The following is a 57,671-nucleotide window of genomic DNA, read 5'->3' as shown; positions in this document are numbered from 1 at the left end:
TTATTAATAGCTTACCACCATCACCAAGAACACGGGATATTGGTCTAGTCACTGATTTTTTATTAGCCAATAAACATTAACGTTTTAAAGAGTTATATCATGATAAATATATTAGCCATTGATACATCAACAGAAGCGTGCTCTGTGGCATTGATGTTTAATCAGCAGTTAAGCCAGCGTTTTACGCTTTCCCAGCGCGATCATACTAAGCAAGTACTGCCAATGATTGATGATTTACTTAAGCAAGCTGGTTGTACATTGTCGCAAATTGATGCGATTGCCTTTGCCAAAGGGCCGGGCAGTTTTACTGGCGTGCGAATCGGCATTGGTATTGCACAAGGAATAGCATTTGGCATTAATAAGCCTTTAGTTGGAGTATCCACATTAGCAACACTGGCACAAGGGGCTAATCGGATGAGTGGGGCTGAGCAGGTGATTACCGCTATTGATGCTAGAATGGGAGAAGTTTATTTAGGGGCATACCAATGTCTTGGTAATGGTGAATTATCACCGATGATTAATGAATGCGTCATTCAGCCTGATCAAGTTGCCGGCTATCTTGCCAACCTATCACTAAGTGCCCCCGCAGTATATTATGCTGGTACGGGCTGGCAAACTTACCCGCAGATGCTACTTGGTATACAAGATGGAAAAATAGCACTACCAAGAGCCGAAGATATGCTCCTTATCGCACAAAAACAGTTTGAGCAAGGGCATATCGTGAGTGCGCAAAACGTAGAAGCGACCTATTTAAGAAATGATGTGACCTGGAAAAAATTACCAGGGCGATAATAAAAAAGGGGAAAATATCCCCTTTATTATTTTAAACCGCAGAATTATTGTTGTTTAAATAAACCTAAGTGCTCTTTTGCATAAGCTTCAAAATCAGTGCATCCACCAATTGGTTTTTCATCGATAAAAATCTGTGGTACGGTTTCAACAGGTTTACCGACACTTTTTGATAGATCTTCTTTTGTGATACCTTCAGCGTGGATATCAACATAACGATATGAAAAATCATCTCTTTCTTCAGCTAATTTTTCAGCTAACTCTTTTGCTCTGACACAATATGGACATCCAGGTCGTCCAAAAATGACTGCGTACATTAAACACCTCTTTAATTTAAAAATCACTCACTACTATACTTCACTTTAAAAAAAAGTGAAGTAGTAAATAGGGGGTGTTTGGATAGGAATGATCTATTAATTTTTAACTGTGAAGTGAGTCAAGCAATTTAATTACAATATCAACGTTTATTACGACAGAAAAGCAAAACCACAGCTATGCTTAACTTACTGAGGATGGACAAGAAAGATTGCTTTATTATCTTGCTTTTATTAGTATAGCGGCAAATTTATTTACGGCTACCTAAAAGACTATGACCGAACTGTCGCAAATTGCCCAATGGCTTAACAAGATGAATGTTGATTTTTATCAAGATGAAGATGATTTTACGATACATCTTAGTTATCTACAAAAAATCGATGGTATATATGAGGCAAAAATTGAGCTTATTGATGATATTTTGAAAGTGGTTATCACCGCACAAATTAAGTTATCGGCCATCATATCACTCATGGCTGAGCTGAGCCAAATTAATCAAAGTATTTATTTTACTAAAATTTACTTAGATATTGTTGATGACAGTGAACCCAAAATAATATTCACTTATGCAATACATGCAGCTGATGATTTAACTTTCAACCAATTTAGTTTGTCATTAGCTAGCGTCGAAGAAGAAGCATTACAAGTTATTGGCGAGCTCAATAGCTGTGAGTTACTCAATAATAAATGTCGAGATACCCATCAATCAATTGTACCACTAGTCTTTCACTGATGTTGACGTGATTTTATTTGACTAACTTAAATATTTAATTATTTGATTAGTCTAACTTTAGGATATTTTTTTTGATTTTTAAAAAGTTTGATAAGATTTGGTAATCGTTCCCATTTTTGATTGAAAATTAATCGGTTAGTGGTATCATAAAGCCCAATGTCTATTAATCAGTAGACATATTCCAAAAATATAGTATGTTATGCCACCGTAATAGAAAAGTAGTATTTAAATATTATTAAATTTAGATCTACTTAATTACCTCGGTTTCGTCTGCTTCAGGCAAAATTTGGGTGTCTGTTGTTAAGTGTAAGTAAGGCTTACCACAATGGACATTGTGTTTAACATGTTATTACCCGATAGGGAGTGGTGCGCATGTTTGCTCAACGTAATCAATCAATTAGCAAATCTTCAATTAAATTTCTTTCAATCATTGCTGGTGTATCAGTTGTATTGTCGCAAAATGCGATGGCAAAAGATCGAACAGTGAATGTATATAACTGGGCCGGACAAATTGGGTCCACCACGGTTTCTCAGTTCGAAAAAGCAACTAATATCAAAGTTAACTATGATGTATTTGATTCTAACGAAGTGTTAGAAGGTAAACTCATGGCTGGCCACTCTGGCTTTGATGTGGTATCGCCATCAGATAGCTTTTTAGCAAGACAAATTCAGTCAGATATCTATTTACCGTTAGATAAAAGTAAATTGCCGAACTGGGATAATCTTGATCCCAACTTGATGAAGCTCATGGCTACTCATGATCCAGACAATAAGTATGCAATTCCTTACGTTTGGATGACAACGGGTATTGGTTATAATATTGATAAAGTTAAAGAGCGTCTCGGCGAAGATGCGCCTGTTGATAGCTGGGACTTAGTGTTTAAGCCTGAAAATATGGAAAAATTAAAAGATTGTGGTGTGGCGTTTTTAGATGCACCAACTGAAATTTTTGCCAGCGCATTACAATATTTAGGTAAAGATCCAAATAGTACCAATGCTAAGGATTATACTGGTCCTGCTTTTGAACTTTTATCACAAGTTAGACCGAATATTCGCTATTTCCATTCATCACAGTATATTAATGATTTAGCTAATGGTGATATTTGTGTCGTACTTGGCTGGTCTGGTGATATTTTACAATCACGTGATCGTGCTAAAGAATCAAATAATGGTGTACATATTGGCTACTCAATTCCTAAAGAAGGGGCACTTGTGTTTTTTGACACCTTTGCCATCCCAAAGGATTCTGAAAATGTCGATGAAGCGCTTGAGTTTTTGAACTTTATTTTAGAGCCGCAAATTGCTGCAGAGGTGACTAATGACGTCAATTTTGCTAGTGCCAATAAAGCAGCTAATGATCACTTTGTTCGTTCGGATGTGAGAAATGATCCTGCAGTGTATCCAAGTGATGCTGCGATGGAGAAATTATTCACGTTAAAGGTTCAAGAACCAAAACTTGAGCGAACTATCACGCGCACGTGGACTAAATTTAAAACGGGTAAATAAGTTATCGTATTTACGACAAAGCCTATAGACGGAAGATTATTTAATCTTGCCGTCTACTTTTTTTTTTAGCTTTTTATAAGGAAATGGGTTCATGAACAATACCTCAACAGTTCAGGTTCAACCTAAAAAGAAGATGATAACTCCATTATTGGAGATTAAAAATCTTACTAAAATATTTAATGACGACTATTATGCTGTTGATGATATCAACCTCACAATCTATGAGGGTGAAATTTTTGCCTTATTAGGCGCGTCAGGAAGTGGTAAATCAACGCTATTACGAATGCTAGCTGGTTTTGAACAGCCGACATCAGGTCGCATTATTTTAGATGGTAAAGATCTTTCAACTGTGCCACCTTATAAAAGGCCGATTAATATGATGTTCCAATCTTATGCGTTATTTCCGCATATGACGGTTGAGCAGAATATTGCTTTTGGTTTAAAACAGGATTATTTACCGGCTAAAGAGATTGAACAACGCGTTAAAGAGATGCTTGCGTTAGTCCATATGGAACAATACGGCAAGCGTAAGCCGCACCAATTATCTGGTGGCCAGCGCCAACGTGTTGCTTTAGCGCGTAGTTTAGCAAAACGCCCTAAATTACTGTTACTTGACGAGCCTATGGGCGCTTTAGATAAACAGCTGCGTGATCGCATGCAGCTAGAAGTTGTATCGATTCTTGAACAAGTGGGTGCAACTTGTGTAATGGTAACTCATGATCAAGAAGAAGCGATGACGATGGCGGGGCGTATTGCCATTATGAACAAAGGTCAGTTCGTACAAATTGGTGAACCGGAAGAGTTATACGAGCATCCAAATAGTCGTTATAGTGCTGAGTTTATTGGCTCGGTGAATATTTTCGAAGGTATTTTGCAAGAAACATTGGAAGATGGCTTAGTCATCAACTGTCCGATGCTTAAACACCCAATCAAAGTGGATTATGATTCTCCTGCAGTTGAAGGGGTGCCCGTTATGGTGGCATTACGACCTGAAAAAATTCGCTTATGTGAAGATATACCTGAAGATGGCTACAACTTTGCGGTTGGTGAAGTTGCGGATATTGCCTATTTAGGCGATCTTTCTATTTACTATGTTCGCTTGCACAGTGGTCAAGTGATTATTGCACAGTTACAAAATGAAGATCGTTATCGAAAAGGGATGCCAACTTGGGGTGATGATATGTACCTAAGCTGGGATGTTGATAGTTGTGTTGTATTAACGGAATGATGTATTTTTCCTTTTGATAATTAGGAGGCTCTCAGTGCGTATCATTGGGTCTTGTGTTTTATTCAATGTATTCATTTTGCTGTGTGCATATGTTAGTTTGACCAATCATCAGGCATTTGAATATGCAATGGTCGATTTATTATTCACTGTCATGGTATTTGGATTACTGGTGTCTTTAGTTGGGCTTTTTCTTACTCAATATAAAGCAACGCGCCTATCTTATTGGGTGATTATTGTTGGTTTCGTGATGTTTTTACCAACGTTAATTCCGGTTGGGGCGATGGGGATTTATTATACCCTTAAACGACTTAAAAAGTTACGAGATGATTCGGATCTTATGACCTCGTATGGCCGCCTTTTAGTGACGAGTATTCCTTATTTATGGATGCTACTACTATTTTTATTACCATTTTTGATTGTATTTAAAATTAGTTTTGCTGAAATGGTAAGGGCGATTCCGCCGTATACAGATTTGGTCAATTATGAAGATGGTATTGTTAATATTGCATTAAATGTGGGTAACTACCTGAATTTAATCGACGATACGATTTATATTGACGCTTACTTGCAATCACTAAAAATTGCGTGTATTTCAACATTTTTATGCATTTTAATTGGTTATCCATTAGCATGGGCGATTACGCAGTGTCAGCAATCAACGCGAAACATTTTATTATTGTTGGTGATTTTACCTTCGTGGACATCGTTTTTGATTCGTGTTTATGCTTGGATGGGGATACTGAAAAATAACGGATTACTCAATAATTTCTTAATTTGGTTAGGTGTAATTGATGACCCATTAATTATCCTCAATACCAATTTAGCCGTATACATTGGTATTGTGTATTCGTATTTACCATTCGTGGTTTTACCAATTTATACCTCATTGAGTAAGATCGATACAACTTTGGTTGAAGCCGCATTAGATTTGGGCTGTAAACCGATTGCCACGTTTTTTAAAATTATTGTGCCATTAACAAAAAGCGGCGTGATTGCCGGCGGCATGTTGGTATTTATCCCTGCCGTTGGTGAGTATGTGATTCCTGAATTATTAGGCGGCTCAGATACCTTAATGATTGGTAAGCAACTGTGGTTAGAATTCTTTAATAATCGCGATTGGCCGGCGGCATCAGCGGTAGCCTCTGTGATGTTATTGATCTTGATTGTGCCGATTTTTTACTTTAACAAATTCCAGAACAAACAAATGGGAGGGACTGAATGATGTTAAAACAGCTTTTATCAAAAAATAGTCCTTTCTTCTTAACCAAACTATTTGTGACGAGTTTGGTGGGATTGCTAGTGATCGAATTTATCATTATGTTATGTGCAACGGGAAGTTTATATAGCGTTATTTCTGATCCTGTTGAGCATGGTCAAATTTATGTTGTCGCTTTTCTATTCGCCATTATCATCACGTTTATTACCGATGCTATTGTTAGCCGTTCGCCGAAACGTATGATTTTGCTTGTGGTCTTTGCCTTTTTATATATACCAATGTTGATGCTGATAATTTACTCATTTAATAGCTCAAGACTGGTCACTGTGTGGGGCGGGTTTTCGACTAAGTGGTATGGTGAGTTAGTCGATAATTCAGCATTACTAAAAGCAGTCGGTTTAAGTTTGTCTATTGCATGTGCTTCTGCAACAGTAGCAATTATATTAGGTACACTTGCTTCTTATGTTATTGTTCGTTTTAGACGTTTTAAAGGCTCTAATTTATTTTCGTTTATGACCACAGCGCCACTTGTTATGCCTGATGTCATTACCGGTTTAGCCTTATTGTTACTCTTTGTTGGAATGGGCCAACTCATTGGCTGGCCACAAGACCGGGGCGTTATTACAATTTGGCTAGCTCACGTTACGTTTTGTACTGCGTATGTGACGGTTGTGGTGAGTGCAAGGTTGCGCGAACTCGATAGATCTATTGAAGAAGCTGCAATGGACTTAGGTGCCAATCCATTAAAAGTCTTTTTTGTGATTACCTTACCAATGATTGCACCATCATTAGTATCGGGTTGGTTACTGGCCTTTACTTTGTCACTTGACGACTTAGTTATCGCAAGCTTTGTTGCCGGACCGGGTTCAACAACGCTACCAATGTTAATTTTCTCGAAAGTGAGATTAGGGGTAAGTCCTGATATCAATGCATTAGCAACTATTATTTTACTTATTGTTGCCTTAATTGGTTTTGCTTCGTGGATTTTAATGCGTAAACGCGAAAAACGGCGTCTACAAGAAATTCGCGGCGTCAAATAAAGTGAATATAAAAGGGACGATATGTCCCTTTTTAATGCGTTTTAAATTGTGGCTTCAGTGTGCAACCGATATGTTAAAAACGTGAAAAATTGGGTGATATGAGTTGAAACGATGCTTTATTAGCACCACACTAGTGTCATAAACACGTCGCTTTAATGAACAGATAAATAATAAATCAGTTGAGTTTCATGCCGAACAATGATAAAAATATCGGCTAAGTTACAGCGTCACTAAGAAAAAAGTATGAAATACCAACAGTTAGAAAATCTAGAATGTGGTTGGAAATGGAAGTATTTAGTCAAACGGCATCAAGAAGGTGAGGCTATCACCTGCCATATAGAACGTAGTGAAGCGCAATATGCCGTACAGCAGTTATTATTGTTGGAGCATAATCCAACAAATATACATGATTGGATAAAACAACATCTTAATCCTGAATTAGAAAATCGAATGAAGCAAACCATTCGAGCAAGACGAAAGCGTCATTTTAACGCTGAAAGTCAAAATACACGTAAAAAATCCATTGATCTTGAGTTTCTTGTTTGGCAACGTTTAGCGAATCTAGCAAAACGACGTAACGCAACGTTATCAGAAGTCATTATTCAGCTTATTGAAGATGCTGAACAAAAAGAGCAGTACGCCAATAAAGTATCAACGATTAAAGATGATTTAATGTCTTTACTGTTTAATAACCAAGAAAACAGTTAACTTAAATCTTAATAAATTTCATATTGAAAATGTAGGTAAGAATTATGGGAAAATCCCTAGTTATCGTGGAATCACCAGCAAAAGCAAAAACTATCAATAAATATCTCGGTAAAGATTATATTGTTAAATCCAGTATTGGTCACATTCGCGATCTGCCTGTCAGCGGTAATAAATCTGCCTCTTCAACTGAGGATAGTAAAAAAACGACGACTAAAAAAATCAAGCGCTCACCAGAGCAAGCATTAGTTGATCGTATGGGGGTTGATCCTTATCATGATTGGCAAGCCCATTACGAAATTTTACCAGGTAAAAGCAAAGTTGTTGCAGAATTGAAAAAATTAGCAAAAGATGCCGATACTATTTATCTCGCAACCGACTTGGATAGAGAAGGGGAAGCGATTGCATGGCATCTGAAGGAGGTCATTGGTGGTGATGATGATAAATATCGTCGCGTTGTCTTTAACGAAATCACCAAAACCGCTATTCAAAATGCCTTTAAAAAACCGAGTTTACTCGATATTGATCGTGTCAATGCTCAGCAGGCACGTCGCTTTATGGATCGCGTGGTTGGTTTTATGTTATCGCCATTATTGTGGAAAAAAGTGGCGCGTGGATTATCAGCAGGACGCGTGCAATCAGTTGCTGTGCGATTGGTGGTTGAACGTGAACGTGAAATTCATTCATTTATTCCTGAAGAGTTTTGGGATCTGTATGCTGACTTTAGCACGCAAGGTAAAGAGACAATCTCGATGCAAGTAACACACTTTAACGATAAAGTGTTTGAACCCAAAGATCGTATTGCCATTGATATGGCATTAGCCGCGCTCAATAATTGCCAATATCAAGTAAAAAGCATTGATGAAAAACCAACAAAAAGTAATCCCACTGCGCCTTTTATAACCTCTACCTTACAACAAGCTGCAAGTACCAGACTCGGTTTTGGTGTAAAAAAAACCATGACACTTGCTCAGCGTTTGTATGAAGCGGGTTATATTACTTACATGCGTACCGATTCAACCAATTTAAGTCAAGATGCATTGAATATGGTTCGGGGCTATATCGAAAAAGAGTTTGGCCAAAAATACTTACCACAAAAACCAAATTTTTATTCTAGTAAACAAAACTCACAAGAAGCGCATGAAGCGATTCGACCGTCTGATGTTGCGTTGCTAGGTGAGCAATTAAAAGACCTCGAATCTGATGCACGTAAATTATATCAGCTTATCTGGCGGCAATTTGTTGCTTGCCAAATGACAGCAGCAGAATACAACTCAACAACGATTACAGCTAAAGCAGCCGATTTCTTATTAAAGGCAAAAGGTCGCACATTGCGTTTTGATGGTTGGACAAAAGTGCAGCCACAATTGCTGAAAAATAATGATGATAAAATACTGCCTACAGTTAATGTAAATGAAACGCTTAACTTATTAACATTAAAACCAGCACAGCATTTTACTAAGCCGCCTGCGCGTTATAATGAAGCTTCGTTAGTTCGTGAATTAGAAAAACGCGGTATTGGTCGGCCATCAACCTATGCCACAATTATTTCAACCATTCAAGATCGTGGTTACGTTCGACTGGATAGCCGCCGTTTTTATGCTGAAAAAATTGGGGAAATTGTCACTGACCGATTAAGTGAAAACTTTAACGACCTAATGAGTTACGATTTTACTGCTCGTATGGAAGATACGCTCGATGATGTTGCTAGCGCAAAAAATAATTGGAAAGCGGTACTCGATCATTTCTTTGATGATTTTTCAAAGCATCTCGAGCTGGCCGAAAAAGAGCCAACTAACGGCGGAATGCAGCTTAATCCTTTAGTGTTAACGCCAGAGATAAAATGTCCTAATTGCCGTCGTGAAATGGGCATTAAAACAGCGAGTACCGGTGTGTTTCTAGCGTGTTCCGGCTACAGCTTGCCACCCAAAGAGCGCTGTAAACAAACGATCAACTTAATTCCTGAGCATGAAACGTTGAATCTGCTAGAAGAGGATGATCTTGAATCTGGTAATGCTGAAACTGATGCATTACGCGCACGTAAACGATGCCCCAAATGCCACACCGCAATGGATAGCTATTTACTTGATAGCAGCCATAAACTACATATTTGTGGTAATAATCCAATTTGTGATGGATTTGTGGTCGAAGAAGGTAATTTCAAAATCAAGACTTATGAAGGACCGATTATTGAATGCGAGAAGTGTGGCAGTGAAATGCACCTTAAATCAGGCCGATTTGGCTTGTATATGGGATGCACCAACACGGAATGTAAAAATACGCGCAAGATTCTTAAAAATGGTGATGTAGCGCCGCCTAAAGAAGATCCTGTTGACTTACCTGAACTCAAATGCACTAAATCCGATGCGCACTTTGTGTTACGTGATGGCGCTTCGGGTATCTTCTTGGCCGCACATAATTTTCCGAAATCCCGTGAAACACGTGCTCCATTAGTGGCTGAATTAAAACGTTTTAAAGACCGCTTACCAGTTAAATTCCAATACTTAACTCAAGCACCCGCTCAAGATCCAGAGGGTAATGATGCCATTGTGCGTTTTAGTCGTAAAAATAAACAACAATATGTCACATCTGAAGTTAATGGTAAATCAACGGGCTGGTTAGTTAATTATATCGATGGTAAGTGGGTTCTAGGCAAAAAATAACCTGTAGTGATCGGTTTTGAGAGGAGATGATATGAAACTACAGCAGCTTCGTTATATTGTTGAAGTCGCTAATAATGAGCTCAATGTTTCATTGACAGCTGAAAAGCTGTTTACCTCTCAACCAGGTATTAGCAAGCAAATTAAGCAATTAGAAGATGAATTAGGTGCACAAATTTTTCAGCGCTCAGGTAAACACTTATCGGGTATTACGCCAATTGGTGAAAAAGTTATTGATGTTGCCAGAACGATTCTAAATAAAACACATGACATCAAAGTTATTGCTCAAGAATTTACTAAACCGAACTGCGGCATGTTGTCAATTACCGCAACGTATACTCAAGCACGTTATGCGTTGCCGCCGGTGCTCAGAGTGTTTATGCAACACTATACCGATATTGCCTTGAAAATGGAACAAGGTGATTCGGCGCAATGTTTAGCAAACCTTAAAAATAGAGTGACCGATTTTGCAGTATTAACCGATCTGACTGATTTAAGTGAGGAGATGATAGCTTTACCTTGCTATCATTGGAATCAGGCGATTATTGTGCCTAAAACTCACCCCTTAGCGCAACAGGTAGTGATATCAATTGCTGAACTTGCTAAGTATCCACTCATTACTTACGATGCGGCAAAAGATGGTGTCGATATTAGGCAAACCTTCATTAAAGCGGGTCAATCAGCGAATATTATCTTTAATACGGCGGATGCTGACTTGATTAAAACCTATGTTAGATTAGGTGTAGGCGTTGGGATCATCGCTAAAATGGCAATGGATAAAACGGAAGATAACGATTTTATTATTTTAAATGCAAGCCATTTATTTTCTTATAATACAACGTATATCGTTTTCTTACGTTCGTTGTATTTACGCAACTACATGTATGATTTTATTTATCAATTTTCCCCGCATCTTGATAAAAAAACGGTTAACCAGGCACTGTCTTGTGCTAATAACAATCAAATATTAACGATGTTTAATGGTGTGAAATTAACTGTTAAGTAGCGTATAATTGAATATTTTGTCGTCATAAAAACAAAGAGGCCGTTATGCTCAATGGGTTTAAATTAAATAATAAACACTTAGCTAAAATTCACGATGAAGCGGATATCGAAAGTGCCGTTTGGATAGATCTGATTGAGCCACAAGAGGCGGATCGTGACTTTATTTATAGCCAATTAGGTCAAAATTTAGCAACAAGTATCGAGCTTGATGATATCGAAGCGTCGGCGCGTTTCTTTGAAGATAAGGAAGGTTTACATGTTCACTCCTTTTTCTTTTATGCCGATGTTGAAGACCGAGCAGGTAATTCCACGGTTGCATTTACTATCCATAATGGTCGACTTTTTACCTTAAGAGAACGTGATTTACCCGCCTTTCGTTTGTATCGCATGCGCTCGCGCTATCAAGAAGTGATCGACGGTAATGCTTACGAAATCTTACTTGATTTGTTTGAAGTTAAAGTGGAACAATTGGCTGATGAAATTGAGAACATCTATAGTGAATTAGAAGAACTCAGTTTAATTATTATGAATCGTGGTGCACAAGAGCATTACGATGAAGCGATTTCAACACTCGCTGAACTTGAAGATACTGCTTGGAAAGTGCGACTTTGTTTGATGGATAGCCAGCGGGCTCTTAACTATCTTGTTAGACGTGCTAAAATGCCAAATGTACAGTTAGAGCAGGCGCGGGAGGTCATTCGCGATATTGAATCACTGATTCCGCACAATGAATCATTGTTTCAAAAAGTTAACTTTTTAATGCAAGCGGCCACCAGCTTTATTAACATCGAACAGAGTCGGATTATTAAGATTTTCTCGGTTGTATCGGTGGTATTCTTACCCCCAACAGTGGTTGCATCGGCATATGGGATGAACTTTGATTTTATGCCAGAAACTCATTGGGATTTAGGTTACCCGATGGCACTCATATTAATGTTAGTGGCCGGCTTAGCGCCGTATTTCTATTTTAAATTGAAAAAGTGGCTATAAAATTAGGTAATTGATAGTATTTCGTACTGAATAGATTCTTAAGCAGTGCCGCAAGGTGCAATTGAGATAACGATTTAATAATATCATTGAGAAGGTAGATGAATGAAACAGGTACTCGTTGCTGATATTGGCGGCACTAATGCACGTTTTGCTTTGTATGATCACATGACACAAACACTTTCAGTTATTAAAAAGTTCACTATTACTGCTGAGATGAGTTTACAGCAATTAATCATAAACTATCTCAATGAATGTTCGACGGAAATCGAACGCGCCTGCCTAGCGATAGCTTGTCCAATTGAAGGCGACTGGATTGATATGACAAATAACCATATTCAGTTTTCACGCAGTGAATTACAAGCTGCGTTAGGCTTGAAACAATTAGCGGTAATCAATGATTTTACGGCAGTGGCGATGTCTATACCGGCGCTACAGCCAAAAGACGTGTGCCAAGTTGGCGGAACGCAGCCTGATACCGATTATCCGGTTGCAATTTATGGCGCCGGTACTGGGCTTGGCGTTGCCCATTTAATTAAAACGCAGCAGCAATGGTTGAGTTTACCCGGCGAGGGGGGACATGTTGAGCTACCAATGATTAGTGAATATGAAAATCAGGTATTAGCGCACTTACGTCAAAAATTTGGTCGCGTGTCAGCTGAGCGTTTGCTCTCTGGTAATGGTTTAGTTAACATTTATCAAGCACTAGCTGCAATGCAGCAACTTGATAATACGACGATTGACCCTAAAGATATAGTTGATAATGCTTTAAACCAATCTTGTTCTCTCTGTGTAGAAACATTGACACTTTTTTGTGCATTGATGGGACGCTTTGGGGGGAATTTAGCATTGACACTTAACACTAAAGGCGGCGTATATATCGCAGGTGGTATTGTACCGCGTTTTATTGAGTTTTTTAAGCAATCCGATTTTAGAAAAAATTTTGAGCAAAAAGGGCGAATGGGATATTTGCTTAAAACGATTCCCGTTTATGTCGTTGTTCATCCTGATCCAGGCCTGCTTGGTGCGGGTATGTATTTACAACAACAAAATTAAGCCTAATCGCTTTGTTATCCATTTATTACATCAGGTATGCTAGGCGTTATTCATGTGATTACTACCCACTTTGATGCCCTAAACTGATCAACGATCCCATATTTGCTTACCAGATAATTTATGATTAATAATGCTAGCGTGTTGCACTATGATTATCTGCTTATTCGTGATTATGATGAACCGTTAACTGCCACATAGGCTGCTTAGAAATTGATACGTAATAGCATTACTCACCTCTAATAGTTTATTGCCTTATGTTGGTTGTGAACAACACTATTTTAATCATTGTCATATTGTGAGCTTGACCGTTACATACCCTAAATACTCTCAATTCAACAAAATATCCGAATGAAGTTTTTAATTGATACGCAGTTTAATTGATTGTGTATCGATTAATTATGAGATGGACATTAAATTTTTAATGCTTGCTGCCAAATAAATATTGACGATATATAATTATCTTTTATATTAAACCGATATGAATTTCTTATAACTAACAATATGGAACAACTTTCTCCTAGCGATTTAAAAGCTATTCTACATTCCAAGCGAGCTAATATCTATTATTTAGAGCACTGCCGTGTGATGCAAAAAGACGGGCGGGTTTTATATTTGACCGAAGCGAAATATGACAACCTATACTGGAATATCCCGATTGCTAACACGACCGTTATTCTTTTAGGAACAGGCACGTCTATTACTCAAGCTGCTATGAGGATGCTATCGAGTGCCGGTGTGCTTGTCGGTTTTTGTGGCGGAGGTGGTACACCGCTTTTTATGGGAGCAGAAATTGAATGGTTGATGCCACAAAGTGAGTACCGTCCTACCGAATATATCCAAGGTTGGATGCAGTTTTGGTTTAATGAGGCGAAGCGTCTTGAGGCAGCAAAAACATTTCAGCAAGCTAGAATTTCGTTTATTCGTTCTATTTGGTCGAAAGATAAAGAGCTTAAAGCAGAAGGGATTTTTTACGATGATTCGATTGTTGGGCCGCAATTTATTGCGTTTGAAAATAAAATCACACAAGTGGATAAAGTGGGGGACTTGCTTCTGGCGGAGGCGAGCCTAACTAAACAGCTCTATAGATACGTTGCTCAAAAAACGAGTACGCCTAATTTCCTTCGGCAGCGAGACGATCCCGATCTTCCTAATCAATTTTTAAACCATGGCAATTATCTTGCTTATGGATTAGCGGCATGCTGCCTTTGGGTGCTAGGAATTCCTCATGGCTTTGCGGTGATGCACGGCAAAACACGCAGAGGAGCACTCGTTTTTGATGTGGCGGATTTGATTAAAGATGCCATTATTCTACCTTGGTCCTTTATTTGTGCACAAGAAAAAATGACTGAGCAACAGTTTCGTCAACAGATTTTACAAAAATTTACTGAACATCAATGTTTAGATTTTATGTTTGAGCAAGTAAAAAGTATTGCGTTAGCACATGGTAAATAATGAAGTGAATTAGTCTATGTTTAACCCATGTATTTTGCGGTTTTTATCAGGGGTCATAATGATCGTAACACTTATTAGTCAATGTGAAAAAAAAGCATTAGCACGTACCCGCCGAATTTTAGATGCTTTTGCTGATCGTATTGGTGATAACACTTGGCAAACGGTTATTACCTTAGAGGGGCTACAAGCGATAAGGCGAATGCTGAAAAATACGGTAACGAAAAGTACCGCAGTGAGTTGCCATCGTATTAGAGGGCGACACCGCAGTGAACTGCTTTGGATCGTTGGTAATCGCCATAAATTTAATCATCAAGGTATTGTTCCGGTTAACAGTACACAAAAAGATCTATTCATGGATGTGAGAACAATGAAAATGAAAAAAGACCAATTTTATGCCAACACACATGGACAACTTTTAGTCGAACATTTATTTGCTGTTGGCTACCTGGCACAGCAATTATTTAATAAAGTCGTGGCGAATAATGACCATGATAATTTATCTAAAGTGGCTTTTTTAGCTGGATGTTTACACGATATCGGGAAGTTAGATCCGCATTTTCAAGAGTGGGTAAAAAAGGGTAAACAAAAAGATCCAGATGAAGATGGACAGCATATTGATAGTAAGTTTAGCTTTGATAAGCATCCACGTCATAATGAAATATCACTGGCGATATTTCATTTTTTAGAACAACAATCAAAAGGCCTAAATCCTCGTCAAAAAACCAGTTTGCAGCACGTTATCTATTGGCATCATGCCAAACCTTATCGGCAAAATGATGATTTTACTGGTGTAGATAAAATCTATGAATACTTAATTAAAAATATTGGTGCCGAAAAACTGATTACGCTGATTAACGACAGCTGCAATTTAGTTAAGCAGATCAACTTGATAGCTAAGCGATATCATCATATTGATTTAGTTGAACGTCATTTTCCACTGACATTTGACTTAACACCAGACACCATTGCCAATTTTGAGTACCAAATCAAAGATAAAGGTTTACCCGATTTTAAATCTTACTCTAACAATGATTTAACAGATGTGTTGAAAAGTAAAAGTGAATTAAATGGTCAATATAATTTACTGCGAGCGTGTGTGATTAGTGCCGATAGGTTGATATCTAAGTTAACCGCGCAAGACTTGTGTGATTATATTGAGCAACAGCGCTTAGATGAGTTACTCGACAATCAAGAGTTATCGTCTAATTTAGCGCAACATTTATCTAATGCTACGACTAAGTTTGCTAATAGTGAACGTACACAACAGCAAAATTTAGTCGCTAAAACATTAGCCGAGGTTCGAGATATTGCGGTGCTAGCAGGGCCAGCTGGATGTGGCAAAACCCGCATTGCATTAGAGTGGGCAAGACTAAAAAGTAGCCAAAAAATAATTTGGATTTGTCCTAGGGTACAAGTGTGCCAAGGTATATTTCAAGAGTTGATTGAAACCTATTTACCTGATGCAAGAGTTGAAATTTTTACCGGTGAATTTAAATTCACTAATCAGTGGAATCATACAACGCCAGATGAAGATTACTTCTCAGGTGATGTGGTGGTTACCACCATTGATCAAATCTTGAGTTCAATTATCACTCATAGCAATGTGAATAGTTTATTGCCCTTTATGGACGCGCATATTATTTTTGATGAGTATCACGAATATATTGGCATGGAAATTTTTAATCTCTTATTTGCCGAATTAATTGCTTGTAAGAATATGCGCAAAAATTATGAGAAAAATACGCTTTTAGTGTCAGCTACGCCACACTATTTCTATCTGGAAAAGATGTTAGGAATAGCACCTGATGATGTGATTGAAATGCCATCATTTAACACATGTGACTATCAAATTGAGTTTATTGATTATGATGAAACACAAATTGTTGGCAACCCTTTCTATCAACAGTATACCGATCAAACCTTTGTTATTGCCAATACCGCGCTAACCGCTCAACTCGGTTTTATCTATCAAAAGCATAATGAAAATGCCGTTTTATTTCATTCTAAGTATAAAAAAAGTGATAAAAAATACTGGTTTAATGAAGTGTATGATGCGTTTAAAAAGGAGGGTAATAAAAAATATTCAGTATTAAGAAGTGGCCCGATTGTGCAGGCATCATTAAACATTACTAGCAAACATATGTTAATCGAGATGACCTCTCCTGAAAATATGCTTCAGCGTCTTGGTCGTTTAGACCGTTTTGGAGAAAGTATTGAGGTGAATCTGCTGCAAGTTGCGATAACAGAAAATATTAAAAAAGGTAGCTGCAAAGGCGCGTCTGCCTATTTTTTAAATCAGGTAAATTGTTTACAAACAACCAAAGCCTGGTTTGATTTTTTACAACAGCAGTTATCAGCACTACCAATCAAATTATCTCAATGCTATCAGCTGTACCGTGAGTTTTATCGACAGCAACAGGCACAACAGCAAAAGTCCGCAGTATTGCAAGATATGGACAGTGCTTTAAAGAAAAGTATTATGCTGATTAATAAAAAAGTGACCGAACCGACTAAAATAATCCGAACTAAAAGTACTGAACGTAAAGTTAAAATCAGTAAAAATTCGTTACGTGGTGATAATCGTTTCGTTCAACTTGCTGTTTTGAATATCAATGATTATCAATCGCCAGTATTTGAAAATCGTTATGCTTATCAGCCACCATTCGATGATTCAGCTGAATATGATAACTTGACTGAATCGTTAAATACGATTCGAGATAGAGGCTTAATAAACTATATCGCTCAAAAACATGGCAATATCGAGCCAACGCATCCTGTTAAAGGCATTCCTATCAAGAAACAGCAAGCACGCTGCACCGTGCTTGAAAGTTATGCCCGAGATGCGGATTATCCCTTGTATTTGAGTTATACCGAAGATGACTTAAATAAAGTTGGTGGCACAGGCAACCGATGTGATGAAGCCATTTATTATGCTGTATGTGACCGGCAACCAATTGGTTCAATATCGTTAGACAAACTACATTTTTTGATCAAATAGATAAGGAAAATACTATGTCGAAAATAACAGGTGTAAAAAGCGTTGATTTTAAAATTACCGCCTATGGTTATGGGGTGGTTAACTGGAATGGGCCCACATCGCTGACTGGCAATGATGGTAAAACTGTTGATAATCATACCTTACCTAAATTACGGGGTTTTAGCAATCTATCGGGTAAGGTTAAAGAGGAAACTGGGTACAAATACCGTAAAGAAATCACCGATATTAATTTTAAAGAAACGCCGTTATATATTAGTCAAAACTGTATCCGCCATCATCTATTTCGCGATCAATCATTTGATTTGCATTATGCAAAAGATAAAAATTTGTTGGATGTGTTAGCATCAATTACAGGGTTAATTCGTGGTTATGTTGTGCCGTCTAGTCAATGTAAACGAACGAGTCCTTTACTGATTACCGACTTTATTGAACAGTTAGGGAACGGTAATTTTGAACAGTTATCCAATGCAAGTTCAAATACAGAAATTATTAATTCAGATGGCTCTAAAACATTTAAGCGTGGTGATAATTCAATTTTTTCGAAAACGACATTTGGTGATACTGAGTATATTGCTTATGGCTCGATTAGTATTGAGCAACTACAGTTTATTTCGCTGGATAAAAAATTCGACCGTGCCGCGATGGTTATCAAAGAAGGTGATGGGCCTAAAATTGCACAAACGATCGCTTCTTTTATTAAAAGCTTAGATCCAGCTAAAAATCCACAAGCAACCTTTCACGCCAATTATGTGCGTAAAGGCACGATCTTTCAGGAAGGGGAAGTTGGAATACTATTAGATAATACGGCTATTGATATATTAGTCCACGAAACACTCAGTATGCTACAAGACTTAGTGATTAAACAAGCTAAGGGCTATATGTGTGTCGATGCGATAGAGGTCGATTACAACGACAGTAACAAAATGATGCGCATTAAACGCCATCCAGAGCAAGCCAATACCGAACCGCAAGATGATTATGCTCTTTATTTTAAAGCTCAGTGATGAGGTGAGTGATGAAAATTACGATTGAATATGAAGCGTCTTGGCGCAACTCATTTTTGAATGGGTCGAATAATGAGTTATTGCCTAAGGATGGCCGAAAATTTATTGCGTCAATGACTGAATTAAAAAAAGAAGGAAATTACATCAAGCGTAGCGTAACTAAAGACACCGTGATGGGGATTCTTAATCGTTTAATTGGTGATCAGCGAAAATTATATCAATCGCGTGGTAGTGATAATTATTATTTCACTGATATTGAGCCAATATTACAGCAAAGTGACATTATTGATGAAGCACTATATAGCAGTGAAATGGTTTACATTCGTAATATTTCTGGCAGTGAAGATCAAAATTCATTCACTGGTGAGATAAAAGCCAATGATCCGACGTTTCGATCAGAGTATTCTCAACAACTATGGGGCATTTTATGGATGTGTCGCGAAGAATTATGTCAGTTTGTTGCCGATGAATCAGTGAAAGTTAGTCTCTCTGGAGAATTAGATCCCATTATTGTTTGTGAAAAAATAGAGTCGTTAAGTGCAGAAAAACCGATTGATGTGGTAGGTGAAATTGAAAAAACATTACTGATTTTTCAACAAACATTTCCTGATATTCATTATTTAACGGCTAAAAATCAGCTGCCATTGGTTAGTCTTTATACGTCTGCTTTGTATTTACAAATTGATCGCCTTGTTAAACAGTTTGATTTGACTAATGTACTGACAAAAAGTGGCGGTTTAAGTGGTATTTCGAAACGTGGCTTTACTAAAAAGGATTTTATGGCTCGTTATACTACCGGTGCTAAAAAACTAGTTTGGGGCAATCCTTATTTACTCAAAGAGAGAAAAAAAGGCGAGGGTGAAGTTGTATCAATACTCACTAAAGCAAATGGTAAGCTCACGATCAACCTCAATATTTCTAAAGAACAGGCGCTGGATTTAAATGAAAAAATAGATAATGCGGGTGTTTCCTCGTTTTATTTAGGTAAAAAAGGGCTGGCTTATGTTACTGATATTCATATTTAAGGAGATACCGTGAAGTATTATATTGAACTCACACTGATGGATAATCCTGATTATTCCCCGTATCAGTTATGGTCACATCTTTATACTCAGCTTCATTTGGCCTTAGTCGAACAAAAAGGTGATAACAATAAAGTCAATATTGGCGTTTCATTCCCGCAGTATCGCTTTAATCAACAAAAGTCCGTGGGTTTTTTAGGCACAAAGTTACGTCTTTTGGCGCCATCTGAGCTGGATTTGCAAAAATTAGATCTGGGGCGGTGGCTTGCGCGTTTGACTGATTATCTGCATATTGCTTCGATTCGACAGGTTCCCGATAATGTAAATAGCTATGTTATTTACAAGCGTAAACAAGTAAAAACCAGTGCAGAACGTCTAGCTCGTCATCGAGTAAAACGTGGTGACATTAGTTATAGCGACGCAGTAGCTAATTATAACCATGTTGTTACCAAGACCAATTTACCTTATGTTCAAATGATGAGTTTAAGCTCATCCGCTGGGCAAGATAAAACAAACTTTAAACTGTTTATAGAAAGGAAATCAGCGGAGAACACAAGCAAGCAAGAATTTAGTACGTATGGATTAAGTTCGGATAGTTCGGTACCAGAATTTTAGTCTAAATAGTTTATTGTTCTTTAACAATCGAATAAAATCAATACAATATAATAGCGATGTTAATTGTGAATTTTTAGTTATAAAAAGATTAACTCGCTGTTATCAAGTTATTTTATGGTAGTACCATTTATTGCCGTATCAATAGCGTATTGACTGACCCTGTTTAAATAAAACCCACAAATAAAATTACCCAAAGTTTTTTTTATTTTAAATAATTAAATAAAATCAATTAATTAATTTTTTTCACGTAAACTATGGGTAATTTAAAAATTCGATAATTAACACGTTGTTATTATTTTATTTATTATGTTAAGATTACAGTTCACTGCCACATAGGCAGCTTAGAAATACTTTTACTACAGATAAAGCCCCATCTCTTAGTTCACTGCCACATAGGCAGCTTAGAAAATTTCTGATTAATAAAAATTGTTCGTTTCTGTGTTCACTGCCACATAGGCAGCTTAGAAACTCACAGCAGAAACACAAAAATTACTCGCAACGTTCACTGCCACATAGGCAGCTTAGAAAGACCCGCGGTACCAGCCTAGTCTTCGGATTGTGTTCACTGCCACATAGGCAGCTTAGAAATATTTCTGTAGCCCAAAATTTAACGCCGGAATGTTCACTGCCACATAGGCAGCTTAGAAAAGCTGTGATTGAGTTTGATTCAAAGTGGATAAGTTCACTGCCACATAGGCAGCTTAGAAATGCGGGGAAAACTTTCGCTAACTCGGGGTATTGTTCACTGCCACATAGGCAGCTTAGAAACATGAGGAATATGGAATGCAGCACCAATTTTAGTTCACTGCCACATAGGCAGCTTAGAAAAACATTAAGAATGCAAGAATTGTTACGGCTTGGTTCACTGCCACATAGGCAGCTTAGAAAAGAGCTTGTGAAGTTTAATATCGTCTTCTGTTGTTCACTGCCACATAGGCAGCTTAGAAAAAATTTTATTGTGTCAAAGAAAGTGGCAACATGTTCACTGCCACATAGGCAGCTTAGAAATCTTTAAAAGAAAAATCATTTTCAGAATATTTGTTCACTGCCACATAGGCAGCTTAGAAAATTTTAGAATAGTGTAGAACTTCTGCACTTATGTTCACTGCCACATAGGCAGCTTAGAAAGTCAACAATAAAATCGGCAGCTTTTCCAAGCAGTTCACTGCCACATAGGCAGCTTAGAAAGATAAATCTTTTTCGCTCTCTCCGAGATCTTGGTTCACTGCCACATAGGCAGCTTAGAAATTGCTGATAAGTTAAATCAGCACGAATTGATGGTTCACTGCCACATAGGCAGCTTAGAAAAACACTTTTTGATTGATGTCAGACTTAGTAAACGTTCACTGCCACATAGGCAGCTTAGAAAAAGGCGTAGTCTATTATTAGCGATATCACTTTGTTCACTGCCACATAGGCAGCTTAGAAAATATTATCGTTCTTGTTAATCTCATCTTCGTTGTTCACTGCCACATAGGCAGCTTAGAAAAATGCGTAATCTATTATTAGCGATATCACTTTGTTCACTGCCACATAGGCAGCTTAGAAAACTGTTTTACGTCGCTAGCTAACAACTCTTTCGTTCACTGCCACATAGGCAGCTTAGAAAATTCGTTTATGATAGACGAAACAGTAACATTTGTTCACTGCCACATAGGCAGCTTAGAAATAGAAGCGCTTCGCTCTCGATACGAGAGAGCAGTTCACTGCCACATAGGCAGCTTAGAAAAACTCTCTCTAAGTCGACTATAAGAGATACTAGTTCACTGCCACATAGGCAGCTTAGAAAAAAAGGGGCTTGCGCCCCTAAAAATTAATTGTGTTCACTGCCACATAGGCAGCTTAGAAATTTAATTAATTTTCCGAAAAGCGAATTATTTTGTTCACTGCCACATAGGCAGCTTAGAAATATCACATCTCAAGCTAAATTTTCTGTAAGTGGTTCACTGCCACATAGGCAGCTTAGAAAGTATGATTTAGCTTTAGTTTTAATTAGCTTAAGTTCACTGCCACATAGGCAGCTTAGAAATAGATCCGCTCTAAGCGTCCAAAATTTTATTGGTTCACTGCCACATAGGCAGCTTAGAAATTGTTTAAACTCGATAGTTTTGATTTTTCTACGTTCACTGCCACATAGGCAGCTTAGAAAATTTGCTTGTTATTACACAACATTATGTTACCGTTCACTGCCACATAGGCAGCTTAGAAATTTCGAAACATCTACATCGTTTGCTGAAACATGTTCACTGCCACATAGGCAGCTTAGAAAAGTTTTGAGTAGCTAATAAATCTCTACTTGCTGTTCACTGCCACATAGGCAGCTTAGAAATAAAAAAGCTAAAGTTATTTTCGTTCAGCTAAGTTCACTGCCACATAGGCAGCTTAGAAATGTAAGAGTAAATCAATTTCATGATCGTGTTGGTTCACTGCCACATAGGCAGCTTAGAAATTGTTTAAACTCAATCGTTTTAATTGATTTTCGTTCACTGCCACATAGGCAGCTTAGAAAATAAACATTCAGTACGTATTCCTGTGCCGCGAGTTCACTGCCACATAGGCAGCTTAGAAAAATCAAACATTGTGTCGGCGACAAACGTAGATGTTCACTGCCACATAGGCAGCTTAGAAAAAAAGCAAATAAATACTTTAAGAGTGATACAGGTTCACTGCCACATAGGCAGCTTAGAAAACAATACTTGTATTTCTATTTTGAATATCAGCGTTCACTGCCACATAGGCAGCTTAGAAAAAGCGTAGCTAATCGGAAAAGACAATCGGGTAGTTCACTGCCACATAGATAACTTAAAAAATCCACTTTTTTACCTGTCATTGCGGTTATTTGTTCAATAAGCTAAACAAAAAAAAGCGAACCCAATATGAGTTCGCAAAATAATAAGGAATAGGAAAACAATGAATAATCATTGAAGTTGTATTATTATCTTTTTTAATTATTTTGTCCGTTAAGTAATCGTAATCATTAATTAAAGAAAATGAATAAACATTGTAAATCGAAGTTTTTCTATATATTTTGATTTATATCAAGGTTTTTTAGCATTAAAAAAATGATTATTCCTTATTTGATTGCTTTTATGCTAAAGTTTGGTTGGTGTAGTGCGTTAAATTGTATTTTGTTTGCTTTTTTATCTGGTTTTTATTCGGATTAAAGATATTTATTAATTTATCGGTGACCAATTATATAGTAAGAATACGCCAAAGCATGAATAATCATGCTATTAGCTTATATTTTGTTTAGGGCTCAATGTGCGCATACTGATTTATTTCATCATCACTATTATAAAACTTCTTAGAAAACGAATTTATCCGCTTGAAAGTTATTCGATTCGTCTATGTTCATAATAAGTATTATCGTCTTTATCATTTTAGTGAAATGAAATTCTATGAGTGCCCAAAACGCTTTTCCGTGTTGCGTTAAAATCAGCACATGGTTAAGCTATCAAGCATCTCTTGTTGTGTTTTAAGTTTACGAACACGTTCAAGCAAGAGTACGGCTTGTGGGTAATGCTGCTTAAGGTAGCTTAACCACTGCTTAATTCGTGCCGAATGGTATAGCGGTTTTAATGACACCTGTTCTTCTGGCGAGGTAGATTGCGCATATTGCTGCAATATTGATAAGACAGCCGGCCAAGCTAGCGGTGGCTGATTGTGACGAATCATATTGGCCAAATTAGGGCGGGTAAGAATACCGCGCCCTAACATGATGCGATTTGTGCCAGTTTGTATTAAGCAATGCTGGGCATCAAGTGGACTGAAGATTTCGCCATTGGCAATGACGGGAATCGATAATGTTTGTTTAATTTTACCAATAGTTTGCCAGTCAATTTTATCGCGCTGATAGCCATCTTGCTTTGTGCGACCATGAATGACAACCTCATTGGCACCACCCTGGGCAACAGCATCGGCAATTTCAAAGCAGCGACTTTTATCATCAAAGCCAAGCCGAATTTTAATGGATAGCGTTTGCTCTGGCGCAATAGCCGCTCTGACTTGCCGGGCAATTTGATAGATTAACTCCGGTGATTTTAATAAATACGCGCCGCCTTGGCTGCCAACCACGGTTTTGGCCGGGCAGCCACAATTAATATCAATACCGTAAGAACCGAGCTCAGTGGCATAAGCAGCGTTTTCCGCCATTAGCTCGGGTGATTGCCCCAGCAGTTGTACGCGCACTGGCGTGCCTGATAGCGTTTTGCCTTGTTGGGATAATTCAGGACATAACCGGTAAAATGTTCGCTTAGTGAGTCTGTGATGCGTGACGCGTACAAATTCCGTCACACAATAATCAATATCATTGAGTTCGGTCAGTAATTGCCGCACTTGATAATCTAGCACGCCTTCCATTGGCGCCAGCACAATTTGTTGAAGGTTAGTGAGCATGGCAGATTGGGCAGTTTGCCCATTTAGTGAATTTAACTTCGTTAAATTGCATGGTCATCATATCAATCATTAACAAACGATTAATCAGTGGCTGTCCATAATGGGTTAACACCTTAATCGCTTCTAAAGCTTGTAAGGAACCGATTACACCGACGAGAGGCGCCATTACACCTGCTTCAACGCAGGTTAAGGTTTCCCGGCCAAATAGTTGGCTTAAGCATTGGTAGCAAGGTGTATCTTTTTGATAGGTAAATACGGATAATAATCCTTCCATACGAATTGCTGCGCCAGAGATGAGTGGTTTACGCAAACGATAGCAACAGGCATTGATCTGTTCACGTGTTTGAATATTATCGCTACAATCTAACACTATATCGTGCTGCGCGATATGATGCGCAAGCGCATTATCATCTAACTGCTGCGAAATAATATCAATTCGTATATCTGGATTGTGTTGCGATAGGGCTTGTTTTGCAGCTAATACTTTTTTTTGTTTCAGCGACTGAGCCGTATAAAGAATCTGCCGATTCAAATTAGATTCACTAACCGTGTCAAAATCAACGAGAGTTAAATGACCAATTCCAGCACTGGCTAAATAGAGTGATGCACTGCAACCTAGTCCGCCAAGGCCAATAATTAAGGCTGAACGGTGCTTCAAAATCATTTGTTTATCAATATCAAACCCTTTAAGCGTTATTTGGCGGTCATAACGCAGGAGTTCTTTGTTGGTCAGTTGGTGCATAGAGGCAATACATTTATTGAATGTTATTGTGATCATTTTAACATAAAAATTAGCACATTGAGTGACAATTTAGCCTAGCGGTCCCTTTTTTTAAATCAGATAAGCCCGCCAAACATCGTTCATTTATTGTCAATGGACTTGGTTATTTAGTCGCTAATAATCATGGCATATAATATCGGATATACTGCAACAATTCCAGGGATCTGTTGGCCGATAAGTACACACACAGCTAATCCACTTGAAAACAATTTTGCGTTAGATCTTGTTACTAAAAGCACAAACTATGATACAGCGTAATAATATTTTGATTATAAGACGCTGGCGCCTAGTACTTGTTTAAAATGATTCAGTGCCCATTGGTGGGCATTGGGATCAAAACTCGCTACTGCTTTTTTAATAATGACAATTTGATAACCTAAATTATAGGCATCTATAGCAGTGTGTAAGATGCAAATATCGGTGCACACACCCGTTAAATGGATTTCGGTAATCTGCCTTTCTCGTAGGCGTAAATCTAAGTCTGTACCACAAAATGCCGAGTAATGGCGTTTATTCATCCAATAAATGTGAGGTGATGATTGATATTGTTGATAAAGCGTCGCTAATGAGCCATAAAGTGCTTGCCCTGTAGTGCCGATAATATTATGCGGTGGAAAGAGTTTATTTTCGGGGTGAAAAGAGTCATTAATATCATGGCAATCAATAGCAAATACAACATAATGACCTTGCTCGATAAATGTACGTGTTGTTGCAACTAACTGCGATTCGATTTCTTGCCCAGCTTTGGCGGTGGTAAGTGCGCCATTATTAGCGATAAAATCATTCGTGTAATCAATTGAGATTAATGCTTTCATGTTTTATTTATCAAATATATCACAGGTCATTTAAGCTTAGGCATAAATGGGATAGATGACAAGTGATAAATTATGTTTATAAATTAAAATGTGGTGAGTTAGGTGTTACGATAATTATCTATAAACGGCTAATCACCATCATGCTTTGATGTGATGATTAGCCGTTTATGCAAACTACGGATGAGAGCGATGTTGTAAACGCTTAAATTGACGATGATAACAGTAAAGCGCAATAATAAAATAAATAATAAAGAGTAACAATAAGTTATACATTTCCGGTAAAACTAAAGCTAATGGGGCACCCATTTCAGCAATTTTTACAAAGGCTATCATACTTGGAACTGCCGGAAATAGATGAGCAATAAAGGTGATAGCTGAAGGAATTAACTCTTTTGGCCAAGATATGCCAGATGAAAAGAATAACAAAATACTAATTGGCACCATTAATAAAAAGGGATCCTCTGCGCGTTTCATAAAAGAGCTTAATGCAATTGCAAAGGTAATTGTTGTGCAGAGGAAAATAAAAATAAACAGTAAAATATCACTATAATCTGCTAGATTGGGAATATCGTACCACTTGATAACCATCGTAAGATAAAAAGAAAGCATCACCAAATAAACCGATAAGAATGTGAAAATTTTACCGACGATAAATAACAAGGATTGCAGCCACGAAGAAGTTACTGTGGTAAATGAAGCAAATAGCGTAGCGGTTTTATCTTTTGATGAAAAGGTCGTTAATAGTATGCCAATAAATAGCAACTGATGTAAAATAAGAATAAAAACGGGAGGTAGCACATACGTTGCATAGCCTGATTGCGGATTAAATAAACCGATCATATTTGTGATAAATGGCTGACTACCGCCTTGAGCAACGGCAGGATCAATCCCTTGTACAATTTGCCGCTCAACTGAAATTTTACTACCCATTGCAGCTACAACGCTGCTAAGCGTTGTAGCAACATTATTATAAATAAGAATATAACTGGCATCACCATAAAATGCGATAGGTGATGATTCTCCACGTAATATTTTTTGTTCAAAGCGTAAAGGAATAACAAGAATACCCGTTATTTGACGTGTTTTAAGCAGATGCTCGGCTTGTGACATCGAATTAACCATGGTTGTAACGTTAACCGTTTTAGTTGCATTAACATTACGTATTAATTCTCGACTCATCGTTGAATTATCCTGATCTAATACCCCAATTGATACATTCGTTAATACTTCTTTGACATAAGGCTGCGGGTAAAAAAAACAGTAAACGAGTGGGCCAATAATCATAACGCTAATAACATTTTTATTTAAAAATATATTTTTAAACTCTGCAATAATGATGGCTAAAAGGCATTTTCCCATTATATGGTTCCTCGTTTAGTCTTGTTCTTAAAATTTAGGCCAATCAGGCAGAGCGGTACGAATGTTAGCAACAACATAAAAAATATTGGCGTAAACGCATCGGTTGTGGTTAAGCCTCGAAGCGTTTGATCTAATCGTAGTTGTATGTACCATGTGACAGGCAACAGACTCCCCCAAATGTAGGCAAAACTATTCATTGCTAAACGAGGGAAAAACAGTCCAGTGAAGCCGAAAGCGGGCGCGGAACAAACCCCAATCACCCCGAAGTTTGAGAGTTTATCTGGCATAAAAATTGCGAACATCATACCAATCATTAGTGCAGCAATAATAAAAAGAAGATCGCCGATAATTAGCATAAAGATATTGCCATTTATCGGCAGTCCAAAGTAATAGGTCATAATAAAATCTAAAAACAATAACGGAACCATAAAGATAGCAATGTAGAGTGAACTCTTATTGATAAAAAAAAGAATGGGATTGTTGTTGGCTACTCGGCGTAATGAGTTTAAATTGGGTTGAAACTGTTTTTCCAGATGAATCGTTGCCGTCATGGTAAACATCATAATAATTTGTAGCACAGCCGGAAAAACACCACTGACAAGGGTATAGACAAAACTCAATGTTGGATTAAAGAGTGGATGGGTGTCTATCGCGAGAGGCTTAAGCTGGTTTTGGCCTATTGCTGTTGGCGTGTTACTTTGTTTAATTTTCTGTAATTGGATTTCAGCAATGTAACCGCTTAGGCTACTTGAAATCGCTCGATTAGCTGTACCGCCGACAGTCATATATTGGTTATTGTAAAATGTCGTCACTTCAGGCTGTTTATTGGCAAGCATACGCTGTTCAAAGTTTGGCGGAATCATGACAATGGCATAGATATCATTATTTAATAAATGTTGTTTTGCTGCGGTTAAATCATGAAAACGTTGGGATACCGCGATTTCAGAACTTGCGGCAATTCTTTGTATTAGCTGACGTGATGAGATTGACTGATCTTGATCGACAATAGCAATGGGTACTTGCGTAATACTGCCTGCATGGTATAAAGAAAAGAACGTCACTGCGATTAAAAATGGATAAATAAAAACCATAATCATCAGTGAGGGGATTTTTCTTATTAGACGCAGTTCTCTTAACATCATAAATAAAATGATAGGCTTACGTGGTAAAGAATCACAAGCTGAATTATCTTTCACATAATCTCCTTATTTTGATCACACTCGTGCTTATTCTTTCCATGTAATTGTTGCACTCATACCCGGTCTTAAGCCATCCACTTGTTCAGTGGGTTTTGCCCTTACTTCAAATGTTTTTAAATCAAAATCACCCGTTGCTTTAGTTGCGCGCCAATTTGCATATTCGCCAAGCGCATTAATAGCGGTAATTCTAACTTGAATCTGTTTTTTTAAAGCCGGAATCGTGATACGGTAAATGTCGCCCACCTTAGCATTATGCAGCAGATCCTCACGGACATTAAAAGTGATCCACATATCATCTAAGTCGATGATTGAAAACAGGGGCGTACCAGGACTATAAAGCTGCCCAATTTCGGCGACTTTTGCTGTAATTTGACCATTAATTGGTGAGATAACCGTTAATTCACTGAGATCAACATTAACTTGGGATAACGCAGTTTGTGCTTCTTTAACTTGAGCATCTGCAAGCTCTTTAGACTCAACACTATTCCCATTAACGCTGTATTGATAATTAGCTTTAGCTTCTTCTCGTGCTTGCTTAGCAACCGATAACTGATTGCTCGATTCATCAAATTGCTGTTTAGAGATCAGATTTTTTTCTGCTAATTTTTTTAGACGTTCATAGCTTAGCTGTGCAAGTAGCAAATCGGCTTCTGCTTTTTCTAATGCGGCTTTTTGGGCATCAATAGTTTCTTGACGAGTGCTATAGGCAATATTTCGATTAGCAATGGCAACATCAAGTTGGGATTGAACATAATCACGTTGTGCAACAAGTGATGGGCTACTTAATACCAGTAATACATCTCCCTTACTGACATTATCACCGACATCATAATTGATCTGGCTTGCTCTTCCTTGCACGCGTGCGGCAATATCAACTCGGTTAACTTCAACTTCGCCTTGTAAACTCATGGTATGACTAGAAAGGGAATAATATAAAATAAAACTCGCTAGAACAATGATCGCAATAAATAAAATAAAAATATGCTTTTTACTACTCATGTTATTTCTCAATAATGTAAATTGAGCTTAAATTTAGTATTTTTCAGTTAGATGGTCAAATCTATTTTGGAAAGGGGTATGTTGAAAAATTAGTGGCGAGGTTTAGTTTAATTTGCTGAAATATAACAATATAATTGGATATATTGCTATTTTTTCCTCAAGTGTTTTTATGCGTTTGTCATATTAGAAAAGCATAAAATGGTAATTTTTTCTGATTACTTAAGCGGAATATAGCTCAAAATAATTACTTTGGTATAAATAAAGATTGAATATCATTTTTATACAAAAAGAAATTGCTCTATAATAACGGCTATTTAGCAAAATGGCTTACAGGATATCTTTTATGCGAACAATTTATTGCGGGCAATTAAATGCTGCTCATGTTGATCAAACCGTTACTCTCTGTGGATGGGTTAACAAACGACGTGATCTTGGTGGTATGATTTTTATTGATATGCGAGATCGTGAAGGGATTGTACAAGTCTTTTTTGATCCAGATTATGACGCGGCATTCAAACTTGCATCTGAACTGCGTAATGAGTTTTGTATTCAGATTAAAGGCAAGGTTAGAGCGCGTCCTGAAGGTCAGGTTAATAAAGAGATGGCTACTGGTGCGGTTGAAGTGTTAGCAACCGAGCTGACCATTTTTAATCGTTCTGACGTTTTACCCCTAGATTTTAATCAAACGAATACCGAAGAACAACGCTTAAAATACCGTTACATTGATTTACGTCGTCCCGAAATGGCGAAAATTTTTAAAACACGCGCCAATATTACAGCATTTGTACGGGCATTTATGAATGAACATGGCTTTTTAGATATTGAAACGCCAATGCTGACTAAAGCAACGCCAGAAGGTGCAAGGGACTATTTAGTGCCAAGCCGTGTTCATAAAGGCGAATTTTATGCGCTACCACAATCACCACAGATTTTTAAACAACTGCTGATGATGTCCGGTTTTGACCGTTATTATCAAATTGTGAAATGTTTCCGCGATGAAGATCTTCGCGCCGATCGCCAGCCTGAATTTACGCAAATCGATGTTGAGACTTCGTTTATGACCGCTGAGCAAGTACGTGAAATTATGGAAACAATGATTCACGGTTTATGGAAAAAAATTCTCAATATTGATCTGGGCAAGTTCCCAATTATGACCTTTGCTGAGGCAATGCGTCGTTTTGGTAGTGACAAGCCTGACTTACGAAATCCACTTGAAATTATTGATGTGGCTGATCTGGTTAAAACTGTTAATTTTAATGTTTTTTCCGCGCCAGCAAATGATCCTAAAGGCCGCGTGGCATTACTGTGTGTACCGCGTGGTGCGTCGTTAACACGTAAACAACTCGATGAATATACGCAGTTTATCAGTGTTTATGGCGCCAAAGGCATGGCATGGATTAAAGTCAATGATCGCTGTAAAGGGTTAGAAGGTGTGCAAAGCCCTATTGCGAAATTCTTTGATGAGGCGCAAATGGAAGCGGTGCTTGCGCGTGCAAATGCTAAAGATGGTGATATTTTATTATTTGGTGCCGATAGCTATAAAGTGGTGAGCGATGCATTAGGCGCGTTAAGACTGAAAGTCGGTAAAGATTTACAATTAACGAATGAAAAGTCATGGATGCCACTTTGGGTGATCGATTTCCCTATGTTTGAAGAAACCGATGGTGGATTAAGTGCAATGCACCATCCATTTACTTCTCCAAAAGATTATTCACCCGAACAGCTTAAGCAAGATCCGATTAATGCGGTTGCTAATGCTTATGATATGGTCATTAATGGTTATGAAGTCGGTGGGGGCTCGGTGCGTATTCACCGTAATGAAATGCAGCAAGCTGTCTTTACTATTTTAGGCATTAGCGAGCACGAGCAACGTGAGAAATTCGGTTTCTTACTTGATGCATTAAAATATGGCACGCCTCCTCATGCCGGTTTAGCATTTGGGCTAGATCGCTTAGCGATGTTACTCAATGGCACTGATAATATTCGTGATGTTATTGCATTCCCTAAAACAACAGCGGCTGCGTGTTTATTAACTGATGCACCAAGCCCAGCAAATCCAGCTGCGTTAACTGAACTTGGTATTGAAGTAAGCAAAAAATAACTGGCCTATTAAAGCGTTAACTCATTGATTTTACGCTTTGGACATATTGATGAATTATAAAAATCCAGAGTCCGTCTTAGTTGTGATTTACTGTCAAACAACACATCGTTGTTTGATGATGCAGCGCCAGGATGATCCTTCATTCTGGCAGTCTGTCACTGGCAGTTTAGAAGTAAATGAGATCCCTTATCAAACCGCTCTGCGCGAAGTGCACGAAGAGACCGGAATTGATATCATTAAGCATCATTATCAGCTCATCGATACGCGTTATAGCGTTGAGTTTGAGATCTTTGCCCAATTTCGTCATCGCTATGCACCGGGGGTGACGATCAATAAAGAACATTGGTTTTACTTAAATTTGCCGCAGGAAATTACGCCAGTATTGACTGAGCATTTAAACTTTGATTGGTTACCGTTTGATCAAGCAGCACAACTGACCCCTTCATGGAATAATAGCCAAGCAATTACTCAAATAACGCAGTGGATAAACTTATAATGAATTTTAAAAAAAACTCTGTTAGAATGCAGCGATTTTATTGAAACCAATTTTTTATCTGGAGAATTTTATGGCAGGTCATAGCAAGTGGGCCAATACCAAACACCGTAAAGCAGCGCAAGATGCTAAACGCGGTAAAATTTTTACCAAAATTATTCGTGAATTAGTAACCGCAGCGAAAATCGGTGGTGGCGATCCAGCGTCAAATCCACGTTTACGTGCGGCAATGGATAAAGCATTATCGAATAATATGACGCGAGATACCATGAATCGTGCTATCGCTCGTGGTGTGGGCGGTGAAGATGATAGCAACATGGAAACTATCATTTATGAAGGTTACGGCCCAGCGGGCACGGCCGTTATGGTTGAATGCTTAAGTGATAACCGTAATCGTACGGTATCTGAAGTGCGTCATGCATTCACTAAAACAGGTGGTAACCTTGGTACTGACGGCTCGGTATCCTATTTATTTACCAAAAAAGGCGTGATTTCATACCCTGCGGGGACGAATGAAGATCAAGTTATGGATGCGGCGTTAGAAGTGGGCGCTGATGATGTCGTTACTTATGATGATGGCGCAATTGATGTATTTACTACGCCAGAATCGTTTGGGGAAGTGAAAGATGCCTTAGACGCGGCTGGACTCGTTTCAGAATCGGCTGAAGTATCGATGATTCCTGCGACCAAAGTTGATTTAGATATCGACTCTGCACCAAAATTATTACGTCTTATCGATATGCTTGAAGACTGTGATGACGTACAGGAAGTTTACCATAATGGTGAAGTTTCTGACGAGGTTGCAGCAACGTTATAATGCCTATTATTTTAGGCATCGATCCCGGTTCGCGTTTGACGGGTTACGGTGTAATTCGTCAAACAGGCCGTCAGTTAACTTACCTTGGTAGTGGGTGTATTCGCACCGCCGTCGATGATCTGCCAACGCGTTTAAAGCGAGTGTATGCCGGCGTTAGCGAGATTATTTTACAATTTCAACCTGATATGTTTGCGATAGAACAAGTTTTTATGGCGAAGAATGCTGATTCCGCGCTTAAATTAGGTCAAGCACGTGGTGCGGCAATCGTCGCGGCGGTTAATCAAGAGTTGCCAGTATTTGAGTATGCGGCAAGATTAGTCAAGCAATCAGTGGTGGGCACCGGCGCTGCCGATAAAAAGCAAGTTCAGCATATGGTTAAAATGTTACTCAAGTTACCAGCGAGCCCACAAGCCGATGCGGCCGATGCGCTGGCAATTGCTATCACTCATGCACATAGCTATCAAAATTTACTACAAAATTATAAAAAATAACCGATCAAAATCACTATCAATCAATCTGCTTAGTTTTCTCTTTAATACCCCGAATTTTGTTGTTTCATGCTATTTTATGCTAAAAACGTGGCGAGTGTTTCTGATACTATAGCCACGTTTTTACCTAATCTTAGGATCAAGGTTAACAAAATATATTAAACTTACCTACGTTCTGCATTTCATTTAGTTTGCTTCAATTTGTGAGATAGCGCCGGCCATGCTGAAATTTTTGGCCATCACTTATTATTGATGGCAGCATAAATTAATTGTTTTGAGCGCAATAAATATAAGAGGCGATTGATGACGATTAATAAACAGGGAATCACCCTATTAAGGGTAATTATCATGCTAATTTATGTATTACTTTATCCAATGGCATGGTTTTTTCCTGTGCAATTTGGATGGGAAAATGGTTTATTTGAAAATACTCAACTAGCCGTTTGCTTTGTTGGTTTTGCCTTGGCGACTTACGCCTTTTATTACGAGAAACGCTGCGATCTACGCTGGTTTTGGACGATGATTATGGTGATTTGGTTTATCATGTTTTGGCGAGAACTCAGTTGGGGAGCCTGCTTGTATCCACCAACGACAATGAATACTGAAACTGGTGGCGCATACCCTTCTTCGTCACTCTGGTATAAACCGATTATCCACCCACTGTTATGGGCATTATTAGCGGCGATTGTGCTAGTCTTTTTTGTGAAACGGCAATATCGAACCGTTACTATGCTATGGCGTGAAAAACAGTTTCCTTTAGTTGAATTTATTTTAGCGGCTATCGGAGCTCTGATTTCAACTGCCTCAGAAGGGCACATGCATTTGTCGTTACCATGGGTAAACGGCTTTAGTGAAGGTCAGATGCAAATCATGGAAGAACTGGCTGAACTTGCAATGTACCTTGCTCTATTTACCGCGCAGCTAAGGGTGTCACGCACATTTAAAAAAATCACTTTCGTACGATAGCCTGCAACTGTTTATCTTAGACCTGGTCGGTAATAGTCTGTCAGTCTCGCTAATTACCTGCTAGGTCATTTAATTCAAAACCTGCTGACCTTAACTATGGCTGTGTATTTATACAGTTTTTCTTTATTCTTTTACTATCATCAGGTAAACTAAGCAAAATTTTATGATAATAAAAAGGGATACAAGGTGATTGGTCGTTTGCGAGGCATTATAATAGAAAAACAGCCGCCAGAAGTCTTAATTGAGGTAAATGGTGTGGGATATGAAGTGTCAATGCCGATGACATGTTTATATGATTTACCTGATAATGGTCAAGAAGCGGTTATTTTGACACATTTTGTTGTTAGAGAGGACGCACAATTACTCTATGGTTTTAATCATCAGCAAGAGCGCTTATTGTTTCGTGAATTAATTAAAGTTAATGGTGTTGGTCCAAAATTAGCATTAGCAATTTTATCTGGTATGTCTGCAACTCAGTTTGTTGCCGCAGTTGAACAAGGCGAGATTAAAACTTTAGTTAAATTGCCGGGTGTGGGCACAAAAACTGCCGAACGTTTAATTGTTGAGATGAAGGATCGTTTTAAACACTTTGGTGGTGATCTGCTTAATCGAACGGTGCCTGAAGATTGTGAAGATAAGTCGGTAAAATCGATGCAATTAGCAAACAATATTGAGCGTGAAGCTATTTCCGCATTAATTTCGCTAGGTTATAAGCCACAAGAAGCAAGTAAAATAATCAGTAAAGTGATAAAACCTGAGATGGATAGCGAAACACTGATAAAAGAAGCGTTGAAGTCAGCATTATAATGGTTTCAAACTTGTTGATAACGATATTTAATTTAAAGAGCAATAACCATGATTGAAGCTGATCGCTTAATATCACCGACTGAACAAAGAGACGATGATCCTATTGACCGGGCGATTCGTCCAAAATATTTAACGGAATACATAGGCCAACCTCATGTCCGTGAGCAGATGCAGATTTTTATTCAGGCGGCAAAGCAGCGCGGTGATGCCCTAGATCATTTATTAATTTTTGGTCCGCCAGGGCTTGGTAAAACTACCTTAGCCAACATTGTGGCAAACGAATTAAATGTCAATCTTAGAACCACATCAGGTCCAGTGCTTGAAAAAGCCGGCGATTTAGCGGCGATGTTAACTAATCTTGAGCCGCACGATGTCCTTTTTATTGATGAAATCCATCGATTGTCGCCTGTTGTTGAAGAGATTTTGTATCCGGCAATGGAAGATTATCAACTTGATATTATGATTGGAGAGGGGCCCGCTGCCCGTTCTATCAAAATTGATTTACCCCCATTTACCTTAATTGGTGCAACAACTCGGGCGGGATCATTAACCTCGCCATTGCGCGATCGTTTTGGCATTGTTCAGCGTTTGGAGTTTTACCAAGTGGCGGATTTAGAATATATTGTTAGCCGCAGTGCAAAATATCTTGGCATGGATCTCTCGCCAGAAGGTGCTCACCATATTGCTAAACGTTCTCGCGGTACGCCACGAATTGCTAATCGATTATTACGTCGAGTCAGGGATTTTGCCGATGTTAAATCGAATGGTATTGTTGATGCAGCGATTGCCATTCAGGCACTTGATATGTTAGATGTGGATATCGAGGGATTTGATTTTATGGATCGTAAGCTGTTACTTGCCATTATTGAAAAATTTATGGGGGGGCCTGTTGGATTGGATAATTTAGCAGCAGCGATTGGGGAAGAGCGAGAAACGATTGAGGATGTGTTAGAACCATTTTTAATTCAACAAGGCTACATTCAACGCACGCCAAGAGGTCGCATCGCAACACCGCACTCTTATCGTCATTTTGGGATTATCAGTCATGATACGAAATAACGCTTGACGGTTTTGTTGTTATGACAGGGCAAGAGCAACTATTAACAATACGGATATAATATAAATTAATGATTAATTTATATTTATCAATATTTATGTATTCTGCACACTCGGCAATAGCCAATAAGTGCTGAAATATAGTAATATACTGGCCATTATCACAATTACATTCTGAACATAATTTTAGTGAGTGCTAAGGTAATTGTAATTAGCTAAAATTATTGTGTTATCAAGGCATAATTTAAGTAGATACCATTATGATGAAAATGTTCTTATCATTAGTTCTGTTCTGTTTTTTACTCACTGCATGTGGACTAAAAGGGCCGCTTTACGAGCCTAAAAATGATACCACTGCATTAAATTTTACTTCATATCAAGATCATCGGGTTGCCTAATGAATTTTTTACACTATCAACAGGACAAATTATTTGTACACCAGCAATCGATTGCCGATTTAGCAAAGCGATATGGCACGCCGCTTTATGTCTACAGTGAAAATTATATCAAGAAGCAATGGACTGAATTTAATGATGCTTTAAAAGGGCGTAAACATTTAATCTGCTATGCCATTAAAGCGAATAGCAATTTAGCCATTTTAAGTACCTTAGCACAACTTGGCTCTGGATTTGATATTGTGTCTCAAGGCGAGCTTGAACGAGTGTTAAAAGCGGGAGCCGATCCGAAAAAAGTGGTATTTTCTGGGGTAGCAAAATCGGTGTCAGAAATCGAACGCGCGTTAGAAGTTGGTATCAAATGTTTTAACGTTGAATCAGAAGCTGAGCTGCTACGTATTCAAGATGTTGCAAAACGTCTAAACAAAATAGCTCCTATTTCACTGCGCATTAACCCTGATGTGGATGCCAAAACCCATCCTTATATTTCAACCGGCCTGCGTGAAAACAAATTTGGCATCAGTTATCAGTTAGCTCGACAGGTTTATCAACGTGCAACAACGTTATCGCATATCGCTATTATGGGCATCGATTGCCATATCGGTTCGCAGCTTACGGAATTATCGCCATTTTTAGATGCCGCTGATCGGATATTAGCGTTAGTTGATGAATTAAAATCTGACGGCATTATCATTAAGCATATCGATTTTGGTGGTGGACTTGGTGTTTGTTATGATGATGAAGTGCCACCAACGTCAGCTGATTTAGTTGCTGCATTGTTAAAAAAATTAGATAATTATCAAGATATTGAAATATTATTTGAACCGGGTCGCTCCATTGTTGCAAATGCTGGTTTATTAGTGACCAAAGTTGAATATATTAAACACCAAGATGATAATCATTTTGCTATTGTTGATGCGGGGATGAATGATTTGATTCGTCCGGCACTATATGAAGCTTGGATGCGCATTATTCCAGAAACGCAACCATCGGCTGATGCACCAAATTATGCTTATAATGTGGTTGGTCCGATTTGTGAATCGAGTGATTTTTTAGGTAAAGGTCGACAATTAGCGGTGCAGCAAGACGATTTATTGGTTGTGTGTAGCGCGGGAGCTTATGGTTTTAGTATGGCATCAAACTATAATAGCCATCCAAGGCCCGCTGAAGTGATGGTTGATGATACTGACCATCGTTTAATTCGTCAGCGAGAATCCTTTGATATGTTATGGCAAGGTGAAATTGTTTAATTTTTACTGACCTAAGTGTCTGATACACTTAGGTCATATCGATTTATCGTTACCCATTATTATCCGGTAATAATAACTCAGTCTAAGTCAAATCTTTAAACTTAATAATACGTTACGTTAACTAATTTCATTTACTTACCATTCACTTGTTTGACAGATAAAACCGATACACTAATAGCCACACGCTTTACTCACTGCTATAATGTATCGATTAAACCGAATACGGCATGAAATAAGTAAGTGAGAGTAAGATGAATTTTTCCAAAATGCATGGGCTAGGCAATGATTTCATGGTCGTTGATAGCATTACTCAAAATGTTCATTTATCCCCAGATACCATCCGGCGATTATCCGATAGACATACTGGTGTTGGTTTCGATCAGCTTTTACTCGTCGAACCCCCCTATTCCCCTGATACTGATTTTCACTATCGTATCTTTAATGCTGATGGGAGTGAAGTTGAGCAGTGCGGTAATGGCGCTCGCTGCTTTGCCCGTTTTGTTCGATTGAAAGGGTTAACTAAAAAACGTGTTTTAAAAGTTAGCACCCAAAAAGGTATCATCGTATTAACCGTGAATGCTAATGAAACGGTGAGAGTCAATATGGGTTCACCATGCTTTGATCCTATCGAAGTGCCCTTCAAAGCAATAAAAGAAGAAAAGACCTATATTATGCGAGTGAAAGAGCAGACGGTATTATGTGGTGTAGTTTCCATGGGTAATCCACATTGTGTATTGCAAGTTGATAACGTGGAAACGGCACAAGTGAGCGTTTTAGGTCCAATACTTGAATCTCATGAACGTTTTCCAGAACGGGCAAATATTGGCTTTATGCAAATTCTTGATCGAAATACTCTTCGATTAAGGGTATTTGAACGTGGAGCAGGTGAAACAATGGCTTGCGGTACTGGCGCTTGTGCTGCGGTAGCCGTTGGCATTCGTCAGGGCATTTTAGATGACGTGGTGAAAGTGAAATTACCCGGTGGTGAGCTACTAATTGAATGGCAAGGTAATCGCAATCCGTTATTTATGACAGGTAGCGCTACGCATGTTTATGATGGTTTTATCTCGTTATAAGGGGATGGGAAAAAATGACTTCACAAGATAATCATTTCATTTCAAACTCGCCTTCGACAACTAAAGGTAAGGCTAGCACGGCAAAAACAAAAAAAATAACAAGTAAGCCTAAAAAGGCGTTAGTTACTGATGAGGTAGTGAGCCAATATTTAATTGAAAATCCTGGTTTTTTTGTGCGCAATGCCAAACAAATTGAAAATATGCATATTCCTCATCCTATTCGTGGAGTGATCTCATTATCAGAATGGCAGTTAGCTCGTCAGCGTAATAAAATTAAACAATTAGAGTCTGAGATTACGTTATTGATGGAACAAGCTAGTGCAAATGAAAAACTCTTTGAGTCATTAATGTTATTACAAAATCAACTATTATCTGCAGACAATTTGAACGATATGGTTGGACGTTTAAATATATGGGCCAAATCATTAGGATTAGTAGGGGCTTATTTATATTTATTTGATGATAAATGGCAGCTTGGTGCACCATCAAGTTATCAACATTTGGCATTATCTGCAGATAAATTTGAATTTATCCGTGTGCGTCATTTACAATATACTGCCCAATATTTGGGGCAGCTTAATTCAACCGAGTCGCATTTGCTGGTCCCTGAAAATGTTTATATCGGCTCGGTCGCGTTATCTTTACTAGGAAAGTTTGGTGATTTAGGTATATTAATGTTTGTGAGTCGTAATCCTTATCACTACCAAACTGGCCAAGGTACCTTATTGCTAGAAAAAATTAGTGAAATGGTGCCACTTTTGATCAGCCGCTGGATAACGCGAAAACCCTAGCTATCATAGCAAGAATTTGGTTATCGTTGATTAGCTTCGGTTGTAATCTCAATAAATAGTGTTAATATACTGATTTTATTCACAATAAAAATAAAAGTCGACACAATGAAAAAAATACTATTCACCTTGCTACTCTCAATTTATTCTCTCAGCGTATTGGCGAATGAATGTGAAACGTTATTTAATCAAAAAAAATATAAATCAGCCTTGAAAACTTGCCAAATTGAAGCGAAGCAAGATAACTGCCATGCAAAATTTTATCTTGGCGTGATGTATGATAATGGTTTTGGAGTTACAGAAAATAAAGCGCAAGCGTTAGATTGGTATCAGTTGGCAGCGCAGCAAGGTCATTCTGCTGCACAATATAATGTTGCTAATATGAATTATAACGGTGAAGGCACCGAGCGAAATTATCAACAAGCGTTATATTGGTATGAAAAGTCTGCCCAGCAAGGGGATAGCGATGCTCAATATAATCTTGGGCGGATGTATTATAAAGGATTAGGGACTGAGCAGAACTATCAGCAGGCGGTGGTTTGGTTTAAGAAGTCAGCCGATCAGCATGATATGTATGCGCAATATTATCTCGGTTTTATGTATGAAAATGGCTATGGTGTAACACAAAACAAAAAGCGAGCCCTTAATTGGTACACGCAAGCTGCAGAGCAAGGTGACGCCGCGGCGCAGTATAATGTTGCCTACATGAACTTTCACGGTGAGGGAACCAAGCAAAACTATTCACAGGCATTATTCTGGTTTGAAAAATCTGCTATGCAAGGGGACAGTGATGCGCAATACGAGCTTGGAAAAATGTATTATAAAGGGCTGGGTAGCGAGCAAGACTATTTACAGGCAGTCAAGTGGTTTACGCTGTCTGCTCAACAAGGTAATCAATATGCCCAAAATTATCTTGGTACAATGTATGATAATGGCTATGGTGTAGATGAGAACAAGCAAATAGCACTTGATTGGTATTTATCCTCCGCTCAGCAGGGATTTTCTATTGCACAGTTTAATGCAGCGCATATCTATTACACCGGCGCTGCACTTAAACCAGATTATCAACAAGCGCTATTTTGGTTTGAAAAAGCAGCTAGAAATGGTGACAGTGATGCTCAATTTTTCCTAGGTGAAATGTATTACAAAGGTATAGGCATCGAGCAAAATTATAAAAATGCTTGGTTTTGGTATAATAAATCAGCCAATCAAAATGATAGCGATGCTCAAAATTATCTTGGTTATATGTATAAAAATGGCTTAGGTATAAAACCAGATTATCAGTTAGCCAAGTACTGGTATGAACAATCAGCGAATCAAGGCAACAGTAATTCACAATTTAATCTGGCTGTGATTTATGAAGATGGGGTCGAGATTAAACAAGATTATCAGCTAGCAAAATATTGGTATGAAAAAGCAGCAGAACAGGGCGATGCTGACTCGCTCAATAATTTAGGTGCGATGTATTATAATGGCGAAGGGATTGATAAAGACAAAAAATTAGCCAACCAATATTTTCAACAAGCGTGTGAAAAAGGCTCAGAAATGGGCTGTGACAACCAAAGTAAACTTTTTCCAAAGCGTTTTATTAGTGAATTGTTTGAATCTATTTCGCAGGCTACATCAAATCCTAATGCCGATAAACAGCTTCTCGATGATGCAGACAATCAGCCCGGCAATAACACTGACATTAATGCAGCCCCAGACTTAACCGAGCAGTCAGAGTGATAATAATTTACCGCCGCTCAATCTTGGTCGGATTGGCTAATGGTCACGGTAGATTTCTAATTAAATCGCAATTGGTATATAATGCGACAATCAATACCTATTTTATGCCGATAGATAAAGTAGGGAAGAGCACCAACTTACATGATTAATCACAACATGTGTTAAGGCCCATTTTGTTAGAAAACAACGATAACACCGAATATAGCCCATTACTCACTCAACCGGTTGAGCAGTTTTTGTTGTACCTAAAATCAGAAAGACAATTGAGCCTCAATACTCTAATTAATTATCGTCGTCAACTTTATGTTCTCATTAAACTCGCCCAGACTATAGAAATTTCGTGTTGGCAAAATGTTGATACTTCAGCGGTAAGGTTATTGATTGGTCGAAGTAAACGCGAAGGATTAAATGCCAGTAGTCTTGCGCTGCGTCTTTCCGCTTTACGTAGCTTCTTTAATTGGATGGTTGCCCAAAAACGCCTCAGTGCTAATCCGGCTAAAGGCGTGCAAAACCCGAAACAAGGTCGTCATTTACCTAAAAATATTAATGTTGATGATATAAATCAGCTCATGGATATTCAATACAGCGATCCATTATCGGTGCGGGATCGTACTATGTTGGAATTAATGTATGGTTCAGGGCTACGTTTATCTGAATTAGTTAGCTTAAATTGCAAAACCTTAAACTTGATTGATGGCGAAGTTAGAGTAGTCGGTAAAGGCAGTAAAGAACGCAAATTACCATTAGGCCGAGAGTCGATTAAGTGGTTACGCCATTGGTTATCGTTACGTTCATTCTTAGAGCCACAAGATGATGCGCTATTTATCTCGAAATTAGGCAAACGGATCTCCCCCCGTAATGTGCAAAAACGCTTTGAGCAGTGGGGCGTCAAACAGGGCTTAAACGTGCATATCCATCCGCACAAATTACGCCACTCCTTTGCGACGCATTTACTCGAATCAAGTGGTGACTTACGGGCCGTGCAAGAGTTGCTTGGCCATGCCGATTTATCCACAACTCAAGTTTATACTCATTTAGATTTTAGTCATTTGGCTGAGGTGTATGATTCAGCCCATCCACGTGCCAAAAGAGGAAAATAATCATGCATGTTTATCGATCACTTAATCCGATTAAAGCGTTGACTTTTGATTTGGATGATACCTTATATGACAATGGCCCATATCTTGCTCAAGCGGTTGACCAAATGATGGCGGCGATTACGCAAGTTGATGGCCTTAACAACGTACAACTGGCACAATATAATCAAGTCAAGCAGGGGATATTAACCGAGCAGCCCGATATTTATCATGATGTTTTTACATGGCGAGCGGAGTCTATTCGCCAGCTATTGCGTTTAAATGGTATTAAAGACAGTACGATGGTTGAAAAAATCACCGATCAGGCAATGGATCATTTTGTTTTCTGGCGCAATAAAGTGGTGGTGCCAAAAGCATCTTTGGACGTGCTTGCTGGGCTAGCTGAAAAGTACCCATTGGCGGTGATTACTAATGGCAATGCCGATATTGAGAAAATTGGTTTGGCTCCTTATTTTCAGTTCTCGCTACGAGGTGGCGCAGATGGTCTGTCCAAACCTTATCCGGATATGTTCCAATTAGCCACTAGCAAATTCGGTATTGCCGCTGACAATATTATGCATGTTGGTGACCATCTGGAAGCGGACGTGCAAGGTGCGATTAATGGGGGAATGCAAGCTTGCTGGATCAATCTTGCAAAGGTGGATATTTATCAACACACACAAGCTAGAGTATTACCACATATCGAAATCAATCAATTGTCAGAATTAAATAACTTGTTATAATGTCTGTATAAAAACACAGTAATTAAAGGTGATTGCTTTAATTACTAAGATGCCTATCATCATTAATGTGAACACTATGAAACAATCTTTATTAGCAACACTCAATCAAGAACAACAAAACGCCGTGATGACGGATAGTCAGCATACTCTTGTGTTAGCAGGGGCTGGCAGCGGTAAAACTCGCGTACTGGTGCACCGTATTGCTTGGTTATGCTTAGAAAAACGCTATGCGGCTAATTCAATTTTTGCAGTGACATTTACCAATAAAGCCGCGGCAGAAATGCAGGAGCGAATTGAATCATTGATCGGTGAAGCGTATTTAAATGGTATGTGGGTTGGCACATTTCACGGCTTAGCACATCGTTTGCTGCGTATTTTTGCCAAGCAGGCTGGGCTACCGACGAATTTCCAGTTAATTGATAGCGATGATCAAAATCGGTTGATCAAACGGATTTTTAAAGAGCGTAAAATTGATGAAAAACAGTGGTCATCTAAAGAGTGTGCCGCTTTTATTTCCACACAAAAAGAAAATGGATTAAGAGCAAAAGATATTGCGCTCACCGATCCCAAATCAATCATGTGGCAGAAAATTTATACTGATTATCAAGCCATTTGTGACCGGGTTGGTTATGTGGATTTCTCTGAGATTATTTTAAGAACTTATGAGTTACTTGCTCGCGATACTGAGGTGTTAGACTATTGCCATCAACGATTTACGAATATTTTAGTCGATGAGTTTCAAGACACAAACTACATTCAATATGAATTGGTTAAACTGCTAGCCGGTCAAAGCGCTAATATTATGATTGTTGGTGATGATGATCAGTCAATTTATAGCTGGCGCGGTGCTAATGCGGATAATTTACAGCTGTTTATTAATGATCATCCTGATACTGAAATTATTCGCTTAGAACAAAATTATCGTTCGACCGGTAATATTTTGGCAGTAGCCAATAAACTCATTACTCACAATCAGCAGCGATTGGGTAAAAACCTGTGGACCGAGAGTGATCAAGGTGAGCAAATTGCGGTTTATGTGGCGTTTAATGATATTGATGAAGCGCGTTTTGTCATTGGTAAAATTAAAAAATTGCATGAAGAAGGCAATAATTATCGCGATTGTGCGATTTTATATCGTAATAATGTACAATCGCGGTTATTAGAAGACACCTTACTTCAATCGGCGATTCCTTATCAAATCTATGGCTCGATTCGTTTCTATGAACGGCAAGAGGTTAAACTTGCTTTGGCCTATTTACGCTTATTACACGATAGTAATAATGATAATGCTTTTGAGTTAATTATCAATACACCAACCCGCGGGATTGGTGAGGTTACACTGAGTAAAATTCGTCAATTTGCTCGTACAGAGCACATTTCTATGTGGCAAGCGACTAGGCAAGTGATTAATACCAAAGCGATGGCGGCAAGGCAGTGCTCGGGGTTAGCGCGATTTATCGAATTAATTGAGTCTATCCACCAAGAGGTTGATACCCTACCATTTTATCAGCAGCTTGAGCGGATTATTAAAGTTTCCGGTATCTATGAAATGTATGAACAAGAAGCTGGCATTAAAGGGCAGTCTCGCCTTGAGAATTTAGATGAATTGGTGAGCGCAGCGCAGCAATTTCACCAAACTTATACCAAAGAAAACCCATCAAACGAGTTAATTGATCTTGAAAATAGCTCAACATTAAGCGTATTAGAGTCCTTTTTAGCTTATACTTCACTGGAAGGCAAAGAGACTAAAAAGCAGAGCGATAGTGTGCAACTCATGACGTTGCATTCAGCGAAAGGATTAGAATTTGAACACGTGTTTATTGTTGGTTTAGAAGAAGGATTGTTCCCCGCTCAGCGCTCGATTACTGATCAACATAAACTCGAAGAAGAACGGCGCTTAGCTTACGTTGGCATCACACGAGCGCGCAAAAATTTAACGTTAACGCTTAGCGAGCTTCGACGCTTGTATGGTAAAGAAGAACGCAATTTACCGTCACGATTTTTGTCAGAGCTTCCGGAAGGGTTATTGCAAGATCTCAGTTATCGTGCTGGTGCTAATCTCGCCAAACCACAAGCTAAACAATCGTATCAATTCGACGATGAGGCGCCCGATCAAGCCTTTATTGAGGAGCGTAAGGCGTCGTTTATAAAACATCAAGTTGAAAACCAAGGTTATACATTGGGGCGAAAAGTGATGCATAAACGCTTTGGCGAAGGTACGATCATTCATTTAGATGGTGAGGGTGAACATCGCCGGGTACAAATTGCTTTTGTTAATGAAGGCATAAAATGGCTCGTCATTAAATTAGCTAACTTGACTTTACTATAATTGTTTTGAATGATCGCCAAAACAGGTGTAAATTATAGCAGGATTTTTTACCGTGATATTTAAGGGTATTACGAGTACAAAATTTTTATAACTAGCCAATACAACTGGCAACTGGATAATATTCGAATTATTCATTACTTTATTTTGGAATGGTGTTATGCGTTTAAGTACTTTTCTTTCTATGGGATTTTTTTTATTGGCACTTGGTATGGTAAATGCACAGGCAAAAAATATCTACGGTCTTTATGAATTAGTTCAAATACCCGCTATCGATAATCTTGAGGTGAAAGCCAAATTAGATACAGGGGCATTAACCTCATCGTTAGGGGCCACTGACATTCATTTTTTCAAGAAAAATGGTCGGGAGTGGGTCAGATTTAAGCCGCAAGTCAAAGCCTTAGACTTACCGGTAATGGAAAAAGAAGTGATTAGGCATAGTAAAATTAAAACACGCAATGATGATGTCGTTGAAAGCGAAAATAATCTGCATTCTAGGCGCCCCGTTGTGATGCTAGATATCTGTTTTAATGGTATTATTTACCCAACTGAAGTTAATTTGACTGACCGTTCACGCTTTAATTACCCGCTGTTACTCGGAAGTTCTGCTCTGGTCGAATATCAAGCGATCGTCGATCCAAGTTTAAAATTCCAATCAGCAGCAAAATGCAAACTTTAAATATCAACAACAGGTAAATCACACTATGCGTTCTTTGACATTGCATCTAAAAATCATGATTGCAATATTCCTTGCACTAGGTATTGCAATTATTAGTTATCAAATATTTGTTCTAAAAACGCCGTTAACGGAAAGTGAAGTGGATAATTTATGGACGATTGATGCGAAAATTAATTTTGAAGTTAAGGGCACTAAACCCGTTAATATTGAATTTTATATCCCACCAAAAGGTGGTGATTATGCGATTTCAAATGAGTTGTTTTTAGCAAGTGGCTACGGGCAAAATATCACTGTTCAGCCCTATAATCGCTTAGTCACTTGGTCAGCTCGATCGGTATCAGGTCAACAAACACTGTTTTATCGATTAAATTTGACCAAACGTTTTTCTGATGAAATCGAAAATAGTGCCAAAGGTGAAGTATGGCGTTCACAAATTGAAGTGGCTGGCCCAGAAAAAGAAGCCGTTGATCGCTTAGTTAAAGAGATCCGCAGTAAATCAGCGAATGTATCAACATTTATTACCACAACCATTAACATAATTAACGATCCTAATAATAGCGATGCACAGTTACTGCTAAACAACAATAATTCAGTAGAAAATAAAGTAAAAGCAATTGAGCTAATTTTATCACAAGCGTATATTCCAATCCAACAAGCACATACTTTGCAGCTGAGTAAATCGACTAACCAAAATATGATGCTCTGGATTCGCAGCTACATTGAACCGAATAAAACGATTGATAATAGAGATAGTAGTACAAATGGTAGCAATGGCAATTGGTATTATTTCAATCCATTGAATGGTAGTGTAGGGTTACCTGATGATCAAGTTGTATGGTGGATTGGTAGTCGAGATATTGTGAGCGTTGAAAATGGTTCAAAAGCACGCGTTAACTTTAGTCTGGATAAAAGCGAACTGACCGCCATTAATTTAGCTAAACTAACGGCAGAAGGTAGTAATTTAACCGAATATTCATTCTATACGCTGCCGATTTCAACACAATTAGCCTACCAAATAATGCTAATGATTCCATTTGGCGTTCTGATTATTCTGTTATTACGTAATGTCATTGGTATTAATACGTTAGGGACATTCACGCCGGTGTTAGTGGCCTTAGCCTTTAGGGAAACGGGTCTATCATTTGGTATCATATTCTTCTCTATTATTGTTTTTTTTGGTTTATTAGTCCGTTCTTATTTAGAGCATTTAAAATTGCAGATGCTGCCAAGATTATCGATTGTATTAACATTTGTTGTGATGCTGATCATCTTTGTCGGATTATTTAGTCACAAGTTAGGATTTGAGAAAGGGTTATCGATTTCCTTGTTCCCAATGGTAATTTTAACGATGACGATTGAACGCTTATCGATTACCTGGGAAGAGCGTGGCGCTAATTTTGCCTTAAAAGTCGCAATTGGTACGTTAATTACGGCTTCAATTGCCTATACAGTAATGGGATATCAGCCATTGATTTATCTTGTATTTACTTTCCCGGCAATTTTGTTGATTTTGGTGGCATTTATGTTGGCGATGGGGCGTTATCGCGGCTACCGATTGCTTGAACTGTTGCGTTTCAAAGCATTGTTGAAATAGTGAGTAACAATTATGATCTCATTAATTAAAACGTGGAAAAAACTTAACGAAAAAGGCGTGATGGGGATAAATCAACGTAATGCTGATTATATTCTTAAATACAATAATCGTCGCAATTACCCATTAGTTGATGACAAAATTCTGACCAAAGAGCGGGCGATTAAGGCCGGTATTAGTGTGCCAGAGCTATATGGTATTATTACAACAGAGCATGATATCTCGCAGTTAAGTCAGATTATTAAAGATCGCCGTGATTTTGTCATTAAACCTGCTCAAGGTTCGGGCGGTGACGGAATTATTGTTATTGCTGATCGATATGGTAAAGATCGTTATAAAACGGTCTCGGGTCGATTATTGCCACATAGTGAACTGGAATATCAATTATCCAATATTATTACCGGTCTATACTCTTTAGGTGGCATGCGTGATCAGGCGATCATTGAATATCGGGTGAAACCTGATCCGATTTTCAAAAGCATCAGCTATGAAGGGGTACCCGATTTGCGCGTGATTGTGCTGATGGGATATCCGATCATGGCAATGTTGAGATTACCGACACGTCAATCTAATGGTAAAGCAAACTTGCACCAAGGAGCAATTGGCGTTGGCGTCGACTTGGCAACGGGCATCACCTTAAATGGTTCTTGGTTCAACGAACAAATCAACCGACATCCTGATACTGATAATCATGTTAATAATATTCAATTACCGCTATGGGATAAATTTATTCATTTAGCGACCAGCTGTTATGAATTAGTCGACTTAGGGTATATTGGTGTGGATTTGGTGCTCGATGAAAGTAAAGGGCCGTTAATTTTAGAGCTCAATGCAAGGCCGGGACTCAATATTCAAATTGCCAATGATGTTGGATTACATAAACGTGCCAGTATAGTTGAAGCGCATATTGCTAATTTAAAACGACTCAATAAAAAAGAGACCGTTGAAGAGCGAATTGCCTTTTCAATGAAGCATTTTTCGGTTTTCAACTAATCCGTTGGTGTAGTCATAGTCGAATGATTCGATTATGACTACACATTCTAATTGCACCATTTTTGTTACACAGTGACAAGGTTTATATAGTTTATTTGGCCTAATTTAGGTATACTAATCGCCAGTAAAAGCGAATTTGTTAGCCTGTGTTTTATCTCTACAAAAAATAAAATAGCGTGGTGCCAATTGACGTTGCACCCAATAGCCATATCACAGCCTGCTAATTATTGTGTCAAACTTATTGCAACAAAAAGTATCATTAAACCCATTATGTCAATAGCACAACAGGCAAGCGAAGCGCTTCATCAAATTTTTGGTTATAAAATCTTTCGTAATCAGCAGCAGCAAATCATTGAATCGGTGATGGCAGGCCACGACAATTTGGTGATTATTCCAACCGGAGGGGGGAAGTCACTCTGTTACCAAATTCCCGCTTTATTGCTAGCGGGCACGACCCTTGTCATCTCCCCACTCATTGCGTTAATGAAGGATCAAGTTGATCAGTTGCTCGCTTATGGCATAAAAGCAGCGTGCTTAAATGGTTCACAATCACCACAAGAGCAGCAAATGGTGATGAAGCAGTATAAACAAGGTGAAATTAAACTGTTATACATTGCACCTGAACGCTTGGCAACCGGTGCTTTTTCCGCGATGATTGACGCTATTCCGCCCGCCTTAATTGCGATTGATGAAGCGCACTGCATTTCACAGTGGGGTCATGATTTTCGGCCGGAATATTTACAAATTGGTCAGCTTAAAGCTCGATTTCCAACCATTGCCATTATTGCATTAACAGCAACAGCAGATGAAATGACGCGGCAAGATATTATTGAGCGGCTAAATTTAACTCAGCCACAAACCTATCTAAGCAGCTTCGATCGTCCCAATATTCGCTATACTGTCGTGGAACGCTTTAATCCTTTGGAGCAAATATCCTCTTTTTTACGTAATCAAACCGGTAATTGTGGCATTATTTATTGTTCAAGCCGAGCTAAAGTGGATGATATGGCGCTGCGTTTGACTCAGAGAGGATATTCAGTGGTCGCCTATCACGCTGGTTTATCAGCTCAAGAGCGAGCTAATGCCCAAGAGCGATTTTTAAAAGATGATGTGCCAATTATGGTCGCAACAGTAGCATTTGGTATGGGCATTAACAAACCTAATGTGCGGTTTGTGATACATGCCAACGTGCCAAGAACCATTGAAGCATATTATCAAGAAACCGGCCGAGCTGGGCGAGATAGCTTACCGGCTGAAGCATTATTATTGTCCAATTCCAGTGATTTTAATTGGTATCAAAAAGTCATTGATGAAAAAGAGGCTGGATTTCATAAGTCGATTGAGCTGCATAAACTCAATGAAATGATCGCTTTTACCCAATCGCAAACCTGCCGGCGTATCGTATTACTTAATTATTTTGGTGAGCATCGTCATGAAAAGTGTAATAACTGCGATATTTGTTTATATCCATTAGAGCAGTATGATGGCTTGCTTGATGCACAAAAAATCTTATCGTGTGTTTATCGCGTTGATCAGCGTTATGGCACACAATATGTTGTTGATGTATTGCGCGGATCGCAGCGAGCACTAATTAAAGAAAATGGCCACGATAAATTGTCGGTTTACGGCATTGGTAAAGAACAATCATCGGATTACTGGATAAGTCTGATTCGTCAATTGATCCATTTAGGCTATTTAAAGCAAAATTTTTCGACGACCTTTTCAACCCTTTATCTTGCTGAAGAAGCTCGGGCTGTATTGCGCGGCGAAATCCCACTATCACTGGTGAAACCGCGTTTAGAGCTCGTGAAAAAAAGTCGGCAAAATCGATATGCTAGAGCGATTAGCCAATCGACGATTTTATCGTATGAGGAACGAAAATTATTTAATGATCTCAAGCGTTTGAGAAAAGAGATTGCAGAAATGGATGATGTAGCGCCATATATTATTTTTAGTGATGAATCGTTGCTTGAAATGGTGCAAGTTCAGCCAGAAAATAAGCGAGAATTGCTTGGTATCACTGGTGTAGGTAAAATAAAATTAGAAAAGTATGGTGAATTATTTCTTGATGTAATCGAACAATTTATTACTCGTCATTAGCCTATAAATATTTGACTAATTTGGTAAAGTTTCGGTGTGTAAAAGAGTAAGAAAGTGATAAGTTGTGTTTTTATTCTGGACGAATCTCAATAAATAGGTAAAAATAGGTTATTTTATGAATGAGTAATTGAATTTTAGTTAAGTAAAATAAGGACCTTAATTATGTTAAAAGAGCAAATGGTAGTAAAAAATAGTACTGGTCTTCATGCACGTCCTGTGACAACTTTAGTAAAATTAGCGGGTCGTTACAAAAGTACTATTGAACTTGTTTACAATGAAAAAACAATCAAAATGAAAAGCATGATGGCTTTACTTGGCGCTGGCGTAAAAGGCGGTTCAACTGTTGAAATTATATGTGATGGCGAAGATGAGCAAGCTGCTATTGCTGAAATTCGTGAACTTTTTGCAACTGGATTTGGTGAAGAGTAATCATTAGCTCTCCTATTTAAAAATCAAATAACGTCTAGTTATTTGATTTTTAAATCAGTTCAATCCCCTCAATACCCAAATGATGGAGTAATTCTCGTACTATCACTAATATCGCAATAAATTCTATCGATTCTGGTAAATGAGTTGATTGCCATGGTGCCCCCGACATTGCGCCCACAAAACGGTTAAATAAATGTTCTACTTGCTCTGTTGTTATCCTGTTGGTATACAAATTACCAAGCTTAAAATGCGTTATCATCTCACCAATGTGCTTATTATGGGTTACCAGTACTTGGCCTGGCTGCCAATTGGCGATCGCTCGCGCAATTTCATCTTCAATCGTGGTTATTGCAAGCTCGGTCGTATAAGGGGTTGGAAAACGTTGGTTAAAATCGTGCTCAATGAGTGTTTGATAACCGATATTCATACTGAGAACTCGCCCATCAGTGAAGGACAATAGCGTTGTTTGTTCCTCAAATTCTACCCGCGCTTTGATCATGCGTTAGCCTCAAATTTACGGGGCTAATGATAGCCCCGCGACATTATTTATGAATTAATTTTAAAATACTAAAGCGTCCATTTCCTAACAATACTAATGCAAGGGCAGTTAATGCCATAAACGCTGGATATTCCCATCCGCCACCTGTATTACTAAATGACCAGCCATTATCAGCGTGAATATAACTAATCACAATCATTTGAATCACGGTCAACATCGCAATAAGTTGGGTAAAAATACCGAGTAGTAACAATAGTCCACCACCAATTTCAAATAAAATTGTCAAGTATGCCATCACCGCAGGGAAACCAAGCGACTCAAAATAAGCGGCAGTTCCGGCTGGAGTAAACACCAATAATTTGGTAAAACCATGAGCTAAAAACATTATCCCTAACGCGGCACGTAAAGTTAAAGCGGCTAAATCAATTTGATACTCTTTCATCTTGTTATCCTTAATATTGACCAAAAATATAGTTGTTCATCGATAAAGCTTGATAAGTGATGCCCGCATCAAGCTCGGTTATAGGTTCATCATTATCACTACAGGCTAAGGCAATGAGTAACGGTAAAAAATGCTCATCAGTTGGATGAGCTTGCTGAGCATAAGGTGCTAACTTGCGGTAATTGGCCATAGCGGTCAGATCATGATGTGTTATTGTATGGCGAACCCAATTAATAAAAGGGCTAATATAGCTAGCTTCAATATTATTGTCGTAACCGATGTCATATAAATTATGCGTCATACTGCCAGAGGCAATAATTAAAATTCCCTGATTACGTAGATCTTTTAATGACTGACCAAACGTAATGGCTGCTTTAGCATCCATTGGCCATGGCATCGATAACGCCGTGACCGCAATATCCGCATCTGGAAACAAATATTGCAACGGAATCCACGCGCCATGATCCAGTCCTCGCATCTCATCAAGTGCAACATTTAAACCTGAATGTTGCAACGTTTGTTGGATCTGCTTTGCAATCTCAGGCGCACCATGTGCTGGATATTGTAATTGGTACAATTGATCCGGAAATCCGCCAAAATCATGAATCGTGGTTAAATGCTCGCTTGCCGTGATTCTCGCTTGCCCACGACTAAGCCAATGCGCTGAGATAACCATAATGGCATGAATATCATGCTGTTTAAGTTGCTGGCCTAATTCAGTCAGTAATGGGCCAGTTTGACCCGGTTCCACCGCGAGCATTGGGGAACCATGCGTAATAAATATCACCGGAAGTTTAGCGGGCATAATTAGCTCCAAAGTAAGTCATGACCTAATCGTAATGTGTTACTGGTTTAAATGATGTAGTAATTATAAAGTGTTACATTCATGAGATAAATAGGCTAAAATAAGATAAATTGTCTCAAAAAATGGAACAATAATGGATAAGTCAAATAAATTACTCGAGATGAGTATTTTTATCACGATTGTTGATGAAGGCAGTTTAGTTGGGGCTGCAATTAAATTAAAGTTATCAAAACAGGCGGTTTCTCGTTATCTTACGTCATTAGAAGAACGACTTCGTGTACGATTATTGCAACGAACTACGCGCACGATAGCATTAACTTATGAAGGGCAAAATTTTTATCTGCAAGCCAAAAGTATTATTGCATCAGTAACTGAGGCTGAGGCGATGATGCATGCTGAGTTAGTTGATCCAGTTGGATTACTACGCATTAATGTACCAGTTAGTTTTGGCATATTAATACTCGCTCCGTTATGGCAGCAATTTCGAAATAAATATCCTAATGTTGTACTCGATATTACCTTATCAGATCGGGTGGTGAATTTACTTGAAGAAGGGTACGATTTAGCGGTGCGTATCGGTCAGCTAGAAAATTCCTCATTAGTTGCTCGTAAATTAACATCAACCCGTATTATCGCTGCGGCCTCACCGGGTTATTTATACAAATATGGTCAGCCGACTCACCCACATGAGCTGCAAAATCACGATATTATTTTATATAGTCATTGGGCAAAAAATGAAGTGTGGCAATTTGAGCAAAATAAGGCCTTGTATCCCGTGCAATTAAGGGCTAAAGTTTATTGCAATAATGGTGATACGTGCCGAATGTTGATGCTACAAGATGGCGGCATCTCGTTACAACCTGATTTTATTATTGGCGAGGATCTAAAGCAAGGACACTTAGTTGACGTGTTACCCGATTATAAAGTCAGTGATTATAACGTTTATGCTGTTTACCCTAGTCGAAAGTTAGTGCCACTGAGAACGCAATGTTTAATCGATTTTTTACTGGAAAAATTACAGCAATAATTTCATGATTTTATCGCTTAATCGTAGCTTTTAGCCATTGAAAAGACTAGAATTAGCGGTTTTATCTTGTTGGTTGCTGCTAATTAAGGGTTATTATGTTGCAGTCTAAAGCATTTCTACTGGCTATCATTGCTTATTTAATTTGGGGACTATCGCCCGTTTACTTTAAGAGTATTGCAAGTTTACCTGCCAGTGAAATTATTGTTCATCGTATTATTTGGTCAGCATTTTTCTGTGCTATTTTTATCTTTTTTTATAAAGAACGCCAGTGGTGGAAACCACTCTTTAAACAGCCTAAATACCTATTCATTCTGTTTTTTACTGGATTAATGCTATCGGCTAACTGGTTGTTGTATGTGTGGGCAATCAATCATCATTATATGCTTGAAGCTAGTCTAGGCTATTATATTAATCCGTTGTTATCGGTCTTATTAGGCACCTTTGTTTTAAAAGAGCGTATGCGTAAATTACAGTGGTGTGCGGTTGGTTTGGCGTTTATTGGCGTTTTGATTCAAATTTTACTGATGGGGCAATTGCCGTGGATTTCGCTGGTACTGGCTTTTTCTTTTGCACTTTATGGTATTATTCGAAAAGTGGTACCCATTAAAGTGCTACCGGGTATGGCGGTTGAAACCTGGACATTGGTGCCAGTGTCATTACTGTGGTTATGGTTTAATCCTACTGCAATGACGCTAACGACTTATTTTTGGTCGAGCCAGTTGATTTGGTTATGTATCTTAGCGGGTCCACTTACATTAGTACCACTGATTTTATTCAATTTGGCAGCCAAACATTTACCTTATTCAACCATTGGGTTCTTGCAGTACATGTCGCCAACATTGGTTTTTTTATTAGCCATATTCTATTTTAATGAGCCGATTGTGATTGAAAAACTGGTGACATTTGGTGTTATTTGGCTAGCATTATGTATGTTTAGTTTTGATAGTTATGTGAGTAAAAAACACGGTAAATCAAATGATTGTGAAGAGGATATATGAATATAACAGCTTTTTTTAGACTACCAGTGATTAGTTTTATAGTCAGTTTCTGCTTATTATTTATTCAATTGGTGATGAAAATTAACGAACTCAGTGCGCAACAGATTTACTATCACTATTCGCCCGACTTTATGAGAATTTTAGGAGTCAGCTTATTTGTGATGCTTTGTATGTCGATGCGTTTACACCAAATTCGCATCTATTGGATTAATGTACGTAATATTGTTTTAGTCATTATCACGGTTGGAGTTGCTTTGCTGTTAACGTATTGGCTTGATGTATATGTGACGGACTTATTTATCGATACATTAGATATTAATACGGAGAAAAGCTACCAAATATTCTTGTTTTGGTACCCAATGGTCAGTCGCCTAGGCGAGCTGGTCATTATTTTTGCAACTGTACAGGTTATGACCTATTTGGTTAAACACTGTTTACATTGGCAAGAAGAAGTATGCCGCGCAGAGCTAACCGATCATTGTGTTATTACAACAGTACAAACGATTTATTTTGTAGTCGGTTATTTGGCAATCAATTTTATTTTACAACGTTACTTATTTATTGCGGTTTATATTTATTTTGGTCATGTTGAGTTACCTGAATTCCAAAATTTTTCATTTTATTTATCGGCTATTATGACCGCTATTTTACTGGTGATGTATATTAAGCAAAAAGGTATTAAGGCAGATAAGATTAGTGGTAAAACGGCATTAAAATTGGCAACTTGGCTGCTATTGTCACAATTATTACTTTCGATTGTGATTTCATTCATTATAATTTATGGCATCCAATACTACTTTATGATTAATCAGCCTTATGGTGAATTTGAGCGCTATCGTCATTTTATTGGGCTACTGTTTATCATCTTGAATAGTATTTTTGCCGTATCGATATTAACTTGTTTAATGACCTACTGTGCGGGGCGATTTTGGCTGAAAAAATGTGCTTTATAATCAGTGATTAAACTGAAGATACTGTCTGTGCGAGTTGAAATAACGTTAAGTAAAACCAAATTGCTATTAAGATTACTGCTAAGTGTGTGCTTTGTTGCGATATCGCTATGTTTGCTGCTTTATGCTGATCAGATGTTTGTCAATCGCTCAATAAAGGCTATTTTGGTAAAAGCCAGTGGTCTGACATTTGGGCTGTTTAGCGTGTTATTGGTAAAACGTTTTTTTGGTAAGTCTCAACGACTGGTCATTGATCATTTAGGTATTATGCTTGAGTATTTTGGTTTAGTTGAGTGGCAAGAGATCAGATAGTTTAAGACGGTCATCATGTATCGCAGTAAACTAATAGGTATTTATTTAAATAACACCGAAAAGTATCTCAATAGGCTGAGCAGCCTTCAGCGGTGGTTAGCTAAAAGCCATATTCGCTAATATTGCCATTGGCTATTTTTATTCTCTGTAGCGGATAGTGAGATGTTCTCCGTTATGCCAATTGCTTTTATACAATGTAGCCAAGACCGGCTATAATTTGCGTTTTTAAAGTGAATAATACGCCGTCAAGGATAAGATGATGAAACACTATGATGTTGTGATTATTGGTGCAGGTGTCAGTGGTATTTTTGCTGCACTCAAGCTCACTAGAGAAAATAAGCGAATACTAATGATCGATGCCGGTAAGCCATTAAATGAGCGTCTGTCATTGCTAGGTAATAGTATTGCCAGTTCTCGCACAGCTGACCGTTATTTTGGTTTTGGTGGCTTGGGGATATCCGAAGGTAAGTATAATTACACCAATGATTTTGGCGGTATGTTGGCCAATAAAATTGGCGCGAAGCACAGCTTTGAATATCAGCAACAAGTTGATCAGTTGCTGTGCCAATATGGTGCAAAGCAAAGACCGCTTTATCATACTTTTGATGCTGAATTAGCCGAGCGGGCCAGGTCGGTGGGATTTACGATTTTGTCGACGCAAACACGTCATTTAGGTACCGCTTTATCGGTTGAGATATTTCAGGCCTTCGCGGCTGATTTACAATCTAAGGTGGAATTTTGTTTTAATACTGTCGTTGAGCGAATTACGCCTCAGTCATCGAATTTTGTATTAACACTTGCTCATCAGCACCCAATTTGCGCCGATAATGTGGTGATTTCGGTGGGGCGTCATGGGA

The 57,671-nt window shown here is 38.3% G+C and carries 52 protein-coding genes and 1 CRISPR repeat array (2 of these 53 only partly in view); of the genes, 42 read left to right on the top strand and 10 right to left on the bottom strand.

Annotated elements, in window-relative coordinates:
- Both yoaA and tsaB read left to right on the top strand, forming a co-directional pair.
- Positions 1-80: the 3' portion of a DNA repair helicase YoaA gene (gene yoaA / locus DES39_RS04680; RefSeq protein ID WP_121144576.1), read on the top strand. 1,828 nt of this gene lie to the left of the window's left edge; only the last 80 of its 1,908 coding nucleotides appear in the window; the start codon falls outside the window, past its left edge; it ends in the stop codon at positions 78-80.
- A 16-nt stretch (positions 81-96) separates the two neighbouring features.
- Positions 97-792, top strand: coding sequence for a tRNA (adenosine(37)-N6)-threonylcarbamoyltransferase complex dimerization subunit type 1 TsaB (gene tsaB, locus DES39_RS04675; RefSeq protein WP_121144575.1), 696 nt, complete (start codon positions 97-99; stop codon positions 790-792).
- A gap of 44 nt (positions 793-836) precedes the next feature.
- Here the strand turns inward: tsaB and DES39_RS04670 are convergent, their stop codons facing one another.
- Positions 837-1,106 carry a GrxA family glutaredoxin gene (locus DES39_RS04670; RefSeq protein ID WP_121144574.1) on the bottom strand — a complete coding sequence of 90 codons (270 nt, stop codon included), beginning with the start codon at positions 1,104-1,106 and terminating at the stop codon, positions 837-839.
- Positions 1,107-1,378: 272 nt separating this feature from the next.
- Here DES39_RS04670 and DES39_RS04665 point away from each other — a divergent pair, with 272 nt between their 5' ends.
- The 15 genes from DES39_RS04665 (at position 1,379) to cas6f (ending at position 20,331) form a co-directional block, all read left to right on the top strand.
- The gene (locus tag DES39_RS04665; protein WP_121144573.1) at positions 1,379-1,837 is read left to right on the top strand and encodes a YbjN domain-containing protein; all 459 of its coding nucleotides are present in this window, start codon (positions 1,379-1,381) and stop codon (positions 1,835-1,837) included.
- Positions 1,838-2,233: 396 nt separating this feature from the next.
- Positions 2,234-3,343: an extracellular solute-binding protein gene (locus tag DES39_RS04660; RefSeq protein WP_425463983.1), complete on the top strand. Its 1,110-nt coding sequence runs from the start codon at positions 2,234-2,236 to the stop codon at positions 3,341-3,343.
- Between the two features lie 91 nt (positions 3,344-3,434).
- Positions 3,435-4,571, top strand: a complete 1,137-nt coding sequence (gene potG, locus DES39_RS04655) for a putrescine ABC transporter ATP-binding subunit PotG (protein ID WP_121144571.1) — start codon at positions 3,435-3,437, stop codon at positions 4,569-4,571.
- A gap of 280 nt (positions 4,572-4,851) precedes the next feature.
- The gene (potH, locus tag DES39_RS04650) at positions 4,852-5,793 is read left to right on the top strand and encodes a putrescine ABC transporter permease PotH (RefSeq protein ID WP_121144793.1); all 942 of its coding nucleotides are present in this window, start codon (positions 4,852-4,854) and stop codon (positions 5,791-5,793) included.
- Between the two features lie 233 nt (positions 5,794-6,026).
- Complete coding sequence (locus DES39_RS04645) at positions 6,027-6,827, top strand: ABC transporter permease subunit (protein ID WP_121144792.1); 801 nt, start codon at positions 6,027-6,029, stop codon at positions 6,825-6,827.
- Positions 6,828-7,070: 243 nt separating this feature from the next.
- Entirely contained in the window at positions 7,071-7,535 is a 465-nt protein-coding gene (matP, locus tag DES39_RS04640) for a macrodomain Ter protein MatP (RefSeq protein WP_121144570.1), read from the top strand.
- Positions 7,536-7,579: 44 nt separating this feature from the next.
- Entirely contained in the window at positions 7,580-10,195 is a 2,616-nt protein-coding gene (gene topA / locus DES39_RS04635) for a type I DNA topoisomerase (RefSeq protein ID WP_121144569.1), read from the top strand.
- Positions 10,196-10,226: 31 nt separating this feature from the next.
- The gene (locus DES39_RS04630) at positions 10,227-11,198 is read left to right on the top strand and encodes a LysR substrate-binding domain-containing protein (protein ID WP_121144568.1); all 972 of its coding nucleotides are present in this window, start codon (positions 10,227-10,229) and stop codon (positions 11,196-11,198) included.
- A gap of 44 nt (positions 11,199-11,242) precedes the next feature.
- Positions 11,243-12,187 (top strand): magnesium/cobalt transporter CorA, encoded by a 945-nt coding sequence (gene corA, locus DES39_RS04625; protein ID WP_121144567.1) that lies wholly within the window; start codon positions 11,243-11,245, stop codon positions 12,185-12,187.
- A gap of 102 nt (positions 12,188-12,289) precedes the next feature.
- Positions 12,290-13,240, top strand: a complete 951-nt coding sequence (locus DES39_RS04620; RefSeq protein WP_121144566.1) for a glucokinase — start codon at positions 12,290-12,292, stop codon at positions 13,238-13,240.
- A 501-nt stretch (positions 13,241-13,741) separates the two neighbouring features.
- Positions 13,742-14,692 (top strand): type I-F CRISPR-associated endonuclease Cas1f, encoded by a 951-nt coding sequence (gene cas1f / locus DES39_RS04615; protein ID WP_121144565.1) that lies wholly within the window; start codon positions 13,742-13,744, stop codon positions 14,690-14,692.
- A gap of 58 nt (positions 14,693-14,750) precedes the next feature.
- Positions 14,751-17,690, top strand: coding sequence for a CRISPR-associated endonuclease Cas3'' (locus DES39_RS04610; protein ID WP_121144564.1), 2,940 nt, complete (start codon positions 14,751-14,753; stop codon positions 17,688-17,690).
- A gap of 14 nt (positions 17,691-17,704) precedes the next feature.
- A complete protein-coding gene (gene cas7fv / locus DES39_RS04605; RefSeq protein ID WP_121144563.1) occupies positions 17,705-18,694 on the top strand; it encodes a type I-Fv CRISPR-associated protein Cas7fv in 990 nt (329 codons plus the stop codon).
- A gap of 11 nt (positions 18,695-18,705) precedes the next feature.
- Positions 18,706-19,719, top strand: coding sequence for a type I-Fv CRISPR-associated protein Cas5fv (gene cas5fv / locus DES39_RS04600; RefSeq protein WP_121144562.1), 1,014 nt, complete (start codon positions 18,706-18,708; stop codon positions 19,717-19,719).
- Positions 19,720-19,728: 9 nt separating this feature from the next.
- A complete protein-coding gene (gene cas6f / locus DES39_RS04595; RefSeq protein ID WP_121144561.1) occupies positions 19,729-20,331 on the top strand; it encodes a type I-F CRISPR-associated endoribonuclease Cas6/Csy4 in 603 nt (200 codons plus the stop codon).
- 320 nt (positions 20,332-20,651) lie between these two features.
- Positions 20,652-23,140: a CRISPR direct-repeat array (repeat unit 28 nt; unit sequence GTTCACTGCCACATAGGCAGCTTAGAAA).
- A gap of 626 nt (positions 23,141-23,766) precedes the next feature.
- On the opposite strand, the gene dusC is transcribed toward cas6f, so the two are convergent.
- The 6 genes from dusC to DES39_RS04565 form a co-directional block, all read right to left on the bottom strand.
- On the bottom strand, positions 23,767-24,726 hold the full coding sequence (dusC, locus tag DES39_RS04590) for a tRNA dihydrouridine(16) synthase DusC (RefSeq protein ID WP_121144560.1): 960 nt from the start codon (positions 24,724-24,726) through the stop codon (positions 23,767-23,769).
- A complete protein-coding gene (locus DES39_RS04585; protein WP_211324617.1) occupies positions 24,716-25,504 on the bottom strand; it encodes a molybdopterin-synthase adenylyltransferase MoeB in 789 nt (262 codons plus the stop codon). The genes dusC and DES39_RS04585 overlap by 11 nt, the downstream gene beginning before the upstream one ends.
- 272 nt (positions 25,505-25,776) lie before the next feature.
- Complete coding sequence (locus DES39_RS04580; protein ID WP_121144558.1) at positions 25,777-26,322, bottom strand: cysteine hydrolase family protein; 546 nt, start codon at positions 26,320-26,322, stop codon at positions 25,777-25,779.
- 174 nt (positions 26,323-26,496) lie between these two features.
- The gene (locus tag DES39_RS04575; RefSeq protein ID WP_121144557.1) at positions 26,497-27,681 is read right to left on the bottom strand and encodes an ABC transporter permease; all 1,185 of its coding nucleotides are present in this window, start codon (positions 27,679-27,681) and stop codon (positions 26,497-26,499) included.
- Positions 27,681-28,877, bottom strand: a complete 1,197-nt coding sequence (locus tag DES39_RS04570; RefSeq protein WP_121144556.1) for an ABC transporter permease — start codon at positions 28,875-28,877, stop codon at positions 27,681-27,683. Before DES39_RS04570 ends, DES39_RS04575 begins: the two co-directional genes overlap by 1 nt.
- Positions 28,878-28,907: 30 nt before the next feature.
- Complete coding sequence (locus tag DES39_RS04565) at positions 28,908-29,879, bottom strand: HlyD family secretion protein (protein ID WP_121144555.1); 972 nt, start codon at positions 29,877-29,879, stop codon at positions 28,908-28,910.
- Positions 29,880-30,222: 343 nt separating this feature from the next.
- Between DES39_RS04565 and aspS the strand changes: the two genes are divergently transcribed.
- The 20 genes from aspS to DES39_RS04465 all read left to right on the top strand — a co-directional run bounded on the left by aspS (position 30,223) and on the right by DES39_RS04465 (position 51,781).
- Positions 30,223-31,980: an aspartate--tRNA ligase gene (aspS, locus tag DES39_RS04560; RefSeq protein WP_121144554.1), complete on the top strand. Its 1,758-nt coding sequence runs from the start codon at positions 30,223-30,225 to the stop codon at positions 31,978-31,980.
- 49 nt (positions 31,981-32,029) lie between these two features.
- Positions 32,030-32,476, top strand: coding sequence for a dihydroneopterin triphosphate diphosphatase (gene nudB, locus DES39_RS04555; RefSeq protein WP_121144553.1), 447 nt, complete (start codon positions 32,030-32,032; stop codon positions 32,474-32,476).
- A 70-nt stretch (positions 32,477-32,546) separates the two neighbouring features.
- Positions 32,547-33,290 carry a YebC/PmpR family DNA-binding transcriptional regulator gene (locus DES39_RS04550; RefSeq protein WP_121144552.1) on the top strand — a complete coding sequence of 248 codons (744 nt, stop codon included), beginning with the start codon at positions 32,547-32,549 and terminating at the stop codon, positions 33,288-33,290.
- The gene (gene ruvC / locus DES39_RS04545; RefSeq protein ID WP_121144551.1) at positions 33,290-33,781 is read left to right on the top strand and encodes a crossover junction endodeoxyribonuclease RuvC; all 492 of its coding nucleotides are present in this window, start codon (positions 33,290-33,292) and stop codon (positions 33,779-33,781) included. Before DES39_RS04550 ends, ruvC begins: the two co-directional genes overlap by 1 nt.
- A gap of 300 nt (positions 33,782-34,081) precedes the next feature.
- Entirely contained in the window at positions 34,082-34,744 is a 663-nt protein-coding gene (locus DES39_RS04540) for a hypothetical protein (RefSeq protein ID WP_121144550.1), read from the top strand.
- A 186-nt stretch (positions 34,745-34,930) separates the two neighbouring features.
- A complete protein-coding gene (ruvA, locus tag DES39_RS04535) occupies positions 34,931-35,551 on the top strand; it encodes a Holliday junction branch migration protein RuvA (RefSeq protein WP_121144549.1) in 621 nt (206 codons plus the stop codon).
- Positions 35,552-35,599: 48 nt separating this feature from the next.
- Positions 35,600-36,610, top strand: coding sequence for a Holliday junction branch migration DNA helicase RuvB (gene ruvB / locus DES39_RS04530; RefSeq protein WP_121144548.1), 1,011 nt, complete (start codon positions 35,600-35,602; stop codon positions 36,608-36,610).
- Positions 36,611-36,867: 257 nt separating this feature from the next.
- A complete protein-coding gene (lptM, locus tag DES39_RS04525) occupies positions 36,868-37,005 on the top strand; it encodes an LPS translocon maturation chaperone LptM (RefSeq protein ID WP_211324616.1) in 138 nt (45 codons plus the stop codon).
- The gene (gene lysA, locus DES39_RS04520) at positions 37,005-38,252 is read left to right on the top strand and encodes a diaminopimelate decarboxylase (RefSeq protein WP_121144546.1); all 1,248 of its coding nucleotides are present in this window, start codon (positions 37,005-37,007) and stop codon (positions 38,250-38,252) included. The genes lptM and lysA overlap by 1 nt, the downstream gene beginning before the upstream one ends.
- A gap of 251 nt (positions 38,253-38,503) precedes the next feature.
- Positions 38,504-39,328, top strand: a complete 825-nt coding sequence (gene dapF, locus DES39_RS04515) for a diaminopimelate epimerase (RefSeq protein WP_121144545.1) — start codon at positions 38,504-38,506, stop codon at positions 39,326-39,328.
- A gap of 95 nt (positions 39,329-39,423) precedes the next feature.
- A complete protein-coding gene (locus tag DES39_RS04510; RefSeq protein WP_342773782.1) occupies positions 39,424-40,119 on the top strand; it encodes a DUF484 domain-containing protein in 696 nt (231 codons plus the stop codon).
- 105 nt (positions 40,120-40,224) lie between these two features.
- A complete protein-coding gene (locus DES39_RS04505; RefSeq protein ID WP_121144543.1) occupies positions 40,225-41,844 on the top strand; it encodes a tetratricopeptide repeat protein in 1,620 nt (539 codons plus the stop codon).
- 173 nt (positions 41,845-42,017) lie between these two features.
- Entirely contained in the window at positions 42,018-42,944 is a 927-nt protein-coding gene (gene xerC / locus DES39_RS04500; protein ID WP_121144542.1) for a tyrosine recombinase XerC, read from the top strand.
- A 2-nt stretch (positions 42,945-42,946) separates the two neighbouring features.
- On the top strand, positions 42,947-43,663 hold the full coding sequence (yigB, locus tag DES39_RS04495; RefSeq protein WP_121144541.1) for a 5-amino-6-(5-phospho-D-ribitylamino)uracil phosphatase YigB: 717 nt from the start codon (positions 42,947-42,949) through the stop codon (positions 43,661-43,663).
- Positions 43,664-43,739: 76 nt separating this feature from the next.
- The gene (gene uvrD / locus DES39_RS04490; RefSeq protein ID WP_121144540.1) at positions 43,740-45,992 is read left to right on the top strand and encodes a DNA helicase II; all 2,253 of its coding nucleotides are present in this window, start codon (positions 43,740-43,742) and stop codon (positions 45,990-45,992) included.
- Between the two features lie 157 nt (positions 45,993-46,149).
- Positions 46,150-46,668, top strand: a complete 519-nt coding sequence (locus tag DES39_RS04485) for an ATP-dependent zinc protease family protein (protein WP_121144539.1) — start codon at positions 46,150-46,152, stop codon at positions 46,666-46,668.
- Between the two features lie 25 nt (positions 46,669-46,693).
- Positions 46,694-48,262 carry a UUP1 family membrane protein gene (locus DES39_RS04480; RefSeq protein ID WP_121144538.1) on the top strand — a complete coding sequence of 523 codons (1,569 nt, stop codon included), beginning with the start codon at positions 46,694-46,696 and terminating at the stop codon, positions 48,260-48,262.
- A gap of 12 nt (positions 48,263-48,274) precedes the next feature.
- Positions 48,275-49,252, top strand: a complete 978-nt coding sequence (locus tag DES39_RS04475) for an alpha-L-glutamate ligase-like protein (protein ID WP_121144537.1) — start codon at positions 48,275-48,277, stop codon at positions 49,250-49,252.
- A gap of 270 nt (positions 49,253-49,522) precedes the next feature.
- The gene (gene recQ, locus DES39_RS04470) at positions 49,523-51,352 is read left to right on the top strand and encodes a DNA helicase RecQ (protein WP_121144791.1); all 1,830 of its coding nucleotides are present in this window, start codon (positions 49,523-49,525) and stop codon (positions 51,350-51,352) included.
- A 162-nt stretch (positions 51,353-51,514) separates the two neighbouring features.
- Positions 51,515-51,781, top strand: coding sequence for an HPr family phosphocarrier protein (locus DES39_RS04465; RefSeq protein ID WP_121144536.1), 267 nt, complete (start codon positions 51,515-51,517; stop codon positions 51,779-51,781).
- A gap of 49 nt (positions 51,782-51,830) precedes the next feature.
- Here the strand turns inward: DES39_RS04465 and DES39_RS04460 are convergent, their stop codons facing one another.
- The 3 genes from DES39_RS04460 to DES39_RS04450 are packed head-to-tail and all read right to left on the bottom strand — an operon-like array spanning position 51,831 to position 53,527.
- Entirely contained in the window at positions 51,831-52,280 is a 450-nt protein-coding gene (locus tag DES39_RS04460; protein WP_121144535.1) for a hypothetical protein, read from the bottom strand.
- A gap of 43 nt (positions 52,281-52,323) precedes the next feature.
- Positions 52,324-52,722, bottom strand: a complete 399-nt coding sequence (locus DES39_RS04455; RefSeq protein WP_121144534.1) for a DoxX family protein — start codon at positions 52,720-52,722, stop codon at positions 52,324-52,326.
- Positions 52,723-52,732: 10 nt separating this feature from the next.
- Entirely contained in the window at positions 52,733-53,527 is a 795-nt protein-coding gene (locus DES39_RS04450; protein ID WP_121144533.1) for a dioxygenase family protein, read from the bottom strand.
- Between the two features lie 133 nt (positions 53,528-53,660).
- Between DES39_RS04450 and DES39_RS04445 the strand changes: the two genes are divergently transcribed.
- The 5 genes from DES39_RS04445 to DES39_RS04425 all read left to right on the top strand — a co-directional run.
- Positions 53,661-54,554 (top strand): LysR family transcriptional regulator, encoded by an 894-nt coding sequence (locus DES39_RS04445; protein WP_121144532.1) that lies wholly within the window; start codon positions 53,661-53,663, stop codon positions 54,552-54,554.
- A 95-nt stretch (positions 54,555-54,649) separates the two neighbouring features.
- Positions 54,650-55,552, top strand: coding sequence for an EamA family transporter RarD (gene rarD, locus DES39_RS04440; RefSeq protein ID WP_121144531.1), 903 nt, complete (start codon positions 54,650-54,652; stop codon positions 55,550-55,552).
- On the top strand, positions 55,549-56,505 hold the full coding sequence (locus tag DES39_RS04435; RefSeq protein ID WP_121144530.1) for a hypothetical protein: 957 nt from the start codon (positions 55,549-55,551) through the stop codon (positions 56,503-56,505). The genes rarD and DES39_RS04435 overlap by 4 nt, the downstream gene beginning before the upstream one ends.
- 27 nt (positions 56,506-56,532) lie before the next feature.
- Positions 56,533-56,814, top strand: coding sequence for a hypothetical protein (locus DES39_RS04430; protein ID WP_121144529.1), 282 nt, complete (start codon positions 56,533-56,535; stop codon positions 56,812-56,814).
- 259 nt (positions 56,815-57,073) lie between these two features.
- Positions 57,074-57,671, top strand: partial view of an FAD-binding protein gene (locus DES39_RS04425; protein ID WP_170143341.1) — the 5' portion only. 728 nt of this gene lie beyond the right edge of the window; the window shows 598 of its 1,326 coding nt (coding positions 1-598); its start codon is at positions 57,074-57,076; its stop codon lies beyond the right edge, outside the window.

Origin of the sequence: Orbus hercynius (assembly GCF_003634275.1) — a bacterium.
In the GTDB taxonomy this organism is placed as follows: Bacteria; Pseudomonadota; Gammaproteobacteria; order Enterobacterales; family Orbaceae; genus Orbus; species Orbus hercynius.
Note: the sequence above shows the minus strand (reverse complement) of the source record. Positions and strands in the feature narration are given on the sequence as shown.

Excerpts from the sequence above, each read along its gene's own strand:
- DES39_RS04645 (WP_121144792.1), top strand. The coding sequence starts at position 6,027 with ATGATTTTGCTTGTGGTCTTTGCCTTTTTATATATACCAATGTTGATG.
- topA (WP_121144569.1), top strand. The coding sequence starts at position 7,580 with ATGGGAAAATCCCTAGTTATCGTGGAATCACCAGCAAAAGCAAAAACT.
- DES39_RS04665 (WP_121144573.1), top strand. The coding sequence starts at position 1,379 with ATGACCGAACTGTCGCAAATTGCCCAATGGCTTAACAAGATGAATGTT.
- DES39_RS04575 (WP_121144557.1), bottom strand. The coding sequence starts at position 27,681 with ATGGGAAAATGCCTTTTAGCCATCATTATTGCAGAGTTTAAAAATATA.
- DES39_RS04460 (WP_121144535.1), bottom strand. The coding sequence starts at position 52,280 with ATGATCAAAGCGCGGGTAGAATTTGAGGAACAAACAACGCTATTGTCC.
- cas5fv (WP_121144562.1), top strand. The coding sequence starts at position 18,706 with ATGAAAATTACGATTGAATATGAAGCGTCTTGGCGCAACTCATTTTTG.
- DES39_RS04550 (WP_121144552.1), top strand. The coding sequence starts at position 32,547 with ATGGCAGGTCATAGCAAGTGGGCCAATACCAAACACCGTAAAGCAGCG.
- DES39_RS04585 (WP_211324617.1), bottom strand. The coding sequence starts at position 25,504 with ATGATCACAATAACATTCAATAAATGTATTGCCTCTATGCACCAACTG.
- DES39_RS04465 (WP_121144536.1), top strand. The coding sequence starts at position 51,515 with ATGTTAAAAGAGCAAATGGTAGTAAAAAATAGTACTGGTCTTCATGCA.
- DES39_RS04445 (WP_121144532.1), top strand. The coding sequence starts at position 53,661 with ATGGATAAGTCAAATAAATTACTCGAGATGAGTATTTTTATCACGATT.
- DES39_RS04450 (WP_121144533.1), bottom strand. The coding sequence starts at position 53,527 with ATGCCCGCTAAACTTCCGGTGATATTTATTACGCATGGTTCCCCAATG.
- DES39_RS04565 (WP_121144555.1), bottom strand. The coding sequence starts at position 29,879 with ATGAGTAGTAAAAAGCATATTTTTATTTTATTTATTGCGATCATTGTT.
- cas7fv (WP_121144563.1), top strand. The coding sequence starts at position 17,705 with ATGTCGAAAATAACAGGTGTAAAAAGCGTTGATTTTAAAATTACCGCC.
- yigB (WP_121144541.1), top strand. The coding sequence starts at position 42,947 with ATGCATGTTTATCGATCACTTAATCCGATTAAAGCGTTGACTTTTGAT.
- DES39_RS04620 (WP_121144566.1), top strand. The coding sequence starts at position 12,290 with ATGAAACAGGTACTCGTTGCTGATATTGGCGGCACTAATGCACGTTTT.
- dapF (WP_121144545.1), top strand. The coding sequence starts at position 38,504 with ATGAATTTTTCCAAAATGCATGGGCTAGGCAATGATTTCATGGTCGTT.
- aspS (WP_121144554.1), top strand. The coding sequence starts at position 30,223 with ATGCGAACAATTTATTGCGGGCAATTAAATGCTGCTCATGTTGATCAA.
- rarD (WP_121144531.1), top strand. The coding sequence starts at position 54,650 with ATGTTGCAGTCTAAAGCATTTCTACTGGCTATCATTGCTTATTTAATT.
- potH (WP_121144793.1), top strand. The coding sequence starts at position 4,852 with ATGGGGATTTATTATACCCTTAAACGACTTAAAAAGTTACGAGATGAT.
- lysA (WP_121144546.1), top strand. The coding sequence starts at position 37,005 with ATGAATTTTTTACACTATCAACAGGACAAATTATTTGTACACCAGCAA.
- recQ (WP_121144791.1), top strand. The coding sequence starts at position 49,523 with ATGTCAATAGCACAACAGGCAAGCGAAGCGCTTCATCAAATTTTTGGT.
- uvrD (WP_121144540.1), top strand. The coding sequence starts at position 43,740 with ATGAAACAATCTTTATTAGCAACACTCAATCAAGAACAACAAAACGCC.
- dusC (WP_121144560.1), bottom strand. The coding sequence starts at position 24,726 with ATGCTCACTAACCTTCAACAAATTGTGCTGGCGCCAATGGAAGGCGTG.
- ruvB (WP_121144548.1), top strand. The coding sequence starts at position 35,600 with ATGATTGAAGCTGATCGCTTAATATCACCGACTGAACAAAGAGACGAT.
- DES39_RS04670 (WP_121144574.1), bottom strand. The coding sequence starts at position 1,106 with ATGTACGCAGTCATTTTTGGACGACCTGGATGTCCATATTGTGTCAGA.
- nudB (WP_121144553.1), top strand. The coding sequence starts at position 32,030 with ATGAATTATAAAAATCCAGAGTCCGTCTTAGTTGTGATTTACTGTCAA.
- potG (WP_121144571.1), top strand. The coding sequence starts at position 3,435 with ATGAACAATACCTCAACAGTTCAGGTTCAACCTAAAAAGAAGATGATA.
- matP (WP_121144570.1), top strand. The coding sequence starts at position 7,071 with ATGAAATACCAACAGTTAGAAAATCTAGAATGTGGTTGGAAATGGAAG.
- DES39_RS04485 (WP_121144539.1), top strand. The coding sequence starts at position 46,150 with ATGCGTTTAAGTACTTTTCTTTCTATGGGATTTTTTTTATTGGCACTT.
- cas1f (WP_121144565.1), top strand. The coding sequence starts at position 13,742 with ATGGAACAACTTTCTCCTAGCGATTTAAAAGCTATTCTACATTCCAAG.
- DES39_RS04580 (WP_121144558.1), bottom strand. The coding sequence starts at position 26,322 with ATGAAAGCATTAATCTCAATTGATTACACGAATGATTTTATCGCTAAT.
- DES39_RS04540 (WP_121144550.1), top strand. The coding sequence starts at position 34,082 with ATGACGATTAATAAACAGGGAATCACCCTATTAAGGGTAATTATCATG.
- DES39_RS04455 (WP_121144534.1), bottom strand. The coding sequence starts at position 52,722 with ATGAAAGAGTATCAAATTGATTTAGCCGCTTTAACTTTACGTGCCGCG.
- corA (WP_121144567.1), top strand. The coding sequence starts at position 11,243 with ATGCTCAATGGGTTTAAATTAAATAATAAACACTTAGCTAAAATTCAC.
- DES39_RS04475 (WP_121144537.1), top strand. The coding sequence starts at position 48,275 with ATGATCTCATTAATTAAAACGTGGAAAAAACTTAACGAAAAAGGCGTG.
- DES39_RS04435 (WP_121144530.1), top strand. The coding sequence starts at position 55,549 with ATGAATATAACAGCTTTTTTTAGACTACCAGTGATTAGTTTTATAGTC.
- DES39_RS04630 (WP_121144568.1), top strand. The coding sequence starts at position 10,227 with ATGAAACTACAGCAGCTTCGTTATATTGTTGAAGTCGCTAATAATGAG.
- lptM (WP_211324616.1), top strand. The coding sequence starts at position 36,868 with ATGATGAAAATGTTCTTATCATTAGTTCTGTTCTGTTTTTTACTCACT.
- DES39_RS04480 (WP_121144538.1), top strand. The coding sequence starts at position 46,694 with ATGCGTTCTTTGACATTGCATCTAAAAATCATGATTGCAATATTCCTT.
- DES39_RS04610 (WP_121144564.1), top strand. The coding sequence starts at position 14,751 with ATGATCGTAACACTTATTAGTCAATGTGAAAAAAAAGCATTAGCACGT.
- ruvC (WP_121144551.1), top strand. The coding sequence starts at position 33,290 with ATGCCTATTATTTTAGGCATCGATCCCGGTTCGCGTTTGACGGGTTAC.
- DES39_RS04505 (WP_121144543.1), top strand. The coding sequence starts at position 40,225 with ATGAAAAAAATACTATTCACCTTGCTACTCTCAATTTATTCTCTCAGC.